58 protein-coding genes (2 of these 58 cut by a window edge) are annotated in these 57671 nt (G+C 37.3%); 23 read left to right on the top strand and 35 right to left on the bottom strand.

Annotated elements, in window-relative coordinates:
* Positions 1 to 1641 carry the 3' portion of a DNA topoisomerase (ATP-hydrolyzing) subunit B gene (gene gyrB, locus CBE70_RS00555; protein ID WP_100157782.1) on the top strand. It extends 774 nt beyond the left edge of the window, so 1641 of the gene's 2415 nt are visible here — the last part of the coding sequence; its start codon lies off the left edge, out of view; its stop codon occupies positions 1639 to 1641.
* Between the two features lie 72 nt (positions 1642 to 1713).
* On the opposite strand, the gene pepT is transcribed toward gyrB, so the two are convergent.
* From pepT to asd, 3 genes are all read right to left on the bottom strand, one after another.
* On the bottom strand, positions 1714 to 2949 hold the full coding sequence (pepT, locus tag CBE70_RS00550; RefSeq protein ID WP_100157781.1) for a peptidase T: 1236 nt from the start codon (positions 2947 to 2949) through the stop codon (positions 1714 to 1716).
* Positions 2950 to 2990: 41 nt separating this feature from the next.
* Entirely contained in the window at positions 2991 to 4538 is a 1548-nt protein-coding gene (locus CBE70_RS00545) for an AbgT family transporter (protein WP_100157780.1), read from the bottom strand.
* A 461-nt stretch (positions 4539 to 4999) separates the two neighbouring features.
* The gene (gene asd / locus CBE70_RS00540; protein WP_100157779.1) at positions 5000 to 6106 is read right to left on the bottom strand and encodes an aspartate-semialdehyde dehydrogenase; all 1107 of its coding nucleotides are present in this window, start codon (positions 6104 to 6106) and stop codon (positions 5000 to 5002) included.
* Between the two features lie 472 nt (positions 6107 to 6578).
* On the opposite strand from asd, the gene CBE70_RS00535 reads away from it, so the two are divergent.
* Positions 6579 to 7148: a class I SAM-dependent methyltransferase gene (locus CBE70_RS00535; protein WP_100157778.1), complete on the top strand. Its 570-nt coding sequence runs from the start codon at positions 6579 to 6581 to the stop codon at positions 7146 to 7148.
* A gap of 55 nt (positions 7149 to 7203) precedes the next feature.
* Here CBE70_RS00535 and pdxR read toward each other — a convergent pair whose 3' ends face one another.
* Positions 7204 to 8691 carry a MocR-like pyridoxine biosynthesis transcription factor PdxR gene (pdxR, locus tag CBE70_RS00530; RefSeq protein ID WP_100157777.1) on the bottom strand — a complete coding sequence of 496 codons (1488 nt, stop codon included), beginning with the start codon at positions 8689 to 8691 and terminating at the stop codon, positions 7204 to 7206.
* A gap of 127 nt (positions 8692 to 8818) precedes the next feature.
* Here pdxR and CBE70_RS00525 point away from each other — a divergent pair, with 127 nt between their 5' ends.
* On the top strand, positions 8819 to 9277 hold the full coding sequence (locus tag CBE70_RS00525; RefSeq protein WP_100157776.1) for a GNAT family N-acetyltransferase: 459 nt from the start codon (positions 8819 to 8821) through the stop codon (positions 9275 to 9277).
* 94 nt (positions 9278 to 9371) lie between these two features.
* On the opposite strand, the gene CBE70_RS00520 is transcribed toward CBE70_RS00525, so the two are convergent.
* Complete coding sequence (locus tag CBE70_RS00520) at positions 9372 to 10109, bottom strand: tetratricopeptide repeat protein (protein WP_100157775.1); 738 nt, start codon at positions 10107 to 10109, stop codon at positions 9372 to 9374.
* Between the two features lie 108 nt (positions 10110 to 10217).
* Between CBE70_RS00520 and murQ the strand changes: the two genes are divergently transcribed.
* Positions 10218 to 11117 (top strand): N-acetylmuramic acid 6-phosphate etherase, encoded by a 900-nt coding sequence (murQ, locus tag CBE70_RS00515; protein WP_100157774.1) that lies wholly within the window; start codon positions 10218 to 10220, stop codon positions 11115 to 11117.
* Between the two features lie 10 nt (positions 11118 to 11127).
* On the opposite strand, the gene CBE70_RS00510 is transcribed toward murQ, so the two are convergent.
* From CBE70_RS00510 to CBE70_RS00500, 3 genes are all read right to left on the bottom strand, one after another.
* The gene (locus tag CBE70_RS00510; RefSeq protein ID WP_100157773.1) at positions 11128 to 11508 is read right to left on the bottom strand and encodes a type II toxin-antitoxin system death-on-curing family toxin; all 381 of its coding nucleotides are present in this window, start codon (positions 11506 to 11508) and stop codon (positions 11128 to 11130) included.
* A complete protein-coding gene (locus tag CBE70_RS00505; protein WP_072070471.1) occupies positions 11505 to 11726 on the bottom strand; it encodes a type II toxin-antitoxin system Phd/YefM family antitoxin in 222 nt (73 codons plus the stop codon). The genes CBE70_RS00510 and CBE70_RS00505 overlap by 4 nt, the downstream gene beginning before the upstream one ends.
* A gap of 169 nt (positions 11727 to 11895) precedes the next feature.
* Positions 11896 to 12759 carry a YicC/YloC family endoribonuclease gene (locus CBE70_RS00500; RefSeq protein ID WP_099073910.1) on the bottom strand — a complete coding sequence of 288 codons (864 nt, stop codon included), beginning with the start codon at positions 12757 to 12759 and terminating at the stop codon, positions 11896 to 11898.
* 126 nt (positions 12760 to 12885) lie between these two features.
* Between CBE70_RS00500 and rph the strand changes: the two genes are divergently transcribed.
* Both rph and pyrE read left to right on the top strand, forming a co-directional pair.
* Positions 12886 to 13602 (top strand): ribonuclease PH, encoded by a 717-nt coding sequence (gene rph, locus CBE70_RS00495; RefSeq protein ID WP_072064701.1) that lies wholly within the window; start codon positions 12886 to 12888, stop codon positions 13600 to 13602.
* Between the two features lie 80 nt (positions 13603 to 13682).
* Positions 13683 to 14327, top strand: coding sequence for an orotate phosphoribosyltransferase (gene pyrE, locus CBE70_RS00490; protein ID WP_100157772.1), 645 nt, complete (start codon positions 13683 to 13685; stop codon positions 14325 to 14327).
* A 308-nt stretch (positions 14328 to 14635) separates the two neighbouring features.
* Here pyrE and slmA read toward each other — a convergent pair whose 3' ends face one another.
* The 3 genes from slmA to coaBC all read right to left on the bottom strand — a co-directional run bounded on the left by slmA (position 14636) and on the right by coaBC (position 17004).
* Positions 14636 to 15238: a nucleoid occlusion factor SlmA gene (gene slmA / locus CBE70_RS00485; protein ID WP_023583381.1), complete on the bottom strand. Its 603-nt coding sequence runs from the start codon at positions 15236 to 15238 to the stop codon at positions 14636 to 14638.
* A 112-nt stretch (positions 15239 to 15350) separates the two neighbouring features.
* Complete coding sequence (gene dut / locus CBE70_RS00480; protein WP_006534255.1) at positions 15351 to 15809, bottom strand: dUTP diphosphatase; 459 nt, start codon at positions 15807 to 15809, stop codon at positions 15351 to 15353.
* On the bottom strand, positions 15793 to 17004 hold the full coding sequence (gene coaBC / locus CBE70_RS00475) for a bifunctional phosphopantothenoylcysteine decarboxylase/phosphopantothenate--cysteine ligase CoaBC (protein ID WP_100157771.1): 1212 nt from the start codon (positions 17002 to 17004) through the stop codon (positions 15793 to 15795). Before coaBC ends, dut begins: the two co-directional genes overlap by 17 nt.
* Positions 17005 to 17305: 301 nt before the next feature.
* On the opposite strand from coaBC, the gene radC reads away from it, so the two are divergent.
* From radC to CBE70_RS00435, 7 genes are all read left to right on the top strand, one after another.
* Positions 17306 to 17977, top strand: a complete 672-nt coding sequence (gene radC, locus CBE70_RS00470) for a RadC family protein (protein WP_100157770.1) — start codon at positions 17306 to 17308, stop codon at positions 17975 to 17977.
* A 247-nt stretch (positions 17978 to 18224) separates the two neighbouring features.
* A complete protein-coding gene (rpmB, locus tag CBE70_RS00460) occupies positions 18225 to 18461 on the top strand; it encodes a 50S ribosomal protein L28 (RefSeq protein WP_036914542.1) in 237 nt (78 codons plus the stop codon).
* An 11-nt stretch (positions 18462 to 18472) separates the two neighbouring features.
* Positions 18473 to 18640, top strand: coding sequence for a 50S ribosomal protein L33 (rpmG, locus tag CBE70_RS00455; RefSeq protein WP_006534250.1), 168 nt, complete (start codon positions 18473 to 18475; stop codon positions 18638 to 18640).
* A gap of 148 nt (positions 18641 to 18788) precedes the next feature.
* Positions 18789 to 19916 (top strand): glycosyltransferase family 4 protein, encoded by a 1128-nt coding sequence (locus CBE70_RS00450; protein WP_100157769.1) that lies wholly within the window; start codon positions 18789 to 18791, stop codon positions 19914 to 19916.
* Positions 19917 to 20054: 138 nt separating this feature from the next.
* A complete protein-coding gene (locus tag CBE70_RS00445) occupies positions 20055 to 21056 on the top strand; it encodes a glycosyltransferase family 9 protein (protein ID WP_100157768.1) in 1002 nt (333 codons plus the stop codon).
* 3 nt (positions 21057 to 21059) lie between these two features.
* Positions 21060 to 22163 carry a glycosyltransferase family 4 protein gene (locus tag CBE70_RS00440; RefSeq protein WP_100157767.1) on the top strand — a complete coding sequence of 368 codons (1104 nt, stop codon included), beginning with the start codon at positions 21060 to 21062 and terminating at the stop codon, positions 22161 to 22163.
* Positions 22163 to 23332: a glycosyltransferase family 4 protein gene (locus tag CBE70_RS00435; RefSeq protein WP_100157826.1), complete on the top strand. Its 1170-nt coding sequence runs from the start codon at positions 22163 to 22165 to the stop codon at positions 23330 to 23332. Before CBE70_RS00440 ends, CBE70_RS00435 begins: the two co-directional genes overlap by 1 nt.
* Before the next feature lies 1 nt (position 23333).
* Here the strand turns inward: CBE70_RS00435 and rfaL are convergent, their stop codons facing one another.
* Positions 23334 to 24593: an O-antigen ligase RfaL gene (gene rfaL / locus CBE70_RS00430; protein WP_100157766.1), complete on the bottom strand. Its 1260-nt coding sequence runs from the start codon at positions 24591 to 24593 to the stop codon at positions 23334 to 23336.
* A 101-nt stretch (positions 24594 to 24694) separates the two neighbouring features.
* On the opposite strand from rfaL, the gene mutM reads away from it, so the two are divergent.
* Positions 24695 to 25507 (top strand): bifunctional DNA-formamidopyrimidine glycosylase/DNA-(apurinic or apyrimidinic site) lyase, encoded by an 813-nt coding sequence (mutM, locus tag CBE70_RS00425; RefSeq protein WP_100157765.1) that lies wholly within the window; start codon positions 24695 to 24697, stop codon positions 25505 to 25507.
* Positions 25508 to 25509: 2 nt separating this feature from the next.
* Here mutM and coaD read toward each other — a convergent pair whose 3' ends face one another.
* The 6 genes from coaD to rfaQ form a co-directional block, all read right to left on the bottom strand.
* Positions 25510 to 25995 carry a pantetheine-phosphate adenylyltransferase gene (gene coaD, locus CBE70_RS00420; RefSeq protein WP_100157764.1) on the bottom strand — a complete coding sequence of 162 codons (486 nt, stop codon included), beginning with the start codon at positions 25993 to 25995 and terminating at the stop codon, positions 25510 to 25512.
* Positions 25985 to 26764 (bottom strand): glycosyltransferase family 2 protein, encoded by a 780-nt coding sequence (locus CBE70_RS00415; RefSeq protein ID WP_100157763.1) that lies wholly within the window; start codon positions 26762 to 26764, stop codon positions 25985 to 25987. Before CBE70_RS00415 ends, coaD begins: the two co-directional genes overlap by 11 nt.
* The gene (waaA, locus tag CBE70_RS00410) at positions 26764 to 28041 is read right to left on the bottom strand and encodes a lipid IV(A) 3-deoxy-D-manno-octulosonic acid transferase (RefSeq protein ID WP_075673244.1); all 1278 of its coding nucleotides are present in this window, start codon (positions 28039 to 28041) and stop codon (positions 26764 to 26766) included. The genes CBE70_RS00415 and waaA overlap by 1 nt, the downstream gene beginning before the upstream one ends.
* An 81-nt stretch (positions 28042 to 28122) precedes the next feature.
* On the bottom strand, positions 28123 to 29226 hold the full coding sequence (locus CBE70_RS00405; protein ID WP_100157762.1) for a glycosyltransferase: 1104 nt from the start codon (positions 29224 to 29226) through the stop codon (positions 28123 to 28125).
* Entirely contained in the window at positions 29223 to 30356 is a 1134-nt protein-coding gene (locus tag CBE70_RS00400; RefSeq protein WP_100157761.1) for a glycosyltransferase family 4 protein, read from the bottom strand. The genes CBE70_RS00405 and CBE70_RS00400 overlap by 4 nt, the downstream gene beginning before the upstream one ends.
* Positions 30356 to 31423, bottom strand: coding sequence for a putative lipopolysaccharide heptosyltransferase III (gene rfaQ, locus CBE70_RS00395; RefSeq protein ID WP_100157760.1), 1068 nt, complete (start codon positions 31421 to 31423; stop codon positions 30356 to 30358). The genes CBE70_RS00400 and rfaQ overlap by 1 nt, the downstream gene beginning before the upstream one ends.
* Before the next feature lie 159 nt (positions 31424 to 31582).
* Here rfaQ and CBE70_RS00390 point away from each other — a divergent pair, with 159 nt between their 5' ends.
* Entirely contained in the window at positions 31583 to 32545 is a 963-nt protein-coding gene (locus tag CBE70_RS00390) for a polysaccharide deacetylase family protein (protein WP_100157759.1), read from the top strand.
* 1 nt (position 32546) lies between these two features.
* A complete protein-coding gene (locus CBE70_RS00385; protein ID WP_100157758.1) occupies positions 32547 to 33620 on the top strand; it encodes a glycosyltransferase family 9 protein in 1074 nt (357 codons plus the stop codon).
* A 21-nt stretch (positions 33621 to 33641) separates the two neighbouring features.
* Here CBE70_RS00385 and rfaC read toward each other — a convergent pair whose 3' ends face one another.
* The 3 genes from rfaC to rfaD are packed head-to-tail and all read right to left on the bottom strand — an operon-like array spanning position 33642 to position 36598.
* Positions 33642 to 34601, bottom strand: coding sequence for a lipopolysaccharide heptosyltransferase RfaC (rfaC, locus tag CBE70_RS00380; RefSeq protein ID WP_100157757.1), 960 nt, complete (start codon positions 34599 to 34601; stop codon positions 33642 to 33644).
* On the bottom strand, positions 34598 to 35650 hold the full coding sequence (rfaF, locus tag CBE70_RS00375) for an ADP-heptose--LPS heptosyltransferase RfaF (protein ID WP_100157756.1): 1053 nt from the start codon (positions 35648 to 35650) through the stop codon (positions 34598 to 34600). The genes rfaC and rfaF overlap by 4 nt, the downstream gene beginning before the upstream one ends.
* A 9-nt stretch (positions 35651 to 35659) precedes the next feature.
* Complete coding sequence (rfaD, locus tag CBE70_RS00370; protein ID WP_088494111.1) at positions 35660 to 36598, bottom strand: ADP-glyceromanno-heptose 6-epimerase; 939 nt, start codon at positions 36596 to 36598, stop codon at positions 35660 to 35662.
* Between the two features lie 270 nt (positions 36599 to 36868).
* Between rfaD and CBE70_RS00365 the strand changes: the two genes are divergently transcribed.
* Positions 36869 to 38068 (top strand): glycine C-acetyltransferase, encoded by a 1200-nt coding sequence (locus CBE70_RS00365; protein ID WP_100157755.1) that lies wholly within the window; start codon positions 36869 to 36871, stop codon positions 38066 to 38068.
* Between the two features lie 9 nt (positions 38069 to 38077).
* On the top strand, positions 38078 to 39103 hold the full coding sequence (tdh, locus tag CBE70_RS00360; protein ID WP_100157754.1) for an L-threonine 3-dehydrogenase: 1026 nt from the start codon (positions 38078 to 38080) through the stop codon (positions 39101 to 39103).
* 51 nt (positions 39104 to 39154) lie between these two features.
* Here the strand turns inward: tdh and CBE70_RS00355 are convergent, their stop codons facing one another.
* From CBE70_RS00355 to rimO, 3 genes are all read right to left on the bottom strand, one after another.
* Complete coding sequence (locus CBE70_RS00355) at positions 39155 to 40120, bottom strand: divergent polysaccharide deacetylase family protein (RefSeq protein WP_100157753.1); 966 nt, start codon at positions 40118 to 40120, stop codon at positions 39155 to 39157.
* 2 nt (positions 40121 to 40122) lie between these two features.
* Complete coding sequence (gene envC, locus CBE70_RS00350) at positions 40123 to 41415, bottom strand: murein hydrolase activator EnvC (protein WP_100157752.1); 1293 nt, start codon at positions 41413 to 41415, stop codon at positions 40123 to 40125.
* A gap of 215 nt (positions 41416 to 41630) precedes the next feature.
* On the bottom strand, positions 41631 to 42959 hold the full coding sequence (gene rimO / locus CBE70_RS00345) for a 30S ribosomal protein S12 methylthiotransferase RimO (protein WP_100157751.1): 1329 nt from the start codon (positions 42957 to 42959) through the stop codon (positions 41631 to 41633).
* Positions 42960 to 43318: 359 nt separating this feature from the next.
* Between rimO and CBE70_RS00335 the strand changes: the two genes are divergently transcribed.
* The 5 genes from CBE70_RS00335 to CBE70_RS00315 all read left to right on the top strand — a co-directional run bounded on the left by CBE70_RS00335 (position 43319) and on the right by CBE70_RS00315 (position 46847).
* The gene (locus tag CBE70_RS00335; protein WP_100157825.1) at positions 43319 to 43756 is read left to right on the top strand and encodes a rhodanese-like domain-containing protein; all 438 of its coding nucleotides are present in this window, start codon (positions 43319 to 43321) and stop codon (positions 43754 to 43756) included.
* Between the two features lie 69 nt (positions 43757 to 43825).
* Complete coding sequence (gene secB, locus CBE70_RS00330; protein WP_006534205.1) at positions 43826 to 44296, top strand: protein-export chaperone SecB; 471 nt, start codon at positions 43826 to 43828, stop codon at positions 44294 to 44296.
* On the top strand, positions 44296 to 45312 hold the full coding sequence (gene gpsA, locus CBE70_RS00325; RefSeq protein ID WP_100157749.1) for an NAD(P)H-dependent glycerol-3-phosphate dehydrogenase: 1017 nt from the start codon (positions 44296 to 44298) through the stop codon (positions 45310 to 45312). Before secB ends, gpsA begins: the two co-directional genes overlap by 1 nt.
* Positions 45313 to 45468: 156 nt before the next feature.
* A complete protein-coding gene (gene cysE, locus CBE70_RS00320) occupies positions 45469 to 46290 on the top strand; it encodes a serine O-acetyltransferase (RefSeq protein ID WP_100157748.1) in 822 nt (273 codons plus the stop codon).
* Positions 46290 to 46847, top strand: coding sequence for a serine acetyltransferase (locus tag CBE70_RS00315; protein WP_100157747.1), 558 nt, complete (start codon positions 46290 to 46292; stop codon positions 46845 to 46847). The genes cysE and CBE70_RS00315 overlap by 1 nt, the downstream gene beginning before the upstream one ends.
* A gap of 72 nt (positions 46848 to 46919) precedes the next feature.
* Here the strand turns inward: CBE70_RS00315 and trmL are convergent, their stop codons facing one another.
* The 11 genes in view from trmL to CBE70_RS00260 are tightly spaced (at most 60 nt apart) and all read right to left on the bottom strand, a layout consistent with a single transcriptional unit that may run on beyond the window.
* Positions 46920 to 47423 carry a tRNA (uridine(34)/cytosine(34)/5-carboxymethylaminomethyluridine(34)-2'-O)-methyltransferase TrmL gene (trmL, locus tag CBE70_RS00310; protein ID WP_036933349.1) on the bottom strand — a complete coding sequence of 168 codons (504 nt, stop codon included), beginning with the start codon at positions 47421 to 47423 and terminating at the stop codon, positions 46920 to 46922.
* 11 nt (positions 47424 to 47434) lie between these two features.
* Positions 47435 to 48601, bottom strand: a complete 1167-nt coding sequence (locus CBE70_RS00305; RefSeq protein ID WP_100157746.1) for a nucleotide sugar dehydrogenase — start codon at positions 48599 to 48601, stop codon at positions 47435 to 47437.
* 60 nt (positions 48602 to 48661) lie between these two features.
* Positions 48662 to 49063: a WbuC family cupin fold metalloprotein gene (locus CBE70_RS00300; protein ID WP_100157745.1), complete on the bottom strand. Its 402-nt coding sequence runs from the start codon at positions 49061 to 49063 to the stop codon at positions 48662 to 48664.
* Positions 49060 to 50286 carry a glycosyltransferase family 4 protein gene (locus tag CBE70_RS00295; RefSeq protein WP_232797314.1) on the bottom strand — a complete coding sequence of 409 codons (1227 nt, stop codon included), beginning with the start codon at positions 50284 to 50286 and terminating at the stop codon, positions 49060 to 49062. The genes CBE70_RS00300 and CBE70_RS00295 overlap by 4 nt, the downstream gene beginning before the upstream one ends.
* Complete coding sequence (gene wecB, locus CBE70_RS00290) at positions 50274 to 51401, bottom strand: non-hydrolyzing UDP-N-acetylglucosamine 2-epimerase (RefSeq protein WP_100157744.1); 1128 nt, start codon at positions 51399 to 51401, stop codon at positions 50274 to 50276. The genes CBE70_RS00295 and wecB overlap by 13 nt, the downstream gene beginning before the upstream one ends.
* The gene (locus CBE70_RS00285; protein WP_100157743.1) at positions 51398 to 52273 is read right to left on the bottom strand and encodes a dTDP-4-dehydrorhamnose reductase family protein; all 876 of its coding nucleotides are present in this window, start codon (positions 52271 to 52273) and stop codon (positions 51398 to 51400) included. The genes wecB and CBE70_RS00285 overlap by 4 nt, the downstream gene beginning before the upstream one ends.
* Positions 52274 to 53311 carry a polysaccharide biosynthesis protein gene (locus CBE70_RS00280; protein ID WP_100157742.1) on the bottom strand — a complete coding sequence of 346 codons (1038 nt, stop codon included), beginning with the start codon at positions 53309 to 53311 and terminating at the stop codon, positions 52274 to 52276. It abuts the gene before it with no gap.
* Positions 53312 to 53324: 13 nt separating this feature from the next.
* Complete coding sequence (locus tag CBE70_RS00275) at positions 53325 to 54425, bottom strand: glycosyltransferase (RefSeq protein WP_100157741.1); 1101 nt, start codon at positions 54423 to 54425, stop codon at positions 53325 to 53327.
* A gap of 1 nt (position 54426) precedes the next feature.
* Positions 54427 to 55521, bottom strand: a complete 1095-nt coding sequence (locus CBE70_RS18650) for an EpsG family protein (protein ID WP_100157740.1) — start codon at positions 55519 to 55521, stop codon at positions 54427 to 54429.
* A 1-nt stretch (position 55522) separates the two neighbouring features.
* Positions 55523 to 56758 carry an oligosaccharide flippase family protein gene (locus CBE70_RS00265; protein ID WP_100157739.1) on the bottom strand — a complete coding sequence of 412 codons (1236 nt, stop codon included), beginning with the start codon at positions 56756 to 56758 and terminating at the stop codon, positions 55523 to 55525.
* Positions 56751 to 57671, bottom strand: the 3' portion of a protein-coding gene (locus tag CBE70_RS00260) for a glycosyltransferase family 2 protein (protein ID WP_100157738.1). It continues 30 nt past the right edge of the window; the window shows 921 of its 951 coding nt (coding positions 31-951); its start codon lies beyond the right edge, outside the window; it ends in the stop codon at positions 56751 to 56753. Before CBE70_RS00260 ends, CBE70_RS00265 begins: the two co-directional genes overlap by 8 nt.

Genomic DNA, 57671 nt, shown 5'->3' with positions numbered 1-57671 from the left:
AATGATGGTTTCCAAGAAAATGTTTACTGCTTTACCAATAATATTCCACAACGTGATGGCGGTACTCACTTAGTTGGTTTCCGTACGGCAATGACACGTACGTTAAACAACTATATGGATAAAGAAGGGTTTAATAAGAAATCGAAAATCAGTGCAACGGGTGATGATGCTCGTGAAGGTTTGATTGCGGTTATCTCTGTTAAAGTACCTGATCCTAAATTCTCATCACAAACAAAAGATAAACTGGTCTCTTCAGAAGTGAAAACAGCAGTAGAAACATTGATGAATGAGAAGCTGGTGGAATATCTACTCGAAAATCCAAATGATGCGAAAATTGTTGTCGGTAAAATTATTGATGCTGCTCGTGCTCGTGAAGCCGCGCGTAAAGCACGAGAGATGACACGTCGTAAAGGCGCATTAGATTTAGGTGGCTTACCGGGTAAATTAGCGGACTGTTCTGAACGTGATCCTGCTTTCTCTGAACTGTATTTAGTGGAAGGGGACTCTGCGGGTGGCTCTGCAAAACAAGGGCGTAACCGTAAAACACAGGCTATTCTTCCGTTAAAAGGTAAAATCCTCAACGTTGAGAAAGCGCGTTTTGATAAAATGTTAGCTTCTCAAGAAGTTGCAACATTAATCACTGCGTTAGGTTGTGGTATTGGTCGTGATGAATATAACCCAGATAAACTGCGTTATCACAGCATTATCATCATGACGGATGCGGACGTCGATGGTTCTCACATTCGTACTCTGCTACTGACATTCTTCTATCGTCAAATGCCAGAAATTATCGAACGTGGTCATATCTTTATTGCTCAGCCGCCACTTTACAAAGTGAAGAAAGGTAAACAAGAGCAATACATCAAAGATGATGACGCAATGGATGAGTATCTGATGTCGATCGCGCTTGATGGCGCAGCACTTTATGTGAGCGAGCACGCACCTGCAATGCACGGTGAGCAACTTGAAAAACTGGTTGTTGATTACCATGCCGCGCACAAGATTATTCGCCGTATGGAGCGTATCTATCCGCTTAGCATGTTAAACAGCTTGGTGTATCACTCAACGCTGACAGAAGATGCGTTATCTGATAAAGCTAAAGTTGAAGAGTGGATGAGTGGCTTGGTTAACCGCTTAAACGAAGCGGAAGATCAAGGCAGTACTTATAGTTACACCATTGCTCAAAACGATGAAAATCGTCTGTTCGAACCTGTGTTACGTATTCGTACTTATGGTGTGGATACAGACTACAAATTGGATTATGACTTTATCCACAGTAGCGAATATCAACGTATTACACATTTAGGTGACATTATCGGTAACCTAATTGAAGATGGTGCGTTTATTGAGCGCGGTGAGCGTCGTCAGCCAATTTCAAGCTTTGAAGAAGCACTTGAGTGGTTAACAAAAGAATCACGTCGTGGTCTTGCTGTACAGCGTTATAAAGGTCTTGGTGAAATGAACCCAGAGCAATTATGGGAAACGACTATGAACCCAGATACACGCCGTATGATGCAAGTTACCGTAAAAGATGCGATCGCAACCGATGAATTATTTACCACCTTAATGGGTGATGCGGTTGAACCACGTCGTGCCTTTATCGAAGAGAATGCGCTGAAAGCAGCAAATATTGATATCTAGTTTTAGATTAGATGAGATAAAAAAGCGGAGCTGTGAAAACGGCCCCGCTTTTTTTTAGCTACAACAATCGCGCTATCCGCGTTGTCCGGCTAAACGGCACAGCATTTCTGTCACTAAATAGCTCTTTTCAAATGAGCTAACAGGTAAAAATTCAAAACGAGAGTGGAAATTCAGTGCACCAGTGAAATAATTTGGTGTCAGTAATCCACGAGCTGAAAGGGCTGAGCCATCTGTACCGCCTCGCATTGGGATCACATTAGGTTGAATATCTAATTGTTTTAATGCTTCAAAAATCAGTTCGATAGCGGTGCGATCTTCCCCAATCGAATCACTGATATTGCTATACACATCGACAATCTTATAATCGATTTGGGCGCGAGGATGGCGAGCGCGTATTAACTCAACAGATTGTGCAATGTATTGCTTACGGGCTTCATAGCTTTTTTTATCGAAATCACGGATTGCCATTTTGATAACAGCATTATCAGGATTTGCGATTAAATCAGTAACGTAAAAATAACCTTCACGATGCTCAGTATGCTCTGGTGTATCAAAGCGGTCAAAACAGCCAATGAAATCATGAGCAACACGAATAGGGTTTAACAATACGTTTTTTGCAGACATAGGGTGTGCAGTAACACCTTTTACAGACACGTTAATTGATGCTGCATTAAAGGTTTCATACACAACTTCTCCTAATGCACAGCAATCAATGGTGTAAGCAAAATCGACGTTGAAGCGAGATAAATCCATCAGTTTAGAACCGCGTAATCCAATCTCTTCATCAGGTACAAACGCAACATAGATATCGCCACAATCAAAATCAGCATGTTGAAGTTTATCCATCAACTCCATAACAACGGTGATTGCTGCTTTATTATCAGCACCTAATACACTGGTACCATCACTGAAGATAATCTCTTCACCAATATAAGGCTCGGCTTCAGGGTGTTCTTGAGCTTTAAACCAGACATCCTTTTCTTTATTTAAGCAGAGATCTTTCCCTTCATAATGCAGTGTTTGTGGGTGAATATCAGGTGAAATTCCCACATCAACAGTATCAAGGTGGGCAACAAACCCAACTTTAGGGGCATTGGGTTTAGTACCTGGTCTCATTGCATATAAAATGGCATGAGAATCGATATAAATATCTTTTAGCCCATAAGTTTCCAACTCTTTAGCCAGTAACTTTGCTAACTCAAGTTGCCCTTGTGTACTGGGTACTACAGAAGCAGACGCATCACTTTGGCTTTCAATTGCCAGATAACGGAAGAAACGCTGTTCTAACTTTTGACCTAAGGTGTTCATTATAATGTTGTTCCTAATACAGTTGTTTTTATAAGTGCGAGTTATGATGCTGGTTGCCATGTATATCCACTGTCAAAGCCGAGAGGAATATCGAGCCCCCAGAAAATAAACAGTGTAGTTGTTAATACAATAAGCAAACCAATAGTGAAAGGGATCATCATTGAGCACAATGTACCGATACCCGCCCCTTTATAGTATTTTTGGCAATACATCAAAATCAGTGGGTAGAATGGGAACATTGGTGTACTCACATTCATTGCGGAATCACTGACACGGAATGCAGCTTGCGTTAATTCAGGTGAAATTCCGACAGCCATTAACATTGGCACTAATACCGGTGCAATAACAGCCCATTTTGATGTTGCTGAGGTGATCATGATATTTAAAATCGCAGTCAGCAAAATTACACCTAATACCGTCATACCTGAAGGCATATTAAGCGTACGCAGTAACTCTGCACCCGATAATGCTAATAAAGTCCCTAAATTTGAGTGTTGGAATGAGTAAAGGAACTGAGCCGCAAAAAAGGCAAAAACGATAAATGGGATCAGCGATTTAGTGATATTTTCCATTGCTTTGACAATATCTTTTGTGGAAGCAAAAGACTTGGTCATATAGCCATAAATTAAACCGGGTACAGAAAAGAAGATAAACAGTAAAGGCACCACAATTTGCATAATTGGAGCTTTAGGGCTGGTTAAACTGCCTTCTGGTGAACGTAATGGTGATGTTTCTGGTAATAACAGTGCAAATAAACCAATTCCCATCAGCACAACTGACCAACCTGCAAAACGGAATGCTCGTTTTTCTATTGGTGTGATTTCACCTAACTCTGCATCTTTGGTATCAATACCAGAAGAGACAGGGCAGTTTTTATTTAGCCAAGGCTCTACAATTTTTTCAGTGATATACCAACAAGTTAAAATAACGCCAAATGTTCCACCTAGGCTAAAAAAGTAGTTACATAAAACGTTAACGCTATATCCCGGAGCCATAATTTGCGCCGCTTCTTGAGTAAAGCTTTGCATGATTGGATCGATAATTGACGGTGTATAACTTGCTGTAAATCCACCCGCTAAACCTGCAAATGAGGCAGCGATACCCGCTAAAGGATGACGACCACTGGCATAGAACATCATTGCAGAGACTGGCATAAGAATAACGTAAGCGGAGTCGGAAGCTAAGTGCGCAACAATACCAACAAAAACAACCGTTGGTGTCAGCATTTTAGGGGAGATAAACGAAAGCATTTTTTTTAAAGCCGTTTTAATAAAACCGCTGCTTTCTGCAATACCAATTCCTAATGTTGCAACAATCGTTATTCCAAGTGGAGGAAAGCTAATGAAATTTTTTACCGCACTTGTCACAAATAATATGATTTCTTCATACTGAAACATATTAATAACGGCGATTTTCTCTTTAGTCACTGGGTGAAAATAATCAAAATGTACAAAAGAGAGGAAAAATGAAAATATCCAGCAGATCACTAAGGCGTAAACGAACAACATCGTAACATCAGGCATGATATTACCAATGCGCTCGACTCGGTTTAAAAAACCTTTTTTATTGGGTTGTGTTTGTGTTGTCATATTTATAATGCATCTTTTTATTAAAGTAATAAAAATCACCTTAAATAAATGACAATGCAAAGTAAATTTATTTTTAAATAATAAGTAGTTACCGTAGTTTTCACGAAAGACAGAGAAAAGGAATAATATATTAGAAATTATTATATTTAGATTTTTGTCGTCATTACTTTTCAGTTGTTAAAAAATACTTTATTTATTTTTACACTCTGTTTTGAATAAAAACAGGTGGATTATGCTGAATGATCAGCCTGAATTCTTTAGAGTTATTTTTGAAATTATTGTAAAAAATGTATTTTATAAAGAGCTATAAAATTAAAAATAAATAAAATATGAAAAATTAAAAAATAGTTTATGAGAAAAGAAAGGGCGGGAAAATAAAAAATGAAACTAATAACTATTGAGAATAAGAATATCAACCATTTCTATTTTCTAGAAGTAGTCGATATTCTAAATAATTAATATTAACGCAGAATATTCAGCATACGACGTAAAGGCTCTGCAGCACCCCATAACAGTTGGTCACCCACCGTAAAGGCTGAAATAAATTCAGGGCCCATATTCAGTTTACGAATACGGCCTACTGGTGTGCTCAATGTACCCGTGACTGCGGCGGGTGTTAATTCACGCATCGTTAATTCACGATCATTAGGAATGACTTTTACCCAATCATTGTGGCTTGCGAGCAATTGTTCAATCTCTGCAACGGGTAAATCTTTTTTCAGTTTTAAGGTGAATGCTTGGCTATGGCAACGTAACGCACCAATACGAACGCAAAGGCCATCCACAGGAATGATGTTTGAACCTGTATTTAGGATCTTGTTAGTTTCAGCTTGTCCTTTCCACTCTTCACGGCTTTGACCATTTTCTAATTGTTTATCAATCCAAGGGATCAAGCTACCCGCAAGCGGAACACCAAATTGCTCAGTTGGCATTGTACCGCTACGTGTAAAGTTAGTGACTTTTCGTTCAATATCTAAGATTGCAGAAGCTGGGTTTTCTAGCTCTTTAACCACTTGATTATGTAAAGAGCCCATCTGTGACAGTAACTCTCTCATATGGCGAGCACCAGCCCCAGAAGCCGCCTGATAAGTAGATACGCTTGCCCATTCCACTAAATTGTTAGCAAATAGACCACCTAATGACATCAGCATTAAACTGACGGTGCAGTTACCACCGACAAAGGCTTTAATACCTTTATTTAAGCTGTCTTGAATATGCTGTCCATTAACAGGATCGAGAATAATTACTGCATCATCATTCATACGCAGTGCTGATGCGGCATCAATCCAGTAACCTTGCCAACCGGCTTGGCGCAGTTTTGGATAGATTTCATTGGTGTAATCACCACCTTGGCAACTAATGATAATATCGAGTGATGCTAAGGTATCAATGTCATAAGCATCTTGCAGAGTGCTACGGTGATTACCATAAGCAGGTGCTGCTTCACCTAATTGAGATGTGGTGAAGAAAACAGGGTTTATCCCATCAAAATCACGTTCTTCAACCATTCTTTGCATTAAAACGGAGCCGACCATACCACGCCAGCCCACAAAACCAACATTTTTCATTGTAATTACCCTGTCTTTATCTGTAGGAATAGTGAGAGACCTCACACTAACCTGACAAAATATAGAGATAGGTGCAAGTTAATTTATTGATTATTTACCAAAGAATTAGAAGTGTTTCTTATAGTCTGCGTAGAGTTAACAAAAGAAAGCCACAGAACGAACAAATATCAATGAGTTGTTAAAAAAGAAAATGAACCAAACATAAAAGTGTAAGAATATTCTGCTATATCTTATTTTCTTTTTTAGGATAAATAAAAACATATTCTTATTTAAGAAAATAGAGTAAAAATAGAAAAATGTAAAATAGTGTAATATATAAGAAAAACGTATTTACTTAGAGATGACTCCAAGCTTTATACTGAAAGTCATTATTCAATAGATGATGTATTTTCATAAATAAAAATAATGATGAATGTTCTTCATTTAATCTAATTTTTATTTTACCTTAATTAAAAGGCACTAGGAGGCGAAGATGGATATATCCACATTCATTCCATTATCTACATACTACTCATATTTAAAACGGTTTGTGATCTCACCAACCACGATGGGTACTATCGCGCCTTCATCCCGTTGGTTATGTTATGAAATGTTGGATAAACTCAATTGGCAACAGGATCTTCAAGTTGCTGAGTTAGGTGCTGGTACAGGTGTTATTACTCAACAGATTTTAAAAAGAATGTCAGAAAATTCATCATTAGATGTTTTTGAAATAGAACCTAGTTTTGCGACAGAATTAGATAAAATTAATGATAGCCGATTAAGGGTTTATGCCGCATCGGCAGAAAAATTAAATAGTCATTATAATATGATTATTTCAGGGCTACCTTTTTTATCTATTCCTAAAAAAACAGGTTTAAGAGTTTTAAAACGAGTGCATAAAGAGTTATTAAAAACTCAAGGGTGTTTTGTATTATTTCAATATACAACTCGATATGAAAAAACGTTATCTCGTTATTTTCATTTAGAAAAAAAATTAGTTATGCTGAATGTTCCTCCAGCTTGGGTTTATTATTGTACGCCAAAAAATAAAATAGGGTAAATACAAAGCTTGCTCGACGTTTGTATTGTAAATAAAAATTAAGAATAGATGTTATTTATTTAGATAATGCTTGAGCAAGCAAAATAATACTCTTTTCAATTTCCATAGGATCATGAGCAGCATATCCTAATAATACGCCTTGTTTCGGATAAGTTTGAATGCAGTAACGAGATAAAGGCTGTATAGCTAATCCAATTTCTCGTGATTTTTTCACAATATATTCTTCTGTATAGTCAGCTAGTAGCCAGCAGACAATGTGGATCCCAGAGTCTGTCGGTTCAACACAGAAAACATGAGATAAATGTGTTTTTATGGCATTAGTTAATACTTGATAGCGTTCATAGCAGGCTTTTCGTATTCGCCTAACATGGCGTGCATAATGTCCTTGAGAAATAAACAGCGCTAATGTTGCTTGCTCTAAAAAGCCAGAATGTGAATCGGTGTAGTATTTAGCGGCTTTAAATGCATCAACTAAAGGTAAAGGAACCACTAAAAAGCCTAAACGAAACCCGGGATACATCATTTTTGAAAATGTACCGGCATAAATAACGCGCTGGTATTTATCTAAACCTTGTAGAGATTGAATAGGTTTAGAGTGATAGCGAAATTCGCTATTGTAGTCATCTTCGAAGATCCACACATTATTGGATGATGCCCACTCTAATAACGCAATACGGCGTGAAAGTGAGAGGGTATTACCTAAAGGAAATTGGTGTGAAGGTGTTGTAAAAACAAGTTTTGCTTCAGGACACTGCTCTATTCCTTGAGAAACATTCATTCCATCAATATCTGAACTTATTGGGTGTGATTTTATACCATAAGATGTGAAGATCCCTCGTGCGCTGTCATAACCAGGATCATCTAACCAAACGGCATCACCCTCTTTTAATAATACTCTGGTAGTGAGATTAATCGCTTGCTGTGTTCCATTTACAATAATAATTTGTTCCGGTTGGCAATAAAGGCCACGAGTTGATTGCATATATTGGCATATCATCTCTTTTAATGGTGTATAGCCTGTTGGCGAATTAAATGTTGCGAGTGCTTTTTTTGATTGTCGCCAAACTCGCCCTAATAATCTTCCCCAAAGTTCATGTGGAAAAAGATCTACACACCCAACACCAACATGAAACATCGGATTACTATTGATATTCGGTTGCGACTGTTGCCAAAACGCTTGTGCTTTTTGCATATTGGGATTTAGCGTTTCTAATGGACTTTCAATTGACGGTGAAGAAGTCGAGTGGGTTGTTTTGATCCACTTATCCGAAATAATGGCATCAGGGATTGTGCTTGCAACAAAAGTACCTGCACCGCGTCGAGTAAATAGATAACCTTCATCAATTAAACGTTCAAATCCTGCTATAACAGAATTACGAGAAATCGACATCATTTCAGCTAAAGTACGGCTTGATGGTAGACGACTACCAGATGTTAAGCGCCCATCTAAAATAGCTTTTCTAATTGCGTGATAAACCTGAGAACCAATAGGTCCTTCCTCTAAAACAAGGTTAGGGAAATACGCCGTTTTTTTCTGCTTCATAAAGTGGATCCTATAAAAACACAAAAAGTGTACCTTATTGAGAACCAAAATTAAACGTACCATGACCATGATTAAAGGCAGGTGATACCTTTTTATAGCATTTATAAAAGTAGAAGGAAGTGAAGAGATGAGCACAACACCAATAACTGTTTCAATTCAGTTTGTTGAACAAGAGCATTATGCTCAATGGTTGCCACATTGGTTAAGTTATCAAGCATTTTATAAAGTTGAATTATCAGAAGAGACAACATTAAAAACATGGGCACGTTTTTTTGATGAAAAAGAGCCTGTTTATTGTGCTGTAGCAATGGAAGGTGAAAAGGTATTGGGTTTTGTTCATTATCTTTTTCATCGTTCAACATGGGCTGAAAGTGATTTTTGTTATTTAGAAGATTTATTTGTTTCACCAGATACTCGTGGACGCCACGTAGGTAAGCAACTTATTGAGTTTGTTAATCAACAAGCAAAACAGCGTGATTGTGCTCGTTTATATTGGCATACACAGGAAACCAATTTACGCGGTCAACGTTTATATAACTGGGTGGCAGAAAAACCGGGTGTAATTGAATACCGTATGGCGCTGTAAAAGAGCGTTAGATAGGGCAGATAGGGTATAAAAGAGATGGCAAAACTTACCATCTCTTTTCTGAGTTAGGGTTATTTATTAGATTTAATTTGGGTTAATTAAACTCTTGTTGGCAATAGAACTCATTGCCAACTTTTTTTGCTTCTTCACAAGCTTGTTTCATTAATTCGTCAGCTTTTTGCTTATTTGGTTCGATAATATGATATTGACCAGAGAACATAAAAGAGGCCATTGCTTGAGCAAATCCTTCAAAAGTCATTTCATTGGCTTTTGCAAACCACATATTCGCTTTCTCAGTATCTACAGGAACATTACCAACCCCGCTATAAAGAACACCTAACCAAATCGGAGCATAAACAAGTTCTGGTTGATGAGTTGCTGCGGCTTCTTCTAATAATGCAATTGCTTTTTTGTAATCTGTTTCACCCGATAAAGGTGCTATCAGAGCTGTTGCTAGACTTATTTTTCCTCTTATGCTTCCTTTATTTGCTGCAACTGTTGCTAATTTTCTTGCATCAACATAATGGTTTTTAAAATAAGGGTCAGTATTAAATAAATAGAGATCAGCAAGTAGTGCGTAGGCATCGGCATAATCATTTTTTATGGCTTCATTGGCCCATAGTTGTGCATTAAAAAGATTTTTTTCTACGCCGGTTCCCATTAAATACATTTCGGCCAATCGATACTGAGCTTGCGCATTATGGTTTAGTGCTTCTGTGCGGATTTGTTCAAACTCTCTTTTTTCTTGTTCTTCAAAATTAGCATGCACAGAAAAAGAGAAGAAAAGGGCCATTAAACTGATAAAGGTCGAAATAGATTTAATAAATGTCATGTAGAGTACCGTTTGTAATGATTTTGAAAATCTTACCAATAATAATGGTATAAAAGCAGTTTATTTCTTCGACTTAATCAAATAAATAACAATATTGGGAGAGCGATAATGGCGATTGACCTTAGCAATCTTGTCACTGAAAGTAGAAATTATAACAGTGAAAATATAGACACACTTTCAACATTAGATATGCTAAAAGTCATTAATAATGAAGATAAAAAAGTGCCATTAGCAGTTGAGAAAGCGCTACCTGAAATTGTTCAATTAGTTGATAAAGTTGCAATTGCTTTTTCTCAAGGTGGCCGCCTTATTTATTGCGGAGCAGGTACATCGGGACGATTAGGGATTTTAGATGCCAGTGAATGTCCTCCAACTTATGGTACACCTCATGAAATGGTGATTGGTTTAATTGCTGGTGGACATAAGGCTATTTTACAAGCTGTCGAGAATGCAGAAGATGATATCCAGTTAGGTGAACACGATTTACGCACACTTAATTTCAACGAGAAAGATATTTTAGTGGGTATCGCTGCAAGTGGCAGAACCCCTTATGTCATTGGCGCTTTAAATTATGCAAAATCATTAGGTGCTACAACAGGCGCAATTAGCTGTAATCCTGAAAGCCCTATTGCACAAATTGCGGATATCGCTATTACACCGATTGTGGGAGCAGAGGTGGTCACAGGATCATCACGAATGAAAGCAGGCACTGCACAAAAGCTTATCTTAAATATGATAACCACAGGTGCGATGATAAAAATTGGTAAGGTATTTGGTAATTTAATGGTGGATGTTGAAGCCACCAACGCCAAGTTGGTTGAGCGTCAAATTCGTATTGTAATGCAAGCCACAGAGTGTGAAAGAGCAATCGCTGAAGAAGCGCTATCGCAATGTCAGCGTCACTGTAAAACGGCGATTTTGATGATCTTAGCGGGTGTAGATGCACCTCAAGCCACGCAGATGTTGAACCAAAATAAAGGGTTTATTCGAAAGGCGTTGGGTGAGTGATTAAATAGTTTTAGTCTTTATCACTTAATTTTCTTAGGTATTGTGCTAACTGTTGGCTATTTTTAGCTCCAGTGGCTGCATCAACGGTTAAATTTTCCAATACATCATCAATATCTATTATTTTTATACCATTGCGATAAAGAAAAACCATAGTGACAAAAAATGCAGTTCGTTTATTACCATCATTAAAAATATGGCCTCGAGAAATGGCGATCCAATAGGTTGCAGCTAGCTCATAAATATCTGTTATTCCTTCATAATGAGTACGATTTTGTACTCTGTAAATAAGTGCTTCGGCTCTTCCTGGCTCTGGCATTCCTGCAACACCAGGAAGTTGTTTTAAGATCTTATCATGAAAAGCAATGACTTCTTTTGCACTTACCCAATTCATCGGTTTGTTAATGCCTTTATTGTATGCCCATGACGTTGCATTATTATATCGAATTCAGCATCCAGTTTTGCGTTTTGGTATGCTTCAAATTCAACCTTACTAATAACTACAGCTGATGTGCCATCTCTGCGAGTTATTTCTACAGGCTCACCATGAATAGCGGTGTCTAAAACTTCAGAAATATGAGCCCGAGCTTGAGTAGAGGTATAAGTATGCATAATATTTTCTCACATTATTTAATGTATATTTGAATTGTACATTTCAGGTGTACAATTTTCAATTTATAAAAATGAAGCTAACTAAAATTAGAAAATTGTTATAACAAAAAAGCCAGCAAATACAAGGTATTGGCTGGCTTAATGATAGGCTGTAAACAGCTAAGAAATCTTACTCGATATTTTGGATCTGCTCACGCATTTGTTCAATTAAAACTTTTAATTCAATGGCTGAATTGGTGACTTCAGTATTAATTGATTTTGATGCTAATGTATTGGATTCACGGTTAAATTCTTGCATCATAAAATCAAGGCGGCGACCTACCGCTTCTTTTTTAACGAGGATTTTGCGCGTTTCTTTAACGTGAGCCTCTAATCTATCCAGCTCTTCAGCAACGTCTAAGCGTTGTGCTAACATCACAAGTTCTTGCTCTAAACGATTATTATCAATTTGAACCTGCGCTTCTTCTAATTTGCTGGTTAAGCGTTCACGTTGCCATTGTAAGATTTCTGGCATTTGAGCTCTTACTTTGACGACTTCTGCGCTAACCGCATCTAAACGTTGTTCGATAAGTGCTTTGAGGGCTTGCCCTTCGGCTTCACGACTAGCAATAAAGGCATCGATTGCTAGATCTAATTCAGCTAAAAGCTCTGTGCCAATCGCATCTAAGTCTTGCTCTTGTGCTGAAATCACACCCGGCCAACGTAAAATATCAAAAGGGCTGATAGTGCCTTCATGGCTATGACTTTTTACCCAATTGGCAGAAACAATCAGTTGTTTCGCTAGATTTTCATCAAGATTAAGTTCGCCTTGAAAGCGAGCATTAAGATCAAAACGTAGGTTACATTCAATCTTACCGCGCGTTAAGCGATTACGTAGACGTTCACGAATAACAGGCTCTAAACTACGTAATTGCTCAGGTAAACGAATATAAGTTTCAAGATAACGTTGGTTTACGGAACGCAGTTCCCATGCAGCGCTACCCCAGTCTTTTTTAATGTCTCGGCGAGCAAAAGCGGTCATGCTACGGATCATAATAGGGTCTCAATAATGTAAAAGATGATACGATTATAACCCTATGCATCAATACAAGGATAGGCATAAGCCATTTTAGGTCGTATAATGCGCCCCCAATATGTCAGAGAAAGCGGAGATAACACCATGCGTCCAGCAGACAGACAAGCAAACCAAGTACGTCCTATTACCATTACTCGCCACTATACAAAACATGCTGAAGGTTCTGTATTAGTCGAATTTGGTGATACTAAAGTCTTGTGTAATGCCACTGTAGAAGACGGTGTACCTCGTTTTCTTAAAGGACAAGGGCAAGGATGGGTGACTGCAGAATACGGCATGCTTCCTCGCGCAACGAATAGCCGTAATGCACGTGAAGCGGCTCGTGGTAAACAAACGGGTCGTACTATGGAGATCCAACGTTTAATCGCTCGCTCATTACGTGCCGCTGTTGATTTAAAAGCATTAGGTGAATTTACCATCACTGTCGATTGTGATGTTATTCAAGCAGATGGTGGTACGCGTACTGCGTCTATCTCTGGTGCTTGCGTCGCGTTAGTCGATGCATTAAATAAAATGGTTGAAGAAGGCAAACTGAAAAAGAGCCCTCTTAAATCAATGGTAGCCGCTGTATCTGTGGGTATTGTTGATGGTGAACCATTATGCGATCTTGAATATGTTGAAGATTCGGCAGCAGAAACAGATATGAATGTGGTGATGATCGATGATGGACGTATGATTGAGGTTCAAGGTACGGCCGAAGGTGCACCATTTAGTCATGAAGAATTGCTTGCTCTACTTGCCCTTGCAAAGGGGGGATTAGAGAAGATATTTGAAGCGCAAAAAGAGGCGCTTAAGCAATAAATTTTATATTTAAGGCGACTGAGAAGTCGCCTTTTTTATGCCTAAAATTTGTCATCAAGTAACGTAGAGAGGAGAAAGAAATGAAAGCCTACCAACGCCGCTTTATCGAACTAGCATTAGCAAAAAATGTCCTGAAATTTGGTGAGTTCACACTGAAATCAGGAAGGGTGAGTCCTTACTTTTTCAATGCTGGTTTATTTAATACTGGGCGTGATTTGGCTTTACTGGGGCAGTTCTATGCGCAAACATTATTAGATAATAATGTTTCTTGTGATGTATTGTTTGGACCCGCTTACAAAGGGATACCTATTGCAACGACAACGGCAGTCGCATTGGTTGAACATCATGATATCGATATCCCTTACTGTTTTAATCGCAAAGAGGCTAAAGATCATGGTGAAGGAGGAACATTAGTAGGAAGTCCATTAAATGGTAATGTTGTGATTGTCGATGATGTCATTACAGCAGGCACTGCAATTCGTGAATCAATGGAAATCATCAAACAGCATGATGCAACGCTTTCTGCGGTGTTATTAAGTTTGGATAGACAAGAGAAAGGGCGAGAAGAACTTTCTGCAATACAAGAGTTAAAACGTGACTATCAATGCCAAGTGTATTCGATTATTACTTTGGATGATTTAATTAGCTACCTAAGTGAGAGCGAGACTCTGTCTGAGCATTTACCTGCGGTTAAAGCTTATCGTGAGCGCTATGGTGTGAATTAATAAAGTTAATACGCGATAAGCGAGTTGGTCGATTATAGATAAAAAAAAGCCCTCGCCCAATTATGGGCGGGGTGAGTAGTACAATGAATCTTCTGCGATAATTATCACAGATATTGAAATATAAAAAGGGCTTTTACAGCAGGGGCAAAGCAAGTCGCTAATGCCACAGTGTAGGAACTGCACGAGTGCCATTCCTGATAAATACATTTAGGTAACTGTGTACCAGAGGACGCATGTTAACACAAATAAGAAAAAAACGGCATATCTGTAAATTTCAAATTGTTGAGTTAAATCACGAGTCCATCATTTCATTGTAACTGTGCCAAAATTAATGGCCAACGGGCTTCAAATTCTTGAGTGGGTTGATAGCGAAATTCTGTGCGTACAAAGCGCGCTAGCATCCCTTCACAAAAAGCGAGTAGTTGTGAGGCAAGTAACGCTTCATCATGCAAGAAAGCACTACCTTCACGAATTTTACGCTCTTTAATCACTTGTCGTAGTTGAACCTCAATGCGTTCATAAAGTTGGTTTATTCGTCCTTGCAATCTGTCTTGTTCAAACATTAATGCATGACCAGTCAAAATACGAGATAGCCCTGGGTTTTTCTCAGCAAAACCGAGAATCAAGATAAGAATTAAGCGAATTCTTGCAACAGCGTCTTTTTCGTCTTTTAAAATCAAATTAATACGGGAGACTAAGCTATCTTCGATAAACTCAATTAAGCTATCAAACATTTTGGTTTTACTTGGAAAATGTCGATAGAGCGCGGCTTCAGATACGCCAACAGTTGCGGCAAGCTTCGCCGTTGTGATGCGCTGACTGCCGTCACTTGATTCCAACATTTGGGCAAGTGACTGTAAGATTTCATCCCGTCTATTTCTTTTCTTTTTGGTTTCTTTTTCTTCTGCCATGACTGATAAGGCCCCTGCTAAAAGCAAAACAAATCAGTAAACCTTTGCACTAAGGTTTTTAGTGCAAAGGGAGTGATATCGTCATTGATATAATTAATGCAAGACGTCTTTATTATTGGCGGCCGGAGTGACCAAAGCCACCGCTACCACGTTCCGTTGCGGTAAAATCTTCAACAATATTAAATTCAGCTTGAACTACGGGCACGATGATCATTTGAGCAATACGTTCACCCGGTTCGATGGTGAATGCTGTTTGACCACGATTCCAAACTGATACCATTAATTGACCTTGGTAGTCAGAATCAATCAGCCCAACTAAGTTACCCAATACAACGCCGTGTTTATGACCTAAACCTGAACGAGGAAGCACCATTGCTGCTAATCCTTCATCGGCAATATGTACAGCAAGACCTGTAGGTAATAATTCGGTTTGCCCCGGTTCAAGAACCAATGGTGCATCAAGGCAAGCGCGTAAATCTAAACCAGCAGAGCCTGTTGTGGCATAAGCAGGGAGTGGATATTCTTGACCAATACGTGCATCAAGGATTTTAACATCAATTTTTTTCATCATAATGTTTGGCTATCTCGTCAAGTAGGCGATGGCTAAGTTGCGCTTTACTACTGTGTGGTAAGCGCGTTTCTCCATTAGCCCAAATAAGGTGTAATGCATTATTGTCACTGTTAAAGCCTTGATTTTCTGCTGAAACATCATTGGCACAGATTAAATTGAGCTGCTTTTGTTCTCGTTTTTTGCGGGCATATTCTTCCACATTCTGGGTTTCGGCTGCAAATCCAACAACAAAAGGACGGTGTTCAACCATTTTTCCGACACTCGCGACAATGTCGGGGTTTTTTACCATAGTGATGGTGACTTCATCACCTTGTTTTTTTATTTTTTCAGTCGCGATAAGTTTAGCGCGGTAATCTGCAACAGCCGCACAACCAATAAAAATATCTTGTGAAGGTGCGATTAACATCACTTGTTCATACATTTCTTGTGCGCTTTCAACGTCAATACGTTTAACACAAGCGGGTGTCGGTAATGTGACAGGCCCTGCGATAAGCGTGACATCAGCTCCACGTAATGCGGCTGCTTGTGCAATTGCAAATCCCATTTTTCCTGAGCTATGATTACTGATAAAACGCACTGGATCTAAGGCTTCACGAGTAGGTCCTGCGGTTATCGTGATTTTTTTACCCGCAAAATCTTGTGACTGTAAAGCAAGTTGTTTTTCAGCTAATGAAACGAGTGCTAGAGGATCTAACATTCGGCCCGGCCCTACATCACCACAAGCTTGACTACCAGCGTCAGGCCCCCAAATTAAACAGCCACGTTGCTCTAAAGCAGATAAATTTTCTTGTGTAATTGTGGCTCTGTACATTTGTTGATTCATTGCAGGCGCAATAGCAATAGGTGCGCTACTCGCTAAACAGAGTGTGGTGAGTAAATCATTTGCCATACCCACTCGTAAACGTGCAATAAGATCGGCAGTGGCGGGGGCAAGTAGAATTAAATCAGCCCATTTGCCTAATTCAATATGTCCCATAGCGGCCTCTGCGGCAGGATCAAGTAAATCATCCGCAACAGGAAAACCAGAAACCGCTTGTAGTGACAAAGGTGTCACAAATGCATGAGCTGCAGGTGTCATTACAACTCGCACAATTGCGCCTTTATCACGTAAACGGCGTACAAGTTCTGGTGCTTTATAGGCCGCGATACCACCACTGATACCAAGAATAATCTTTTTGTCGTGAAGTGTAGTCATGATGAAATGCCTAAGTACATAAATAATTGTCCGTAATTTTACCACAAGGTAATCGTGAATTCGGAATTCTATGTAACTTCATGTTTTATAGGTTAAATTTTTGCGATGCATCTCGCATAAATTTTAGGTGTGTCTTTTTTATACAAGATTAGCAGTTTATAGTAAATTAACTGTATAAAACAACAGTTGTTTTGCGATTAGCATTTAATGATGAATAATGCTTCACCTAAATCCTAATGCTTATGTGAATAAATAAAATAGATCATTAATACCACGCCTTTACTTATTAAGGAGTCCATGGATGGAAAATCAATCGGTTAGTGAGCTTTTACCTAGAGAAAAACTATTACTTTATGGCGTGGAATCACTCACAGATATTGAGTTATTGGCGATCTTTTTACGTACCGGTACTTATGAAAAATCTGTATTAGAGTTGGCTGCTTTTTTACTTAAAGAGTGTGGTTCTCTTTATCACGTTATTAATGCTGATTATGAAACATTAGGGCGTTTTAAAGGCGTTGGTGTGGGAAAGTTTACCCAGTTGCAAGCTATCAATGAAATGGCACAGCGTTTTTCCACAACACAATTTATGTATAAAAATGTACTTTCTTCTTCTGAAGATACGAAGTATTACTTACAAAAATTACTTCATTGGCGAGAGCGAGAAGTGTTTGTGGTGTTGTTTCTTGATAGTCAAAATCAATTGATTACATATGAAGAGATGTTCAAAGGCACAATTAATCGTGTTGAAGTGCATCCGAGAGAAATTGTCCGTCAATCGATAAAAAAGAATGCAACATCTATCATTCTTGCTCATAATCATCCTTCTGGTCATTCAGAACCAAGCCTTGCAGATAAACAGTTGACTGAAAAAATTTTTACCGCTTGTCAGTTGGTTGGTGTAAATGTACTCGATCACCTTGTGATAGGGCATGATAGCTGTGTTTCTTTTGCAGAACGTGGTTGGCTATAGCAAATATTTTTGCAATTATTGTCAATCTTTATTTGTACGGGTCTTGAGCGTTGAGGCCATTGGGCGTATACTACGCCACCTTTGAGGATCTTGGGTTTGGCGAGAAGAGCCTATCTCAGCAAGTTTTTTCTGAGGTGTTAACACAGTTTTTCAATCGTTAAAAGTTGCTGAGATGGGCTCCAAAGCCTGACGAGGCGGTCAAACCTGATATTAAAGCTCGAGCTGATTAGATTTTTGGAGAATAGACATGTCCCGAGTCTGCCAAGTTACCGGCAAGCGTCCTGTGAGTGGAAACAACCGCTCTCACGCATTAAACGCGACTAAACGCCGTTTTCTGCCAAACCTGCACTCTCACCGTTTCTGGGTTGAGTCTGAGAAACGTTTCGTAACTCTGCGTGTATCTGCTAAAGGTATGCGTGTGATTGATAAGAAAGGCATCGAATCTGTATTAGCAGATTTACGTGCCCGTGGTGAGAAGTTCTAAGGAGCTGAAAAATGGCTAAAGGTATTCGCGAGAAAATTAAACTCGTTTCTTCTGCTGGTACAGGTCACTTCTATACCACTACGAAGAACAAACGCACTATGCCAGAAAAACTGGAAATGAAAAAATTCGATCCAGTTGTTCGTCAACATGTGCTTTATAAAGAAGCTAAAATTAAATAATTTTAGTTTTCTTAAAAAACCCGACCTTAGTGTCGGGTTTTTTGTTATCTGGAGCCTGCTAAGTATAACAAAGTAAAGCTATTGTGATCTTCGCTTGCTCTTTAGTTATACTATGGCTCTTTTGAGTCATCAGGTGAATGGATTGCGGATGAGTAAGTCAGCACTATCAATATTACATACAGAATCATCTTGTGGGTGGGGTGGTCAGGAAATTCGTATACTGACGGAATCTCAAGGGATGATCCGCAGAGGGCACCGAGTTGCATTAGTGTGCTGTCCTACATCCAAAATTGCTAAAGCAGCACCTGATTATGGTATTGAGGTTTTCACATTACCCATTGAGAAAAAACGCGGTTCAGCATTAAAAGCACTTCGCCAATGGTTGAAATTACATCATCATCAATTTGATGTTATCAATACTCATAGTTCAACTGATGCATGGTTAGTTGCCGCTTCTTGTGCCACATTACGCCATTCACCCGTTGTTGTTCGAACTCGTCATGTTTCTACTGATGTTTCACGTTCATTACCAACACGATGGCTTTATCTTTCATCCAGTGCCCATATTGTGACAACGGGTGAAAAATTACGCCAGACACTCCATCAGCATAATAAATTTCCATTAGAAAAAATGACATCAGTTCCTACGGGCATTGATTTACAACGTTTCTTCCTGCAAGACAAACAACAAGCTAGAGAGAAAATTGGAATCCCGAATAAACCGACATTAGGTATTGTTGCGACTATGCGGGTGTGGAAAGGGCATAAATATTTAGTAGAAGCATGGAAATCATTGCATCAGCAGTTTCCTAGTTGGCAATTAATTTTTGTTGGTGATGGACCTCAACGTAAAAATTTAGAACCGATGGTGAAAGAGGCGGGATTAGAACAAAGTATTTTCTTTCTTGGTAATCGTAATGATGTGCCTGATTGTTTAAACGCAATGGATCTCTTTGCGTTACCGTCTTTTGGTAATGAAGGCGTACCGCAAGGTATTATGCAAGCAATGGCATGTGGTTTACCTGTGGTTTCTACAACAGTGGGAGCTATTAGCGAAGCTGTGATAGATGGTAAAACTGGTTTCACATTGGCACCACAGGAGCAAGAGACACTGACAAACCATTTAGCTAAATTAATGAGCTCAGATGAATTGCGTGAACAGATGGGAAAAGCAGCGCTTGAACATGCCGTTTCACGATTTGGTTTAGATAATATGTTAGATAAGATGGAAAGGATCTTTATTCAGGCAATCAATGATAAAAATAAATCAGTATGATTAATGTTGATAATAAAGTCGTGAAACGATTATCTCTATTATCAACTTGGTGTATTCATCTTATTGATGAATATTTGTAATACTTTTTAGTGTATAGTCTGAGAAGTAAATGTATCATTTAAGCCAAATAAAGAGCATATGGATCCAAAAAATATATTGGTTATAGCGGTAGCGCGTTTTGGTGATACATTACTTATCACTCCTGTTATTCATGCCCTAAAACAGCGTTGGCCTAATGCTCATATTCATGTATTTGCACATAAACGTAGTGCATGCATTCTTGAGCATAACCCTGATATTGATAGTATTAGACATTTTTCTAAAAGAAATGCTGTTTGGTCTGGTTGGTTACCTCATAAGCCTTATGATTTGGCTTTGGTATACGGTAGTGATCGTGAATTGGTGAACTATGCTCGTCGCCAATCTCATCATACCGTTGCTTTTGCTGACATTTCTCAGCAGCAAGGCAATGTAACTTGGGTTGCTCGCCCCAAGTCACCGATAGTTGCACAAAAAGAACGTGCTTTATTAATTAATGCATTAGGGATTTATCCGAGTTGTTGGCAATTGCGTTACTTTATCAGTGAGGAAGAAGCAGCTTTTGCGCAACAGTTTTTAAAAGATAATTCATTAATTAATAAGAATATTATTGGCTTTCAACTGCAAAGTTTTCCGGCTAAAGCCTATAGAGATTGGCCTGTGGAAAATTTTCTGCAATTAGCAAAACAGATTATTACCCATGACGAGAGTACGTACTTTTTGCTATTAGGTAGTAAGGAAAGTGAACAATTATCCATTGATTTAGCTAAAAAAATAGGTGAACAGCATTGTTTAGCCTTAGCGGGTCAAGTTTCAATGCGACAAAATGCGGCAATTATGGCGAATTTATCGCTTTATGTTGGGGTAGATACAGGACCTACACATTTAGCTGGGGCTTTAGATATCCCAATGGTGGCGTTATATCATAGTTATCATCCAGGGTGTTATTTAGCGCCATTACAGCATTCTTGTTGCCAGGTTATCCAACATCCAACGTCGTTGGAAAATGCCCGTCGTGAAGATAATATGGCTGATATATCAGTCGAAAAAGTGTGGGATGCAGTGCGTAATATCATTGATGGAATGAAGGTGAAAAAGTAATCCATGAAGATCGGTATAATTGATGTCACAATCACCATGTCTTATGGCGGGATCCAAACAGCCGTTTGGGAACTGGCTAAGCAATTGCATGATGCTGGGCATGAAGTTCATCTTTATGGTGGCAATGGCAATATCCGACATAATCTGGCAGGACGCCAAATACAAATACATACTTACCCTTATACACCGCGAGATAAAGTTATTGATCTTGGTGGGCGTTTTCGCCGTATTGTCGAGCGCTACACTTTTGCTCGACACGCTAAAAAAGATGTTATCAGTCAAAATTTTGATTGGGTTATTTTAACGAAGCCTTTTGATTTTTTTTGGCCTTCTATGATGCCTAAATCATCCTCAACTCGCTTTTGCTATATGAGTGGGGGAACAAGTTTTTTTAAAGGCGATCGCAAATTAGGTAAAAAGATTTCAGCATGGGTAGCATGTAGCCATTTTAATGCTTGGCAAATTCAACATCATTTTAAGCAATTCCCTAGTGTAATTTATAATGGTGTGGATATTGAAAAATTTAAACCTATGACTACCTCGTTACGTGAGCAATTAGGGATCGCTGGGTCTACTTTTTTACTCTCATTTGCTGGACGATTAGTCGGTTGGAAAGGCTTGAGTGTCGCAATCGATGCTATAGAGCAGTTAAAAGGTGAAGATGTTAAGCTCTTGATTATCGGTGTTGGTGATGATCTTGAGCGATTAAAAAAGAAAGCTATTTCTAAAGGTATTGCAGAACAAGTTATTTTTCATCAACCCGTTGAACATAATCAATTACCAGAGTTTTATGCAGCAAGTGACGCTGGTATTTTCCCAAGCACAGGAGATGAAGCCTTCGGTATTACGATTGCAGAAGCAATGGCATGTGCTAAACCCGTGATTGCCAGTCATATTGGTGGTATTCCTGAAGTTGTGGGCAATGAAGGTACTGCTGGACTCTTAGTCGCCCCTGGTAATGCAGACGAAATTGTGATGGCAATTAATCATCTTCGCCAATTACCCGATAGAGGAAAAGCAATGGGCGAGAACGCACGTTTACGTATAGCAACACGTTATACTTGGCAACATTCTGCGCAACGTTTATTACAGGCATTGGCGTCATAATAATGAAGATTGCCTATCTTGATCCTTACCCGGTTCCTGACTTACGAGTTGCTTCCTTGCAAATCTTGCAAAATGTCGATGCTTTTGCCAGAGCGGGCGCACATGTCACTTTAGTCACACCAAAAGGGCAATATCGGGATAGCGATATATTGGGTCGTTCAATTCATGCTAATGCAAGTTTAGTTTCCTTAAGAGATATTCGACGTAAATGGTATTTTCCATTTAATTCACAAAAACTTTTCTCATTACAGATAGCTCGCTGGATTAAGCAAAATAACGTTGATGCGTTGTTTACCCGTAATTTAAAACTGGCTTGTTATCTTTGTGAAAATTATCCAGAAATCCCTCTCTTTTTTGAAAGTCATGAAATATTTGCGCAATCTTTTGCAGAGTCTCATTCATTTGAGAAAAAAAAGAATCGTGTGAAATATCATAAGCTATTAAAAATGGAGAAGTTGGTTTACAGCCAAGCGACAGGTATTTTTGTTCTTACTTCATTACTCAGAGATGATATTGTGTCGCAGTATCAAATTACTACACCAATAACCGTTGTGCCAGATGGCGTGGATTTACATGCAGTAGCGGATAGTCAGATAGCTGCCCCTAAATTAAATCAACCTATTACAGAAGTGCTCTATTTGGGAAGTTTGCATAAATGGAAAGGTATTCCCACCATGATGCGAGCAATGAAATACCTTGATAATGCACGATTGAATATCGCAGGGGGAACGCCTGAGCAAATTGGAGGATTAACCTTATTAGCACAAGAAATGGACGTAAAAGATAAGGTCAATTTCTTGGGATTTATTGATCCGAAAAAACGCTTTGAAGCGATTGCTCAGCACGATATCTGTGTACTTCCACTTACGTTAACCAGTATCGGAAGTCGTTATACTTCGCCACTCAAGTTATTTGAGTATATGGCGATGAAAAAACCAGTGGTAATTTCAGATTTTCCTTCAATTCGTGATGTTGTAGATGAAAAAGCGGTAAGTTTTGCAGATAGTGGCGATGCACAAAGTTTTGCAAAACAGATAATACAATTAAGAGATAATCCACAGCGCGCAAGTGAAAAAACAGCTCATGCCCGCTCATTAGTTGAAAATTATTACAACTGGGATAAACGGGCTGAGGTTATTTTAAAGACAATAGAGACGTTAATTCAGTGATCTATTGCTGTTTATCTGATGGTGTTGCTGATTGATTATTGAGTAAAGCGTGTCGCAACGCTAGCATTAACCCCACCAAAATACCCACCTGATTAATATAGGCATTTTCAAATAATCCCCGCAGTACATAAACGCCTAAAAATGACATCAATAACACTAAAGCCGCTTGGCGAATAATCCCTTGGTTTTTTCTTATTAGTTGAATCCCTTGGGCAATAATCGAAGAACAAAAATAGAGAATGCCCATCAACCCTAAAATACCGCCTGCAAACCAGAAGGCTAAAAAGATATTATGAGGACCAATAGATTTTTTAAATATCCATTCTGGATGTTCTTTAACGCGCTCATTATAGACATTATGGTAAAGCTGATTGCCATAACCATAGCCTTTTATCGGTTGTTCTAAAATAAGTTCTAAAGCTGCACCTTGAGTACCATTATCAAATCGTAATCCACTATTGGTTTGAGTTAATTTATATTGAAGTAATTTGCTGACAACAGGATTTGTTGGTAAATTCGTCGCCCCAATAAATAATAGGGCACAGGCTAATGCACTTATTATCATAAGTAACCATTGACGGTTAATGACTAATATAAGCAGTGCGCTTATTGCTAATGCCACCCATGCACCACGGGCTAAGGTACCTAATATAATAAAAATAAAAGACAAGCTAACAACAGCTAACAATAGCCAATTAATAATGGAGTTTTGTTTTTTTAAGGCCCATAAAGCCAATATAATGGGAAAGAAAAAAAGAAGAGCGTAAGATATTTCCCTATGAATTAACTGGCTTTTTATTGTAAAAGGCCAAATACCTTTCTGATACTCCAAATAATACTGCACCAACTCTTTCGCCATTATCACCAATAACCCAATCGCAAAAGCGACCATCACCATCTTAGCAATATCGGCAGGCTTTTCTTTATATAATACAATCGGGAAAGTTACCGCAAAAAGCAGTAAGCCATTTAAAATGGGCTTATTTACTTCTTTAATACTAATACTGGGCTCGACAGAAATTAAGATGGAATAACCAATAGTCAGCAATAAAAACAACAGCGAGAATGACAGATTATTTTTAAAGATTTTACAGATAGTCTTAAAATCACGCACCAGATACCACAGTGCTGTTGCACCGATCAATCCCATCACAATATTTTTATAACGGGTGATATCCGGTAAGTAGATCAATATAATGTAAAGCCCAATAATGGATAAATTCCACAGGGATTTTTTACTATAGTCTTTAAACACCATCATAATAATCTGCCATCATCCTTTATACTGTTTATAGGATGGCGATCATACAATAAAAATGTGTTTATCGCTGTATCTCTTATCTGATAATCATGGAGCCATCTGTGCCTGAATTACCGGAAGTCGAAACCAGTCGCCGAGGTATTGAGCCTCATCTTGTAGGTAATGTGTTGCACTACGCCATTGTGCGCAACAGTAAATTACGCTGGCCTGTCTCAGAAAAGATAAAAACCTTATTGGATGAGCCTATTTTAAGTGTAAAGCGACGTGCTAAATATTTGCTAATCGAGCTTAATACAGGGTGGATCATTATCCATTTGGGGATGTCAGGAAGTGTGCGTATTTTACTAGAGGAACAGCCTGAAGAGAAACATGATCATATCGATTTGATTTTTCGTGATGGCAAGGTACTGCGTTATACCGATCCACGACGCTTCGGTGCTTGGCTATGGTGCGAAGATTTAGCCACAAGCTCTGTATTAGCGCATTTAGGACCAGAGCCACTTTCAGATGAATTTAATGCTGAATATCTTTATCAACAATCTAAAAATAAAAAAACAGCCATAAAACCATGGTTAATGGATAATAAATTAGTGGTTGGTGTAGGCAATATTTATGCCAATGAGGCGCTATTTTCATCGGGTATTATGCCTGATAGAAAAGCCAATAGCCTAACACAAGAAGAGTGTACGGTGCTGGTAACTGCGATTAAGCGAGTATTAACGCGCTCGATTGAGCAAGGTGGCACAACACTAAAAGATTTCCTGCAATCAGACGGTAAGCCCGGTTATTTTGCGCAAGAGTTATTTGTTTATGGGCGCAAAGATAAGCCTTGTTTAATTTGTGGTCAACCGATAGAAAGTATCAAACAAGGGCAACGTAGCACATTTTTCTGCCGACATTGCCAACATGGATAAGATTAAATTTTACCTAATTTCTTCAGCATCGCTGTGGTGACAGCTTCAGGTAAAAACGTAGAAACATCACCGTCATGGCGCGCCACATCTTTAATTAAAGATGAAGAGACAAATGAAAGATTTTGAGAGGGCAGTAAAAACACACTATCAAGATCGGGCGCAAAGTGGCGGTTCATATTGGCGAGTTGCCATTCATACTCAAAATCAGAAACAGAGCGGACACCGCGAATTAAAATGGTAGCTTGTTGTTGTTTAGCAAAATTAGCCATTAGTTCACTAAAGCCCACCACTTCAACATTAGGTAAATGGTTGGTTACTTCTCTGGCTAAATCAACGCGTTCTTCGAGGGTAAACATCGGGTTTTTACGTGCGCTATCGGCAATTGCTAATAAAACCGTATCAAACATACCCGCAGCACGGGTTAAAATATCAATATGGCCATAAGTGATAGGATCGAAGGTTCCGGGGTAGATCGCTTTATTTTTCATGGTTTAGAGTCTTCTGGCTAAGTTCCCATAAAGAGGCGTATTTATTAAAGGTATACTGTGCATTAACAAATGCCAATATCAACCCCTGTTTTCCGTCAAGAAAACCCATTCTTAACAACCATGTCTTAAAAAAAGCACCGGCAGTATGGCTTAAGATAGAGCCATAACTCGTTGTTTTACCGCGTTGATGGCGATCTTTTGCCCATTCGGAAGCATATTTTAGTTGTTTTTGCTGGAATTCCATTAAATCGCGGCAGGTAAGATGCAAGAGATCACCTTGCAATGTTTTGATTGTTGCACCTTGTGTTTCTAACGACTCATGAACCAAATTATTGTTATATTGATAACGTTCACGAGCATATAAACGTGTCACTTTATCGGGATACCAACCACTGTGTTTCATAAATCGCCCCATAAATAAGTTACGGCGAGCGCAGTTATAAACCACATTTTCTTCGGGTTGTTGCAATATCGCGAGGATACTGTTTTTGAGTTCAGGAGTAACGCGTTCATCACTATCTATCATAAAAATATAATCACCAGTGGCATATTGCTGTGCCAGTTGGCGCTGTTTACCAAATCCAGGCCAATCACTGTTGACAAAGACTTTAGCCCCTTTTTCTGTTGCAATATGACAGGTGTTATCTTGGCTACCTGAGTCTAATACAATGATTTCATCAGCCCATTGTACTGAGTCTAAGCACTCGCCAATGACATCAGCGGCATTTTTACTGATCATCACTACAGAAAGGCGCTTACTTTGGCTCATTAGTGACTCCGAGGGGGAAGATAAGGTGAGAGTAAGGTCAACAAGCGCAATAAGGCACCTTGATTCTCATGAAGTACTTCAACGGCATGGCGACCATAATAACGACGATAATCTTCATCATTAAGCAATGAGGCAATAGCTGTCGCCATTGATTCACTGTCTGTAACCGTAATTAATCCTTCAGCTTGGTCAAGCTTGGCGCAGATATTTTTAAAGTTAAAAGTATGAGGGCCCATAATAACTGGGATAGCGTGAGCTGCGGCTTCTAAAGGATTATGGCCACCACGCTCGACTAAACTCCCGCCAACAAAGGCTAAATCTGCAATACCATAGAGCAACATTAGCTCGCCCATTGTATCACCAATAACTACTTGAGTTTGTGCATCAGGCACAGCATCGGTGCTTCGTAGGGTATATTTTAATCCTGCTTCACGCGTTAATTGTTCGGCTTTAGGAAAACGCTCTGGGTGACGAGGGACTAAAATTAACAAGAGCTGAGGAAATTGTGTCAGTAGTTTTTTATGTGTTTCTAAAATAATGGTTTCTTCGCCCTCATGGGTGCTTGTTGCTATCCAAACAGGGCGATGAGCAGCCCATTGACGGCGTAAAGCAACGGCTCGGGCGGCTAATTCTGGGGTGACAGAAATATCAAATTTTAGGCTACCCGTTACATGTAGATGCGAACGTTTGAGTCCTAATTCGATAAAACGCTCACCATCTTCCTGATTTTGAGCGGCAATTAAGGTGATCTTTTGGAGCATCGTTTTGACAAAACTGCCTAATTTCTGGTAACCCGCGGCAGAGCGTTCAGATAAACGGGCATTGGCAATAATCAACGGGATTTTTCGTTGATGAAGTTTTGAAATCAGGTTAGGCCATAACTCTGTTTCCATAATGATCACCAATTTCGGGTCAACTGTTTTAAGAAAACGATTAACTGAACCGGGTAAATCATAAGGAAGATAGACATGGTAAACATCATCACCAAACGCAGAACGAACTCGTTCTGAGCCAGTCGGTGTCATGGTAGTGACGGTAATGGGTAAATCAGGATAGTGATGACGAAGGGCGCGAACAAGTGGCACTGCGGCGAGTGTTTCACCGACAGATACGGAATGCAATAATATCCCTTGAGGCACGACTTTGCCTTTGCAAAAGCCATAGCGTTCTCCCCACCGTTTACGGTAGGCGGGTGCTTTACGGCTACGTAATAAAAGACGTAACCAAATCAGAGGTTGAATAAGGTAAAGAAGTACCTGATATAAACGCAACAACATGCTATCAAATTCACTTATCTAGACGAACGCTTATAGTATCACACTGTGTGGGAGAAAGTGTGTAAAACAAGTAAGCGCGGATTAGGGAATTAAAGCGATATACTGCTTTAAAATATGGTTTAGTTCAAATTTTGCATAGAATGATGGCAATATTTGAGGTGGTGAATAATATGCAAGGCGAAGTTTTTCTGCGAGAGAGTCACTATCCATTGTAGAAAGGTAATCAGAAAGTTCGTCTGTCATAATTTCGCTGACCCCACCAGGGCATCGGGTACTGACGATAGGCACACCACATATTAATGCTTCAATTAATACAGTAGGAAGCCCTTCACTATCAGAGCTTAATGCAACCACTTTAGCGCCTTTGATTACAGGGAGAGGGGTTGGGGTAAATCCCGCAAGGGTGACTTTCTCCATTAAGTTAAGTTGTTTAATTTGAGCTTCTAATCGCTGTTTAACGGTAGGAGTGCCTTCACCTAGTATAATAAGTTGGCAAGGTAAATCAGCTTTAGCAAAAGCCTCAATTAATCTGTCTTGTCTTTTTACTTCATGTAATCGACCCACATGCAAGATATAATCTTGTTCAGCAAAGGGATTAGAAAGGGTGGCCTTTTGCTGTATTTCTTCAATATTAAATGGGTTATAAATAGTTTTTAGTTGTTCAGCATGAATACCAATGGCATTGATTAGATCATCTTTTACCGCATTAGAAACACAAACGAGATTTTTATCTCGATAAACTCGTTGGATTTTTATTTTTTTCAGCCAATATGAAAATCCCGATTTATTGCCAAGATAAGATTGAGAATAAATGCCGTGAATACAGTACCAAACATTGCAGCTTTTTAGTTGTTTGGATCGGCAAACAATACGGTCTGTTTTATGTAAGTTAGAAAGAACAAGCGCAGGGCGTCCTTTTTTAGCAAAAAGTTGAGTGAGTACATTATCAAGCGATTTTGCTCTACGCGATATTTCAGTTAATTTTCTAAAAATCCCACGATAGTTATCATGATCAACAATATAATCAATAAAATCAGGTAGTTCATACGCTAATTTATTATGTAAGGATAGCAATGTGACTTGATATCCTGCTTGATGAAAACCATTAGCTAGCCTGAGCGTGACATTTTCAGCACCACCGCCCGGTAATCCATCAATAATAAAAAGTATATGTTGTTGACTCACAAGGATAATATCCGTTTATAAAGTGAAATAAGCTCGCCTGATAATCGTTGTGGCGTATAGGGAAGGATAGTCTCTCTCGCCACTTGCGACATTGCAGTCCACGCTGTATTTTTTGGGATCTGTATAATTGCATCAGTTAATGCTGAAATATCTAACGCATCACAAACAAATCCATTTTTACCATTTTGAATAAATTCAGCACCACCACAAGTTGTTGAAGTGATCACTGGTAAACCGCACGATAATGCCTCAAGAATAACATTAGGGAAAGGATCGTAAAGAGTAGGAAGAAGCAATGCATCTGCCATTTGATAAAAATCGAGAGTTTTTTTCTGCATACCTAAAAAGAAAATACGTTGCTCACAACCTAATTGTGTCGCGAGTTGTTCATATTTACGCTGATTTTTATCACTTCCAACAACTAACAATATAGCTGATGTCTTTGCTATTGCTGAAATAGCAGCAGCTAATCCTTTGCGTTCAAAACCAGATCCCACATAAATAAAACAAGGTACATCTTGTGGAATATCATATTGAGTCTTTAATCTCTGTTTTTGAGACTTCGTCGCAGGTACGAAAACATTATGGTCAATTGCATTATAAATGACAGTTATTTTATCGGCAGAGACACCAAAATCCTCAATAATTTCATTTTTTACCATCTGTGAATTACAGATAACTTGTTTTAAAGCAGGATCAGCATACATCTGCTTTTCTGCATTCATAACATAGCGATGGTATCTATCATAAAATAACCAACGACCTTTCCAATTCGGCAATATTCTTTGACGTTGTAATAGCCATCGGCGATGCACACCATCGCCAGCACGAAAAATATCACAACCTGCGATACGTTCATGACTTTGAACAATATCAAAATGATGTTCTTGCCAACACGCTCTGACTGCTTTAGCGAAACCCGATTCTCGGCTAATTCTGCCTAATTTTCGAGGGTTACATAAGTGAATATGCCAATCTGGGTTAGTTTCACCTTGCCATTCTCGCGTGATCACATTGAGTTCAAGATCATCGTTTGATAATGCATCTAATGCGCGGGCAATAAAGCGCTCAGCACCACCATCAGGGCGATACTTTTGTCGAACAATGGCGAGTCGTAATGGGTGATTCATTAAGATAAGTGCCTTATAGCTGTGTTGTAAACCACATCAACAGGAATGGCGGAAAGATAACGTTGTTGGGTGTCTGTTTTTATATGGTCTGGATGTGGAATATCGTCATAATTGCCTGCCCATATTGTTTCACCTACCGCTTGCCAAGGATGCCAATGTTCAAGTTTAGAAGGGCCAAAAAGAGCAACTAAAGGCGTTTTTAATGCAGCAGCCATATGCATTGCAACAGAATCGACACCGATAAAAAGTTTCGCATTATCAATTAATACAGCAAGTTGAGATAAAGATGTTTGCCCAGCTAAAACCGTTATCATTTTTTTGTTTGGGCAGTGTGCCAAAATAGTTTGTATCATCTCTAATTCTTTTGCTTCTGGGCCCGAAGTTAAAACTACGGAATAATGATTTTGCTGAAGCTTTGTAATTAAAGTCGCCATTTTATCTTCATCCCAGCATTTGAAAAACCAGCGAGAGGTTGGTTGTATAACGATATAGTTTTTAGGGAGATGATATTTTTTAATAGTTTCAGTTAACCACTGTTTATCTGCTTCGCTATAAGCCATCATAACATCTGAAATGATAGGGATATTTAGTGGAGCAAGGATACTCAGATTTTGTTCAACAGTGTGTAACTGTCCATGATCTGCCGTAGAGACAATAATATTGTGGCATTTTTGCCAAAACTGACTGTTTTTGCGCTTTTCAAATTCAAAACCTAAGCGCACTTGTGCTTTAGTGACTAAAGCAAAAATTGCAGCTTTCCACTGATCAGCTAAATTAACAACTAAATCATATTGCTGTTTTTGTAATGCTCGGCCAAGCTCCCACTCTTTTTTTAATCGAGTCAATTTACCTTGATGTTTCCAATTACGATCAAGATAAAAAATATTATTGATGAATGGGTTGTGTTCAAGCATAGGTAATGTTTCTTTGTATAATAAAACATCAATCGTTGCATTAGGATAAGCTGATTTTAATGAGCATATAACGGGCGTTGTTAATAACATATCTCCATGATGTTGGAGTTTAATAACCAGTATTCTATTAAATGATTGATTTATATTAGTCATAATTACTTTAGCTTTAGTGAGATACTCTAATTGTAAACAAAACAGTCAAAAGCATCCATAAAACCTAATTTATATTGATTGAATTGATGTTTTACACTGCATGCCATAGTATTAAATATAAATTTATTAGCCTATTATCCATTAATTGGCAGGGTATGCATGAAAAAACCAGCATTTATTATCACATTAGATACTGAAGGCGATAATCTTTGGGAAAATGAACGTGATATCACTACACAAAATACGCATTTTTTACCCCGTTTTCAGCAACTTTGTGAGCGCTTTCATTTTAAGCCAGTTTGGCTAACAAACTATGAAATGGTAATGGATGATGCTTATATTGAGTTTGCTCGTGATGTTCTTGCACGTAATACGGGGGAAATTGGTATGCACTTACATGCTTGGAATAGCCCACCAATAACACCTTTAACAGATGACGATTTACGTTATCAGCCTTATTTAATTGAATACCCTAAAGCACAAATGCGAGAAAAAATCGCATTAATGACTGACTTACTTGAAGATAAACTACAAACCAAGATGTTAAGTCATCGAGCTGGTCGTTGGGCATTTAATGAAATTTATGCACAGCTTTTAGTTGAGTTCGGTTATCAAGTTGATTGCTCTGTAACGCCTAAAGTGGATTGGCGTTTTACCAAAGGTGATCCGGCACAATCTGGTGGTACTAATTACACAGATTTTCCAAGTCATGCTTATTTTATGGATCTAGATAATATCACTAAAGAAGGTAATTCTACGTTGCTAGAAGTGCCAATGAGTATTCAATATAAGCACTCGCCTTTAATGAATAAAGTTAAACAAGGCTATGATAAATTAAGAGGTAAACAGCGAGCGCCTTCAGTAAATTGGCTTCGCCCTAAAGGTGGCAATGCACAGCAGATGATTGAAGTGGCAGAAAAATCTTTAGCTCAAGGCCACTCTCATATTGAGTTTATGTTGCACTCGTCTGAATTTATGCCGGGTGGTAGTCCAACATTCCGCACAGAAAAAGATATTGAAGGGCTATATAACGATTTAGAAACGCTATTTAGTTTCTTAAAAGATAAAGTACAGGGCATGACGTTGGCTGAGTATTATCAAAGTAAGGTACAGGCAAAATAAGATGAAGTTGAAAAAACTAAAATGGGTACATAACTTCTTAAATATCTATAACCCACTTTTTGGCAAGATGAAAAAAACGGATACGTTTTCATCAGATATTCAATTTAACAGTATTCTTATTTTTTCAACGACTGCGCTTGGGGATTTTATGTTTAATACCCCAGCGATAAGAGCGATCCGTGCGCATTATCCAGATGCTCATATCACATTAGTTTCGAGTGAGAAAAACCGGTCATTAGTAGAGAATTATGACCAAATAGACAGTGTGATTTATTGGGATAATAAAATAAAAAACTTACTTCCTATTGCCTTACAGGCGAAAAAATATAAGCCTGAATTAGCCGTAATTTTACATTCTCACCTCCCTTATGATGTTCTATTCGCAGTAATGGCAGGTTGCCAATATATTTTACGTAATACTTTTCATGAACTTCCTAAGTGGTTTACAAAATGGATTGTTGCTGATCATAACACCACACCAGTACATCTTGTTCAAAGTAAATTAGATCTCATCAGTCATTTAGGTATCACAAATGTAAGCACTGATATGGAGTTGCCTTGTAAGATAAAGTTATTACCAAAAACAGAATATAAAGTAATCGGTTTTCAGATGGGAACGTCAACGCCAGAACGGAGATGGGCTATCTCTCATTTTGTCGAGTTAGCTCAAAAATTAATTAACAGTGATAATTCATTGATAATTAAATTAATTGGCGCTCCTCATGAGCAAAGTTTATCTGATGAATTTTTCAAATTACTTCCTGTTAATTATCACAAAAATATAGAGAACTTAGTAGGTAAAACGTCATTACCTGACTTATTAAGCCATATCAATATGATGGACGTATTAGTGACAGGTGATACAGGGCCTTTACATCTAGCGATTACATTAAAGCGACCAACTGTGAGTTTATTTGTCACCGCAAATCCTTGTTCTACAGGTCCTTACCAAGATCTTGAACTACATACAGTGATTAAGAAAGAGCCTCTCTTTTGTGAAGCTCCGGAGTTGATTATGGATGTAATTACTGTTGATGAAGTCTTTAATGCAGTCAATAAAACCCTAAAAGGCTAATGATCTTTAGGGTCTATAAGACTAAATATCAAGAAGGTCGAATATTTGCTGTGGCTTTATCTCCCCAATATCCCCATCATCCGCTTTTACAGACGTTTGGTCTTTACCATAGCCGCCGATTAATCCGGGATCGGTAGGACCAAATAAGGTGATATTAGGTTTATCTAATGCTGCGGTTAAGTGGCTTAAACCGGTATCCACAGACACTACACTCTTCGCACCAGCAATCACTTGAGCAACATCGGCGAGTGACATTTTTGGTAGCACATCAACATAGTCAAAATCTTTGGCTAGGCGAATAGCGCGCTGATGTTCATGCTCTGCGCCCCAAGGCAACTTAATACGTAATCCAGAATCTGCGAGTAGGGCGATTAAGTCTCGCCAATGGGATTCTGGCCAATGTTTCTCATCGCGTGTTGTTGCGTGCAAGAATACCAAATAAGGGCGTTCATCAAAGGATGGAAGTGAGAGAAAATGCTGTGCAATTCCATAATCACCCTGAGATTGTGGGATTGGATAACCTAAACTCAGTGCAAATAGTTGGCGAATACGTTCAACGGCATGCATTTTTTTGCTGACATCATGGCGAACATTATAAAAAAGACTCGCTAAAGGTTCGCGGGCACTTTGACGGGAATAGCCGTGTTTAGTGCCTTTGGCGTATCGAGTGACTAAAAATGCACTTTTTAGTAAACCTTGTGCATCAATAACCGCATCATAATGATGCGCTTTAATTGCTTGCCGAAATTGTGCGCGTTCAGCGCGAATAGGCGCACTAAACCAGTTTTTACGCCAACGGCGTATTGCCACAGGAATAACGGTATCAACAGCTTGATGCCAGCTTGGGATCTGTGCAAAACCCTCTTCGACTACCCAATCAAAGCGGATATCAGGATATGCAGCTATGGCATCAGTTAATGCTGGTAATGTATGTAACACATCGCCCATGGAAGAGGTTTTAACGATTAATACCCGCTTCACGCTGATGGCTCCGTTGACAGTAAATGTTCAAGCTCCGCAAAGACTTGCTCTGGCTGAATATCAATTAAGCTTTGATGATAACCTTGTTCAGCATCCCCTTTACGGACTTTGTGATAACCCGTAATTAAACGGATCACGCGCGCTTTGTGGGATAATGGTGGCGTAAAATCAGGACTGCTTGGACCGTAAAGGGCGACTAGCGGGCGCTCTAAGGCGGCTGCCACATGCATTAAACCAGAGTCATTACTGACAACGGCTTTACAAGATGCAATTAGATTCACTGCTTGTTCAAGGCTGGTTTCGCCAGCAAGATTAAAACAGGCTTCACGGGCTTCTGGCGTTAAGGCTTGCTTTATCTCTTCACCGGCTTCTTTATCTTTTTGAGAGCCAAAAAGGAAAATCTGATAACCTTGCTCAGCAATTAACTTCTGCGCTAAAGCTGCATAATGATAATGAGGCCAGCGTTTTGCAGGGCCAAATTCGGCTCCGGGGCAAAAACCAATCGCAGGGCGCTGTGTAGATAATGAAAATTGAGTCAATGTGGTAGATATATCACGTTCTGTGACAGATAACTTAGGCCAAAGTAGAGGTTGAGGTAAATCTGTCGCCTTTTTTACTTTTTGCTTGTCATAAGCCAGAGCGACATAGCGTTCAACCATTAACGGAAAGGCGTCTTTATCTAGAGGGCGTAAATCATTTAATAAGCCGTAACGCATTTCTCCACGCCAGCCTGTACGCTTAGGAATATCTGCAAAGAAAGGAACTAATGCAGATTTTAACGAGTTAGGTAATACATAAGCGTGCGTGTAACCATTCTCTCTTAATTGCTTTCCTAAACGACGTCGTTCACCAAGCGCTAACGCACCATGGCCTAACGGCATTGGAATGGCATTATCAACTTCTGGCATTTTTTCGAGTAATGGACGGCACCATGCAGGTGCCATCACATCAATCGTTGCCGCAGGATGTAATGCTTTCAATGTACGATAAAGACTTTGAGACATCATCATGTCCCCGACCCATGAAGGCCCTACCACAAAGATTTTCATAAACAGCGATTACTTACCTTGATTTAACCATTGCATATAAAGCTCGACGCCTTCGGCAACCGTTTTAAATGGTGCGGTATAACCTGCTTTACGTAAGTTTGTGAGATCTGCTTGTGTAAAGGCTTGATAGCGACCTTTCAATTTTTCTGGAAATTCAATATGTTCGATAGAGAGATCTTTATCTTTATGGTGTGCAATCACTGCGTCTGCAACCGCTTGGAATGATTCAGCACGACCTGTACCACAGTTAAAAATTCCCGAGACATTATTACGCCAGAACCATAAATTAACCGCAGCAACATCACCTACATAAATAAAGTCGCGTTGGAAGGTTTCGCTTCCTTCAAATAACTTAGGATTTTGTCCAGCATTTACTTGGTTATTTAAATGGAATGCAACACTTGCCATACCACCTTTATGTCCTTCACGAGGGCCATAAACATTAAAATAACGGAAGCCACAAATCATCGAATCTGCTTCAGGTAAAATTTGGCGCACATATTCATCGAATAAGAATTTTGAATAACCGTAAACATTTAAAGGCGCTTCGTATTTTCTATCTTCGATAAAATTATCAGTACGACCACCATAAGTGGCAGCAGAAGAGGCATATAAGAAAGGAATTTGGCGCTCAAGGCAAAAATGAAGTAGCTCTTTAGAATATTGATAGTTGTTATCCATCATGTATTTGCCATCCCACTCAGTGGTAGATGAGCAAGCACCTTCATGGAAAACCGCATCGATATCGCCGAAATCATCACCCGCAACAACGCTCGCAATAAAATCTTCTTTATCCATGTAATCGGTAATATTCAGATCGACCAAATTCACGAACTTGGTGCCATCTTTAAGGTTATCAACAACTAAAATATCCGTATAACCTTCATCATTTAATGCTTTAACAATATTGCTGCCGATAAAACCTGCACCGCCCGTGACGATAATCATGTGGCTACCCCTTCATATAAAAATCTAAAAATTAGCTCTAGGTCTATAATAACACTGAACAGCGTTAACGGTAGTATTCATCACGGAACAACAGGCTGAAATTCTCGAAAAACACAGTGTGTATTAGTGATCTTAATTACACAAATAACATTATTTATTTACATTTGTCGTTTTTAATAGAACAAAGGAATAGAATAAGAAACAATAACGACTACATTATAATCAAAAATGTATGTTACCTCTTTTCGCCCTGTAGTCTTAGGAGAAAGTATGTCTACCCACTCTTTCTATCAACAAATTAATCAACAACTCGAACAAACTCGTCAAGATGGCCTCTTTAAAAATGAGCGCATCATCACCTCTTCACAAAGCGCAGATATCGCCGTTGCTGACGGAAGCCATGTTATTAACTTTTGTGCTAATAACTATTTAGGTTTGGCTAATCATCCCAAACTGATTGAAGCAGCAAAAACAGGTATGGATAGCCACGGTTTTGGTATGGCATCTGTGCGTTTTATTTGTGGTACTCAAGATTCACATGAAACATTAGAAAATAAAATTGCTGAATTTTTAGGTATGGAAGATGCCATTTTGTATTCATCTTGCTTTGATGCGAATGGTGGATTATTTGAAACATTAATGGGGCCTGAAGACGCAATTATTTCTGATGCCTTAAACCATGCTTCTATTATTGATGGTGTGCGCTTATGTAAAGCAAAACGCTATCGTTACGCGAATAACGATATGGCAGAACTACGTGTACAACTTGAAAAAGCCAAAGCTGAGAATGCGCGCCATATTATGATTGCGACAGATGGCGTGTTTTCTATGGATGGTGTGATTGCCGATCTCAAATCTATCTGTGATTTAGCGGATGAATTTGGTGCTTTAGTCATGGTCGATGATTCGCATGCCGTGGGGTTTGTCGGCGCTCAAGGCCGTGGTACCCATGAATATTGTGATGTGATGGACAGAGTTGACATTATCACGGGTACTTTAGGCAAAGCATTAGGCGGCGCATCGGGTGGTTATACTGCGGCACGTAAAGAAGTGGTTGAATGGTTACGCCAACGTTCTCGTCCTTATTTATTCTCTAACTCGTTAGCGCCTGCGATTGTTTCAGCTTCTATTGCAGTCTTAGATATGTTGAAAACCGGTGATGAAATACGTGCTCGTTTATGGCGTAACGCTACGCTTTTCCGTGAAAAAATGAGTGAGGCAGGCTTTACATTGGCGGGTGCTGATCACGCTATTATTCCGGTGATGCTAGGTGACGCTAAATTAGCACAAGAGTTTGCTACTCGCTTACTTGATGAAGGAATTTATGTCACAGGATTCTTCTATCCTGTTGTACCACAAGGCCAAGCACGTATTCGTACACAAATGTCGGCTGCACATACCACAGAGCAAATTGAACGTGCTGTTGCAGCATTTATCAAAATCGGTAAGCAACTTAATGTGATTGCATAAGGTTACTCTATGAAAGCACTGTCAAAATTAAAAGCACAAGAAGGTATTTGGATGACCGATGTTCCGGTACCTGAGCTTGGTCATAACGATGTAATGATCAAAATTCGTAAAACAGCAATTTGTGGCACAGATGTTCATATTTATAACTGGGATGAATGGTCACAAAAAACCATTCCTGTTCCTATGGTTGTCGGACATGAATATATCGGCGAAATTGTTGCGATAGGGCAAGAAGTGAAAGGCTTTAATATTGGTGATCGCGTTTCTGGTGAAGGGCATATCACTTGTGGTCATTGCCGTAATTGCCGCGGTGGTCGTACTCATTTGTGCCGTAATACCATTGGTGTGGGTGTAAATCGCCCTGGTTGTTTTGCTGAATATCTGGTTATCCCTGCCTTTAACGCATTTAAAATTCCAGACAATATTCCTGATGAATTAGCGGCTATTTTTGATCCCTTTGGGAATGCCGTACATACAGCGTTATCTTTTGATTTAGTGGGTGAGGATGTGTTGGTTTCCGGCGCTGGTCCTATTGGGATCATGGCAGCTGCAATTTGTAAGCATGTGGGAGCACGTCATGTGGTGATCACCGATGTTAATGAATATCGCCTTGATCTCGCGAAAAAGATGGGTGTTACCAGAGCGGTGAATGTCAGCAAAGAAAACCTGATAGATGTGATGAAAGAGTTAGGCATGACAGAAGGTTTTGATGTGGGATTAGAAATGTCAGGGGCGCCTCCAGCGTTTCGTACCATGCTTAATACGATGAATCATGGTGGTCGTATTGCGCTGTTAGGTATTCCACCTTCTGATATGGCAATTGATTGGGGACAAGTTATCTTTAAGGGACTGTTTATTAAAGGTATCTATGGACGTGAGATGTTTGAAACATGGTACAAAATGGCGGCGCTTATCCAATCAGGCCTTGATCTCTCACCGATTATTACTCATCAATTTTCTATTGATGAATTCCAAAAAGGCTTTGATATCATGCGTTCTGGTCAATCGGGCAAAGTGATTTTAGATTGGCAGTGATAGGTGATAATTAAGCAAAAAAAGAGCCTTTTAAGGCTCTTTTTTGTTGCATTATTTTTCAACTTCGCCGATTTCGTTCGGAGTAGGTGTATTCGGTATTTTCTTTTTTTCTGATGAGCTAAATCCGCTTGATAAGGTATTAATCAGTGTGCTTTTTTTCATCGAAATAATCGCTTCTTGTGCGGGTTTTAACCATGACGCAGGTTTTGGCTCTTTCGGTTGTTCTGTTGGTGGTTCGATTTTGGGCGGTTTTGGTTGTTCGGGCTTTTCTTGTTGTGGTTTTAACAAGCTACTTGGTGCCACAAGTTGAATATCAGCAGGTAATAAAGGCAGTTGTTGCTGTAATGCTCTAACAGTAGAAGGGTGAGGGTGTCCAATCGCAATTGCAGAACCGTTTTTACGCGCTAAAGCAATTGCGCGTGCTAACTGTTGGCGAGTTTCAGCTTCGGTTTGTACGTTATCGAGAAAAACATGGCGCCGTAAAGAGGGAACACCAGCAGCTTTAGCCGCAATCGCAGCTTGTGTATTACCAATGGTCACGCTATCTAAAAAATAGAGGTTTGAGTGATTAAGAGCTTTGATCACTCTATCCATCGCTTGTCTATCGGATGTCATTGCACTACCCATATGGTTATTCATACCGACAGCAAAAGGAACATTACTAATAGCGTGCTGAATAATACGGTTAATTTCAGCCTGATCCATAGATGGTTTTAGGGTATCGCGCTCTAGCGGTTGTTTGCTAATGGGTGCCATTGGCATATGGATCAGAATTTCACGCCCTTGTGCATGCGCTTTAGTCGCCACTTCTTTACCGTGAGGAGAATCAGGTAAAATGGCGATAGAAACCGCAGTAGGAAGTTGTAAAACTTGATTATCTTCTTTTTTTCGATAACCAAAATCATCAATCACAATGGCTAATTTGGCTGCAAATGCAGGAGTGCTCACAACCAGACTTAGCAACATTAAACTAAGTAAAAAAGAGTGCTTGCGTTGTAATGTGCCAAGTAATTTCAAATCTACCTCCCAAGCCAAGGAACAGGGTTTACCGCTTTTCCTTGACGTCTAATTTCAAAATAGAGTGCTGAACGCTCTTGTCCACCACTATTACCGACTAAAGCAATAGGTTGGCCTGCTTTTACTTGCTGGCCGACATTCACTAAAGCACTTTGGTTATATCCATAAAGGCTCATATCACCTTTACCGTGTTCAACCACAACGACTAAACCATAACCTTGAAGCCAGTCAGCTAATAAAACTCGCCCATCAGCAATGGCTTTTACTTCTGTGCCTTGTGCTGCGGGTATTACAATACCTTTCCAACGTAATTCACCAGAGCCAGAAATAGATTCACCAAAACGGTGTAATAAAGAACCTCTAATAGGCCAAATTGCCTGACCTGCGGGTTTACCTAAACCGCCTGTACGTGACATTAATGATTGCTCTTCGGCTGTTGGTTTATAGGTTGAACCGCGCTGTTGGGCTTCTCGCTGCTTGGCTGCAATACGAGCGGCTTCTCGGGCTTCACGCTCTGCGCGTGCTTTCGCTTCACGTTCAGCTTGAGCTATCTTATTTCTTAACTGTGCTTCATTAGCCCGCATGGTGGCTAAGTTTTTCTGATCTGCTTTTAAGGTGGATTCAAGTTGGGTTAACGTTTTTTGTCGAGCTGCTAATGCATTATCCAGCTTTTGTTTTTCTTGCTGTTGTTTCGTTAAGACTTGTTTTTGCTCGTTCTGTTTTGCTTGCTGCGCTGTTTTTTCGGCTTCAAGTTCTTTTGAGGTTTGAGCAAGCTCTGCCATTGTTTCTTTACGTGCATCATTAATATAGCTGTAATACGCTAAAATACGTTCTTCACGCTGACCTTCTTCACCACGAAATAAGAGCTCAATACCTTGGTGTTTACCTTGACGATAAGCCGCATCCATTTGACGTGCTAATAATGCTTGCTGTGACTGATACTGTTTTTGTAAGCGTGTGATATTTGCGGTAATAGTTTTTATCTCTTTACCCAATGTTTGTAAGCGATTTTGAGTTTCATGCACAGAGCGGCCAGCACTAGAAATTTGAGTTTCTTGCGTCTTTAATTGATTAAGAAGGGCTGTACGTTGTCTTTGCTGTTCTTGAACCTGTTTTTCTTTTTCAGCAATTGTGGTTTGTAGATCTTTTAGCTGATTACGATTATCCGTTAATGAGTTAGCAAAAACAGGAGTGGCTGAAAAGAGTGCTGTGCTAATAAGCAACGTGATTAACGGTAAAGAAAATACACGATAAGGCTGATGTGTTTTTTTTTGAAGATCCATTTTCTCTGCCATCTGACCAACGTACCTTTCATAACAGTTTGTAAGATTATTTCATGTCACAAAACAACTGACCAGCTAACACGAAATAAAGCCGAAATTTCAGATAATACCTAACAGGTAATCTATTCAATTAATAAGAGATTATAAAGCAATAATAGAGGGAGAGAGGAAAAAAGAGGCAATCCGTGTGACAGCGCAATAAAATATTGCGCTGTCCAAGATAGAGATTAATCGACGATAGTACCCCACAGGTCATATTCGTCAGCATGTTCAATAAGAACACGCACGATTTGCCCCGGCTCTACATCGAATTGTTCATTGAGGTAAACAGCACCATCAATTTCAGGAGCATCCGCCATGCTACGGCCAATTGCGCCTTCTTCATCGACTTCATCAATCATAACTAGCAATACTTTGCCGATTTTTTCTTGCAGGCGTTCTGTCGAAATTTGTTGTTGTAACTGCATAAAGCGATGATAGCGTTCTTCTTTTACTTCTTCAGGTACTTGATCAGCTAATTCATTGGCTTTCGCACCATCAACAGGGCTGTATTTAAAGCAACCAACTCTGTCTAAACGTGCTTCGGTGAGGAAATCCAATAACATTTGGAAATCTTCTTCAGTTTCACCCGGGAACCCAACAATAAAGGTAGAACGTAAGGTTAATTCAGGGCAAATTTCACGCCAGCGTTTTACGCGCTCTAAGGTACGTTCAACAGAGCCTGGGCGTTTCATCAGTTTTAAAACTTTAGGGCTTGCATGCTGTAATGGAATATCTAAGTAAGGCAAAATTTTGCCTTCAGCCATTAAAGGAATAACATCATCAACATGTGGGTATGGATAAACATAGTGTAAACGAACCCAAATCCCTAATTTTGCTAATTGTTCACATAAACTGACCATACTGGTTTTGACAGGCATTCCATCCCAAAAACCCGTTTGATGTTTAGTATCAACACCGTAAGCAGAAGTATCTTGAGAGATAACCAGTAACTCTTTTACGCCTGCATTGACTAATCTTTTGGCCTCGCCTAATACTTCACCAATGGGACGACTGTCTAAATCACCACGCATAGATGGGATAATGCAGAATGTACAACGGTGATTACAGCCTTCAGAAATTTTTAAATAGGCGTAATGGCGCGGTGTTAATTTGACACCTTGTTCAGGAACAAGGCTGAGAAAAGGATTGTGATCAGGTTTTGGGACATAGTGATGAATATGAGATAAAACTTGCTCATAACTATGAGGCCCTGTGATTTCGAGTACTTTGGGGTGCACTTCACGAATTTGGTTCTCTTTTGCACCTAAACAGCCAGTAACAATCACTTTACCGTTTTCATCGAGTGCTTCACCAATCGCTTCTAGCGATTCTTGTACTGCGCTGTCAATAAACCCACAGGTGTTGACGATGACTAAATCAGCATCATTATAGGTAGGAACAACTTGATAACCTTCTGTGCGCAGTTCGGTTAGGATACGTTCAGAGTCCACTAAATTTTTAGGACAACCTAATGAAACGAATCCAATTTTAGGCACTTGATTTGTTTGCGACATGCTCGTGTTCTCAATACTTTTAAATAAATAACAGATAGTTGTTGTATCTCAGACAGGTATAAATCTTACGTAAAATGGGTGATTTTATACGTAAATAGCCATTATAAGGGATGCTGATTTATTAATAGCTTGCCTGAAGAGGGATCCTGTAGAGTAAAAAGGCAAAGTCTTTTCAATTCATCATTTTTCACGGAACCGACGCTAATGGTACATAAATCCGTCAATAAAAAAAATGATTGTTGAGAAACTTTCCGCAAAAATAGAAAGAGAAACGCAGGAATAGGCTGTAATTGCGCCATGACAAAGGTATACTTTGGCTCTTTGATACTATTTTTAACCAACGAGAGTGATTGCATCCTATGCTGCAAGAAGTAATGCAATTTTTCAACCGGCACACCCTGTTAAGTTTTGTCTGGGTCGCGTTGCTGGTGGCGGTCATTGTATTGACCTTTAAAGGGCTTTTTTCTAAGACGAAAAATATTTCCCGTACAGAAGCGATTTCTTTGATAAACAAAGAGAATGCGGTGTGTGTTGATATCCGTAGCCGTGATGAGTTCCGTAAAGGGCACATCATTGATTCTATCAATTTAACGCCTTCTGAAATCAAAAATAATAATATTGCTGAGCTGGAGAAATATAAATCACAGCCAGTTATTGTTGTGTCACCATCAGGTATTGAAGGTGCAAAACCTGCAGAAAACCTAATTAAACTCGGTTTTGAAAAAGTCTTTATCTTAAAAGATGGTCTTTCAGGCTGGAGTGGTGAGAATTTACCACTGGCTAAAGGTAAAAAGTAACGAGCGGGCAGATTGAGTTCTATACTTACTGCTATTCAATTAATAAGGATATAAAAAGGTAAGATTATTATGTCAGAACAGCAAAACCAAGAGATGACTTTTCAAATTCAACGTATCTATACAAAAGATATCTCTTTTGAAGCGCCTAATGCCCCACAAGTTTTCCAAAAAGAGTGGCAACCAGAAGTTAAATTAGATCTGGATACTTCTTCTAATACTTTAGCTGAAAACGTCTATGAAGTTATTCTGCGCGTTACTGTTACCGCAACAATGGATAACGAAACTGCATTCCTGTGTGAAGTTCAACAAGCAGGTATCTTTACCGTTGAAGGTATCGAAGGCACTCAATTAGCACATTGCTTAGGCGCATATTGCCCTAACGTTCTGTTCCCTTATGCTCGTGAATGTATCACTAACTTAGTCAGCCGTGGTACTTTCCCACAACTGAACTTAGCACCAGTTAACTTTGATGCGTTGTTTATGAACTATTTACAACAGCAACAAACTGATGCAGCTAATGAAGGGGCTGAAGAAGCTTAATGAACGCTTCTATGACAGTTATCGGTGCCGGTTCATACGGCACCGCTTTAGCGATTACCTTGGCGCGCAATGGGCATGATGTTGTGCTTTGGGGGCACGACCCTGAGCATGTTTCTGCGTTACAACAAGCACGCTGTAATCAGGCATTTCTGCCCGATGTTTCTTTTCCTGATAGTTTATACATGGAAGCTTCTTTGCAAAAAGCGATTGAAGCCAGCCGTAATATTCTGGTTGTGATCCCAAGTCATGTTTTTGGTGAGGTATTACAACAAATCAACCCCTTTTTACGTCAGGATGCACGTGTTGTTTGGGCGACAAAAGGACTTGAGGCTCATACTGGTCGCTTGTTGCAAGATGTAGCGCGTGAAGTATTAGGTAATGAAATCCCGTTAGCAGTTATATCCGGTCCTACTTTTGCTAAAGAACTTGCTGCGGGATTACCTACTGCAATTTCTGTGGCATCAACGGACAATACCTTCTCTGAAGAGCTACAGCAGCTTTTTCATTGTGGCAAAAGCTTCCGTGTTTATAAAAACCCTGACTTTATTGGTGTTCAACTGGGTGGTGCGGTAAAAAACGTGATTGCTATTGGCGCGGGTATGTCTGATGGTATGGGCTTTGGCGCTAATGCACGTACAGCGCTTATTACCCGTGGTCTTGCTGAGATGAGCCGCCTAGGTAAGGCTTTAGGTGCTGATGCCGCAACCTTTATGGGAATGGCAGGGTTAGGTGATTTAGTCTTAACCTGTACAGATAACCAATCTCGTAATCGTCGATTCGGTATGATGCTAGGTCAAGGTTTAGATGTTGATACGGCCCAAGAGAAAATCGGGCAGGTAGTCGAAGGTTATCGCAATACCAAAGAAGTTCGTGCATTAGCAGAACAAGTCGGTGTTGAAATGCCTATCACGGAGCAGATCTACCAAATTTTATATCAGCATAAAGACGCCAAAGAAGCGGCATTATCTTTATTAGGCCGTGCAACGAAAGATGAGATAGACAGCAATCTTTTCTAAGTCTATTTTAGACAATTGCTTGTTTTGATGTATTAGCTTAAGGCATTGGCTTAAGGTGTTAGATCAAAATATCGATTTAAGATATCTGTTTCGGTTTTAAACATAAGAAGCCTAAGTATCTACTTAGGCTTCAATGTAAAAAGAATGAGAGTGAGTATGTCGCTAGAAGAACTAAAAAAAGTCTGGGATCATATTAAAAATGAAGCAAAATGTTTGGCAGATTGCGAGCCGATTTTGGCAAGCTTCTTCCATGCGACATTACTCAAGCATGAAAATTTAGGCAGTGCCTTAAGTTATATGTTGGCAAACAAGCTAGCAACTCAAACTATGCCTGCGATTGCAGTACGTGAAATTGTTGAAGAAGCATATCGTAGTGATGCTTCTATGATTGAATGTGCAGCTTATGATATTTCTGCCGTTCGTTTACGTGACCCCGCAGTTGATAAATACTCCACACCCCTGCTTTATTTAAAAGGTTTCCATGCATTGCAAGCTTATCGTATTGCTCATTGGCTATGGAACCAAGATCGTAAAGCACTTGCTATTTACCTACAAAATCAAATATCTGTTACTTTTGGTGTCGATATTCATCCAGCAGCCCGCATTGGACACGGTATTATGCTCGATCATGCAACGGGTATTGTGATTGGTGAGACCGCTATCGTAGAGAATGATGTTTCTATTTTACAATCTGTGACTTTAGGCGGAACAGGTAAAACCTGTGGCGATCGCCATCCTAAAGTACGCGAAGGTGTAATGATTGGTGCGGGTGCTAAAATACTTGGCAATATCGAGATTGGTCGTGGTGCTAAAATTGGTGCAGGATCTGTGGTATTACATGAAGTTCCTGCACATACCACGGTTGCTGGTGTTCCCGCTCGCATTGTGGGGAAACCGACGAGCGACAAACCTTCACTCGATATGGATCAACACTTTAATGGTGTGGTGCCTGGTTTTGAATGTGGTGATGGGATTTAATGGCATTAACAGAAGTTACACTTTCTGAACTTAAGGCTTGTTTACACGCTGAATATATCGGTGATAACAAGCCTTTTAGTTGGATAAGACTTTTTCACCGCGTATTTTTCTGCCAACGTTCACGTTATCTTTTTTGGTGGCGTGTTGCACAATTCTTTTATTTCTCTAACAATCGCTTCATTAAAAAATTAGGCACTCGCATTGGTGCTAACAATAATCGTAAGTATTGCAACGATATCTCACTAAGAACTCGTATAGGAAAAGGTCTTTCATTACCTCATCCCATAGGGATTGTACTGACTAATTACTGTCAGTTAGGTGAAAATGTGACTTTAATGCAAGGCGTAACAATTGGTGTAAAAGAGAAGAATGGTAAAGCGGATATTCGAGTTGGTAATAACGTTTATATTGGCTGTAACTCATCGATTATTGGCGGAGAGATTGAGATAGGCGATAATGCGGTAATTGGTGCTCACGCATTAGTATTAAAGGATGTGGGAGAAGGGTGTCGCTATATTACAAAAGTCGTTGCCGAAATAAAACAACCCTCAATGTAATAAATTAAAATGGTAGTCATTTAAAATTAAAAAAGCGCTTGCTCATTATTTATGATCAGCGCTTTTTACATTTCAGTCTCTTAACAATGCACCAGGATAACCTAGTTGACGCCATGCCTCGAAAACTACAACGGCAACTGTATTTGACAGGTTCATACTACGGCTATCGGCAAGCATTGGAACTCTGATTTTCTGTTGTGTTGGCATATTATCCAACACATAAGGCGGTAAACCGCGAGTTTCAGGCCCAAACAGGAGATAATCTCCATCTTGATAGCTCACATTACTATGTGCTGGTGTCCCTTTTGTCGTTAACGCAAATACACGCGCACCTGTCGGCGATTGTGCATTATCAGGATTTAAACCTTCACTTTCTAAAAAAGCATAGTAATCGTGATGCTGTTTAATATCAGCAAACTCACGATAATCAAGCCCTGCACGGCGTAGGCGTTTATCATCCCAAGTGAAACCCAGTGGTTGGATCAAATGAAGATGAAAGCCTGTGTTAGCACACAGGCGAATAATATTACCCGTATTCGGTGGAATTTCGGGTTCAAATAAGACGATATTGAGCATATGAAATCGATTTAATCGTTACCAAAGAGGTCACGAGTATAAACTTTTTCTTCAACATCGTTTAGCACTGATGACATTCTATTAGTAATAATGACATCAGACATAGCTTTGAACTCATTTAAATCACGGATCAATCTTGAATTAAAGAAAGTATCTTCTTTCATTTCTGGTTCATAAATCACCACTTCAATGCCTTTGGCTTTGATTCGTTTCATAATGCCTTGGATTGAAGATGAGCGGAAATTATCGGAGCCAGATTTCATAATTAAACGATAAACACCCACGATTTTGGGTGATTTTGCGATAATAGAGTCTGCAATAAAGTCTTTACGTGTGCGGTTAGCTTCAACGATTGCACTAATAATATTATTAGGTACAGAGTCGTAGTTTGCTAACAGCTGCTTTGTATCTTTTGGTAAGCAGTAACCACCGTAACCGAATGATGGATTATTATAATGATTACCAATACGCGGATCTAAGCAGACACCTTCAATGATTTGTCTTGAGTTCAGTCCATAAGATTCGGCATAGCTGTCTAGCTCATTAAAGTAAGCAACACGCAGTGCGAGATAAGTATTAGCAAATAATTTAATCGCTTCCGCTTCTGTGGAATCAGTAAAAAGAACATCAATATCTTTCTTTAATGCGCCTTGTTGTAAAAGGTCAGCAAATTTTTGTGCTCTTTCTGATTGCTCGCCAATCACAATACGAGAAGGGTATAAGTTATCGTAAAGCGCACGACCTTCACGTAAGAATTCAGGAGAAAAAATAATATTATTGGTATTATATTTCTCTCTCATTTCTTTGGTAAAACCAACAGGAATTGTTGATTTAATAATCATTGTGGTATTGGGATTATATTCTAAAACATCACGGATCACAGACTCTACAGAAGAGGTGTTGAAATAGTTTGTTTTAGGATCGTAATCGGTTGGCGTTGCAATGATAACAAAATCCGCATCTTTATAAGCGAATTCTTTATCTAATGTTGCTGTAAAGTCGAGCTCTTTGGTTGCTAAAAACTCTTCAATTTCTTTATCTGTAATTGGAGAGATTTTTTTATTCAGTAATTCAACTTTTTCTTTATTGATATCTAACGCAACAACTTTGTTGTTTTGGGAAAGAAGTATTCCGTTAGATAGACCGACATAGCCGGTTCCGGATATGGTGATTTTCATAAATAGACCTTTAAGATTAACCTAATTTTATAGGTATATTATAAATAGTAAGTGGATCTATTAAATTAAGAATTTTTTAGCATAATTAGGATCAAAAGGACCTTCTTTTACTTCTAGCATTAATGCTTGTGGGGAAATACATTTAATACTATGTACTTCATTTGGTTCTAAGTTAACAATGGAGATGTCAGTATTTTCTCCTGCTAAAAAATTTTCTATTATTGAACCCATATGATCATACAAAGTAATTTCGACTTTTCCTTCTAAAATAACAAACATTTCCCATTGATGAGACAATTCGTGATAATGTGGTTCAACATAGCTACCTTTCACTAAAGCAATCAGTAGACGTTGTACTTTGTCTTCATGGGATTTATGTAATAATAAATGGGAACGTAGCCTTTCTGATTTCTCTGCTTCGTTATATAAGTTATCTAATGATACTTTATCTATATATTTCATTCTAATAACCTTAGCCTAGTTACAATTGTTTCTGCTATTGAGGTAACAGAAAATTCTTTACATAATAAGGCATAGGCGTCATTTCCACATTTTTTTCGTAGTTCTATATCAAGGTAGAGTTTTTTAGCTGATTCAAATAAATTATCGTCTTCACCATTTATATGAATAAAGCCTGCCATTTCTTTATTTACTAGTTCTTGTAAGTCGTTTCCTTCATTAACACTACCTAATATAGGAATATGATTAGCCATATATCCTAGTAATTTTCCTGGGAAATTATGTGCAGAATGATGAGAAGCTAATGAGAATAAACCAATATCAATTTCTTTAAGAATTAATTTAAATTCTTCTTGGTTAACTGAAGGTAAATAACTAAAATTATTTAAATCCCATTTTTTAGCTAATGCCTTGATTAATTCAACTTCATCGCCTTGCCCAATAAAAAGAAAATGAGCATCAGGATATATATTCATTTTCTTTACTAGTCGCATCAAATTACCCATATCTTGGGCATGACCAATATTTCCACCATAAAAGAAAATAGTTTTATTTTGTAAGTTTAAAGATTCACGTATTGAAATATATTTACTACTTTCAATAGTTATTGGAGAAGTATTTGCCCAATTCCTTAATATTTCACATTTAAAATCTTTATTTTTCTCATAATTATAAAAATAGTCTAGATTCTTTTGAGACATTAATCCTATTATTGATGCTTGTTTATAGGAGTAACGTTCAAAAAAACGAAAGTATTGTTCGATTAATGAACCTTGTTTTAAAATACCTGCATCAACAATCCATTGGGGAAATAAATCCCTTAATATTAAATAGGCAGGACACTGACATTTTTTCTTTAGTTTATTAACTAAATTTCCCCAAAATATGGAGGGAGAATAGTAAATTATTCCATCAAAGGAATTTTTATTAACTAAAGGTTTGATTGCTTTCCAAGCATTATAAGAAAGTAGTGACTCATTAATTGCTCTAGGTATTTTTTTTATATCTTTAATTGGGCCATTTTTAAAACGCCAAACCGAAATACCATCTAAATTATCAATGTATAAACGAGTTGATTGATCTTTGTTTGGCGTAATAATTGTAATATGGTGCCCGAGGGATTGTAGCTCTAATGCTAATTCATGAAACATCTTTGCCCCAACTCGAGTACTGTGGGGCAAATAGTCATCAATGATTAAAGCAAGCTGTAGTTTTACTTTTTCCATATTACTCGATTAACATAATCTGTATAGCTAATGATAGTCCTTAGTACTTTTTCAGATACATTTGGTGCAATATAATCATTAACTTTATTAATTAGACGTAAATTTCCTCTTGGTTGGTTCTCAAGTATGGATATAGCTTGTAAAATTCTTTCTGTATTCATTCCTGTGAACATCACTGCACCCTCTTCAAAACCTTCGGGTCTTTCCTGAGCCTCTCTTATATTAATGGCAGGAAAGTTTAAAATTGAAGATTCTTCAGTAATAGTTCCACTATCACTTAAGACAACTTTAGCTTTAGTTTGTAGATGTACATAATCAGAAAAACCTAAAGGCTTCATTAAATGAACTAATGGATTAAATGATAGTTTTAATTCTTCTATTTTTTTTCTTGTTCTTGGGTGTGTGGATATAATAATTGGGAAACTGTATTTTTTTGCGAGAGAATCTAAAGTATCAACAAAGTTTTTTATATTTTCTTTTGAATCAACGTTTTCCTCTCTATGCATACTGACTAAGAAATATTGTCCTGCAGATAAATTTAGATTTTTTAATATATTAGATGATGCAATTTTATCTTTGTAGAATTCTAATACTTCATCCATAGGGCTGCCTGTTTTTACTATTAAATCAGGGCTAATTCCTTCTCGAAGTAAATATTCTCTTGCAATATCGCTGTAAGGAAGATTAACATCAGAAATATGATCAACTATTTTTCTGTTGATTTCTTCAGGAACCCGAAGATCAAAACAACGATTACCTGCCTCCATATGAAAAATGGGAATTTTCTTTCTTTTGGCTGAAATTGCAGAAAGGGCGCTATTTGTATCACCTAATATTAGTATTGCATCAGGTTTAAGTTCAGCAAACACTTTATCAGACTTACTGATTACTTGAGCCATAGTTTCAGCGGCAGATGAACCCGCACATTCAAGAAAAATATTTGGAGCTCTGATTTCTAGGTCATCAAAGAATATTTGATTTAATTCATAATCATAATTTTGACCTGTATGAATAAGAATATGTTCACAATAGTTATCTAATTTATTTATTATACGCGATAATCTAATTATCTCTGGGCGTGTACCTACTATCGTTGCAATCTTTAATTTTTTCACTTTTTATACCTTTTATTGTAATCTTCATACATGTCTTTGATTAATTCATTCCATGATGGTGGAGTAAAATTAATCTTATCACGTAAAAGCGTTGAATTAAGCGAGCGGTCTATAACAAGATCTTCCGATGGATTTATAATAATATCTTTATGATAAATAGCCGCAATATCTGATAATAGTGTATATTTGTCAATTGGTTCACTTGATAAATGGTATAAACCATTTAAATTTTTATTCGGTATTATTTTTTCAGCTAACAACTTTGCTATATAACATGTCGGAAAACCAGAAAAAATAGCTTTAGTATATCCATTTACTTGATCTTTCTGATTTAAAAACCAATTTACTAAGCTAACGCTTGAAGATAATTCGTGGCCTATAATTGATGTTCGTAAAGTTAAATGTTTTCCATAAGCGACCTCACCTAGGTATTTGGTTCTACCATAAAGATCGGTTGCTGTAGGGATATCAGTTTGTTGATAATTACCTGATTTTCCGTCAAAAACACAGTCTGTGGAAAAATGAATTAACTTTGCTTGATATTTGTCACAAATATGGGCTAATTCGTGAGGTAATAAAGCATTTACTTTTATCGCTTGGATATATTGTTTAGAAATACTATGTTGTTTTATTAATCCAATGCAGTTAATGACAATATCTGGTTTATTTTTTTGAAATAAATTTTCAAGAGAGGCTAAATTAGAAATGTCAATATCTTCTATAATTTTATTTTTGAATTCAGAAAAATAATTTCCTTTATTTTTTATATTTCTAACTGTACCGAAAACATTAAAACCTTTATATTCAGATAAGTTGGAGAAAATACTATAACCCAGCATGCCACTGGCACCTAAAATATAAATATTTAACATTTAAACACCTTCGGGAACAATAATATTTCCAGATTCAATTTCTCTTATGAAATCAAGTTTTCTAAGAAGTTCTTTCATACCTTTAACATCTAAACGTTGAGTATTATGTGAATTATAATCTTCAATAGTGGCTAAATTTCTTTCACCTTTTTCAAAGTATTTTGAATAATTCAAGTCCCGATTGTCAGCAGGAATTCGATAATAGTTACCTTGCTCTTGAGCAACAAACATTTCTTCTCGGCTGCATAAAGCTTCGAATTGTTTTTCACCGTGGCGAGTACCAATGATATTAACTTTGTGATCTGGTTTTTCTGTTATTTCTAACAACGCATTAACTAGAGTATTAATTGTCGCTGCAGGTGCTTTTTGTACGAAAATATCACCATTTTGACCATTTTTAAATGCATGTAACACGAGATCTACAGCATCATCTAATGTCATCATAAAACGGGTCATTTCTGGATTAGTGATAGTAATTGGTTCATTGTTGACGATTTGTCGAATAAATAACGGAATAACGGATCCTCTGGATGCCATCACATTTCCATATCTAGTACAGCAAATTGTGGTATTGGTGTGTTCCAAATTTCTACTTTTAGCAACAATGACTTTTTCCATCATTGCTTTTGATATACCCATTGCATTTATTGGATAAACGGCTTTATCTGTACTTAAACAAACGATACGTTTAACTCCGAATGTGATTGCAGCTTCTAATACATTCTCTGTTCCTAATACATTAGTCTTTACTGCTTCTAGTGGATAGAATTCACAGGATGGTACTTGTTTTAATGCTGCTGCATGATATACGTAATCTACGCCACGCATGGCATTAGCAACACTTTGATAATCTCTAACATCACCAATATAGAATTTCAACTTATCTGATTTAAATAATTTTCGCATATCATCTTGTTTTTTTTCATCACGAGAAAATATACGAATTTCTTTTATATCTGTATTCAAAAAACGACGTAATACAGCATTACCAAAAGAGCCAGTACCACCTGTGATTAAAAGTACTTTATTTTTGAACATTAAATTATTCCTTTTATTCTTTAATTAATTTTTCTATTAATATTAAAAAATTATTATTAGAATTTAATTTTTTTTCTATTTCATTTTCACTTGAATCATGAATATTTAAATTATTTTCTATAAAATTTTTTATCTCTGATGCCCAATCTACTTTATTGTATGGGCAACAGAATGTGACTTTATCATAGTCTTTTAAAACTTCTTTAGCATAAGGAAGTCTAGATGCAATGATATTCTTATTTAGAAGAGATGCCTCTTTTAAAGGTAAACCATAGGTTTCTAGAGTGCTAGGGAATAAAATAATACTAGATAATCTATAATAATAAAAAACTTTTTCTCTAGAAATCTTTCCTATAAATAAAAAATACTCTTCTAGAGGTGTATTTATTATATCTTTTGCTAAGTTATGTTCCTTATCTATTGTGAATATTATTTTAATGCTATGTTTTTTAAGATAGTCTATTCCAATATTTTTAATTGAATCAATTATTATTTTATGATTTTTATATTCATGTCCATAGGCAGGATAAAATAATATATTATGATGTTTTATATCTTCTTCATCAAAAATATTATCTTCATTATATAAAATATTTACCTTAGGTTCGATAATGAATGTTTTTTCTTTAGGCAGATTAAACTTTGAATGAACTGACTCCTTCATCCATTCTGCTTGTACTATGAGATAGTTTAAGTAATTTATATTCATTCTAAAAAAAAGAAGGTAAAAATTTTTGTATAGCCATAATTTTCTTGATGACTTTTTGAATGGGGAAAATTTAATTTCACTAAAGGGGATTGCTTGGTGGTAATATACTATTTGTTTTATATTTGTTCTGATGGGGATATTTTGAAAATTAATACAGAGAGAATATTTTTTTTCATTAATTATTGGATATTTATAAAAATCATAAAAAATTCTCTTTATCCAGGATGAGATATCTAAAATAATATAATTTACATTATCTTTTTTGGGGAGCTCATTTATAACAGATGAATGAATGAAAATATCATATAAATAAACATCATTTAATTCTTGGATAAAATCTTTTAAGATAGATAAAGCACCAGCTTCCTTAGCTGTAGTTGCAAGAATAAGTATTTTTTTCTTCATATTAGTTAGTTAACCAAAAGTTACGGATATTTTCCTCAATATCATTAGGCGGAAAATCAAGAAGAAATTGTATAACAATATTATTTTCTAATGAATAAAATGAACCCATAGGACCACTCATAAAACTAAATAAAGTTGCATATAAATATAAAAAAATAATAAGCAATAATGTAGATTTAAAAATTATATCCTTTAAAAAGTAAATATAATTTAGAAATAAAATGAATGGGAATGGAGATAAATAAATCCTTAATCTTTGAGATAATAATGGGAATTGAAATGCTAACAGTTCAACTAGAAGTAATAAGAATGATAACATCCAAAAATTTATATATACGCTGTTTGTTAATATTTTTTTATTAATTAAATCTACATGTTTATTAAAACATACAAAATATAAAAATATTATTCTTATAAATAGAGAGTAAATATTAGGTTGAACTGCATAAGTAAGATAGAAATAAATCTTTTTAATTATGAAGTTATCTCCTAGTAGTAATAGATAGTGAAAGTTGTGAATTAATAGTAAAGATAAGAATACAAATAAAATAGATATTTTTACAAGTTGCTTTCTTTTTATAAATTGAAGTTTTATGAATAATATAAGAATATATGAAGAGTGGAATAAAAAACCAAAAATTATATTTTTGTAGCTAATTTTTGATTTGTTCATTAATATACCAAGAAATAAAATAGATGTGGCTATTAATTGACGAAGAGGATCGTTTATAAATGGGAAGAGGAATATAAGTATAAATGTAATTGCGGTTGTTGGATAAAGGCAATATTTTTTTATTAGTGCAAATAACGATGTTAAAAAAATAAATTTAATAGCAAAAACAAATACCCAAAAGTTTATATTTATATAACTAAAGAACTTAGATAGCCAAGAAAATCCAATTTCATAATTTTCATAATTTGAAATGTTTTCATATAATGAATAGTATTCAATCCAATCAACACCTAATTTATATGATAGTCCAATATGAAAATATATAAGTATAGTCGCTATAACAAAATAGAATATATTTTTTTTATTGAAAAATTCCAAAGTAGAAATAACTAATAATATTAATGAAAGATATAATATGTTCATATTATTTGTTTTTTATAAAAAAGAAATAAGATATTAGTAATAATGATAGACTAATAATCTCAGTTATTAAAATAGCAATACTACTTCCTATCGCACCGTAATTTTCACTTAAAGGTATTGTATATATAATATGGAAAAATAAAGTAATAGTAGGAATGATAGCATAAATTTTATTCATTCCATGTGGAAGTAATATAAAATTTGATATTATTACTGATAATGGGATTAATATTATCATTGGTGACATTAATTGAATAATAAGCTTCATTTCAATAAAAGTATTACCCAATAATATTGGAGCTAGATATGGCATTAATAAAAAAAATAATAAAGATGTTATACTGCAAAATGAAATTTGGTATATAATTATTTTTTTTATAAATAAATTATATTTTTTCTTACTTTCAGATAATAGAATATTGACTCTAGGGTAAATTGCTTGACCTAAAATTAGAAATATTCCAATACACGCTATTCTTAATTTATCTGTTGCAGTAAATATTCCCACTTGATCATAATTGCTTACTAAGCTTAAAATGATCGGAGTGCTTAGTGTGTAAAGACTGATTGATATACTACCCCAGAAAATAATAGAAGATTTTTTTAATATTGATAATACTAGGCTAAAATTAATTTTTTCTATTTTAATATAAGGTAGATTTTTGTGTAAGTAAAAATAATTGATTATTAGTGGAAGTAAATAAGACCAACTTAGTATTATTCCAGCTATATATATATCATTTTTATCTTTAACATAGAAAAATAGTAATGGTAGAGTAATAATTTTACTAACTACAGAACAAATTGATATAAATGATATTTTCTCTAATCCCTGATATAACCATAATGGAAAGAAAATTGCGTAAATCAATTGTGGCAACATAACATAAATTAATGACTCAATATCATTAAATAATTGAAAGCCTCTAATAAGAATTAATAGTATTAAAATAGAAATACTTGCTATTATTATCTTTGAATAGATTGTTGCTGAATATATTCTTTGTATTTTTAATTTGTTATTTCTACTCTTGGCAATGTCTTTTGTTGTACTAAAATTAAATCCAAAATCTATGAATAGCATCAAATATAAAATTATATTTAATGCTGTACTTATCATTCCATATTCATAGAATCCTAATTTTCTTGTTAAGTATGGTAATGATATTAAGGGAATAAGATAATTTATGCCTTGCATGCCAAGAAGGAATAAGGAATTTTTTATTAGATTATTCATGTGAATTTTTATATTTTAATTTCTTTAATAATTTCATGATTAGGAAGTAATTTTTTTTATTAAAAATACCTAAAAAATAAAGTGTTAATAATAATTTCTTTTTTATTGAAATATTTTTTAGAAAAAAATTTCTTGTATTTATTGTTTTCTCGTGGAGTTTAATATATGGTGAAAAGATAACAATTAAATTATATAAATGATTTAATTGGAAGATGTCAATATCTTTTTTGTATCTTTCATTTAATTTGCTTGTAAATATCTCTTCAACGAATTTATGCGCATTATAATGATCTCTAAATTTTTCATTAGTAAGATTCGCGGTAGTACTCAAATTATGTCTAACTTGGTTATAGACTTTATCATTAATAACTTTGATTTTTTTAGTTTTTGTTATTATTCTGGATAGAATGATGAAATCTTCACTTACTTTTAAATTTGATACTAAGTATTCTTCATCTAAAATCTTTTTTTTAAATAATATTGGCCATAAAGAGGTTGGTAGTTTTCCTCTTAGATAACTAGATATTATATTTTTTTTAATCTCATATTTAGTGTTAGATAATATTTCATTATGATTGTTTACATAATTTGCTTGACCAATAATTAAGTCGTAATCTTTATATGAAATTAAAATTTCTATACAGTCATTATTAATATAATCATCACTATCTAAAAATAGTATATATGATGAATTAGATATATCTAAGCCAAGTTTTCTTGCGTTTGATACACCCACATTATCTATGTTTTTATAGATAATTCTATTATCCATAGAAACATAATATTGACATAACTCATCTGTATTATCTTGGCTACCATCATTTATTATAATTATTTCAATATTCTTATAAGTTTGGTTAATGCATGATTTTATGCATCTTTCTATCCATTTTTCTGCATTATATGCTGGAAT

This window comes from Proteus columbae (genome assembly GCF_002777965.1).
Lineage (GTDB): Bacteria > Pseudomonadota > Gammaproteobacteria > Enterobacterales > Enterobacteriaceae > Proteus > Proteus columbae.
This window is presented reverse-complemented; position numbering and strand designations above follow the sequence as displayed.

Excerpts from the sequence above, each read along its gene's own strand:
- rfaD (WP_088494111.1), bottom strand. The coding sequence starts at position 36,598 with ATGATTATCGTCACGGGCGGTGCAGGTTTTATCGGCAGCAATATTGTT.
- rimO (WP_100157751.1), bottom strand. The coding sequence starts at position 42,959 with ATGTCGCAAACAAATCAAGTGCCTAAAATTGGATTCGTTTCATTAGGT.
- CBE70_RS00335 (WP_100157825.1), top strand. The coding sequence starts at position 43,319 with ATGCTGCAAGAAGTAATGCAATTTTTCAACCGGCACACCCTGTTAAGT.
- CBE70_RS00510 (WP_100157773.1), bottom strand. The coding sequence starts at position 11,508 with ATGAATTGGGTAAGTGCAAAAGAAGTCATTGCTTTTCATGATAAGATC.
- waaA (WP_075673244.1), bottom strand. The coding sequence starts at position 28,041 with ATGTTGTTGCGTTTATATCAGGTACTTCTTTACCTTATTCAACCTCTG.
- radC (WP_100157770.1), top strand. The coding sequence starts at position 17,306 with ATGGAAAATCAATCGGTTAGTGAGCTTTTACCTAGAGAAAAACTATTA.
- rpmB (WP_036914542.1), top strand. The coding sequence starts at position 18,225 with ATGTCCCGAGTCTGCCAAGTTACCGGCAAGCGTCCTGTGAGTGGAAAC.
- trmL (WP_036933349.1), bottom strand. The coding sequence starts at position 47,423 with ATGCTCAATATCGTCTTATTTGAACCCGAAATTCCACCGAATACGGGT.
- CBE70_RS00525 (WP_100157776.1), top strand. The coding sequence starts at position 8,819 with ATGAGCACAACACCAATAACTGTTTCAATTCAGTTTGTTGAACAAGAG.
- CBE70_RS00315 (WP_100157747.1), top strand. The coding sequence starts at position 46,290 with ATGGCATTAACAGAAGTTACACTTTCTGAACTTAAGGCTTGTTTACAC.
- CBE70_RS00440 (WP_100157767.1), top strand. The coding sequence starts at position 21,060 with ATGAAGATCGGTATAATTGATGTCACAATCACCATGTCTTATGGCGGG.
- rfaQ (WP_100157760.1), bottom strand. The coding sequence starts at position 31,423 with ATGACTAATATAAATCAATCATTTAATAGAATACTGGTTATTAAACTC.
- CBE70_RS00295 (WP_232797314.1), bottom strand. The coding sequence starts at position 50,286 with ATGGAAAAAGTAAAACTACAGCTTGCTTTAATCATTGATGACTATTTG.
- rfaF (WP_100157756.1), bottom strand. The coding sequence starts at position 35,650 with ATGAAAATCTTTGTGGTAGGGCCTTCATGGGTCGGGGACATGATGATG.
- CBE70_RS00280 (WP_100157742.1), bottom strand. The coding sequence starts at position 53,311 with ATGTTCAAAAATAAAGTACTTTTAATCACAGGTGGTACTGGCTCTTTT.
- murQ (WP_100157774.1), top strand. The coding sequence starts at position 10,218 with ATGGCGATTGACCTTAGCAATCTTGTCACTGAAAGTAGAAATTATAAC.
- rfaL (WP_100157766.1), bottom strand. The coding sequence starts at position 24,593 with ATGATGGTGTTTAAAGACTATAGTAAAAAATCCCTGTGGAATTTATCC.
- coaBC (WP_100157771.1), bottom strand. The coding sequence starts at position 17,004 with ATGACTACACTTCACGACAAAAAGATTATTCTTGGTATCAGTGGTGGT.
- rpmG (WP_006534250.1), top strand. The coding sequence starts at position 18,473 with ATGGCTAAAGGTATTCGCGAGAAAATTAAACTCGTTTCTTCTGCTGGT.
- CBE70_RS00500 (WP_099073910.1), bottom strand. The coding sequence starts at position 12,759 with ATGATCCGTAGCATGACCGCTTTTGCTCGCCGAGACATTAAAAAAGAC.
- CBE70_RS00300 (WP_100157745.1), bottom strand. The coding sequence starts at position 49,063 with ATGAAATATATAGATAAAGTATCATTAGATAACTTATATAACGAAGCA.
- tdh (WP_100157754.1), top strand. The coding sequence starts at position 38,078 with ATGAAAGCACTGTCAAAATTAAAAGCACAAGAAGGTATTTGGATGACC.
- CBE70_RS00535 (WP_100157778.1), top strand. The coding sequence starts at position 6,579 with ATGGATATATCCACATTCATTCCATTATCTACATACTACTCATATTTA.
- cysE (WP_100157748.1), top strand. The coding sequence starts at position 45,469 with ATGTCGCTAGAAGAACTAAAAAAAGTCTGGGATCATATTAAAAATGAA.
- pdxR (WP_100157777.1), bottom strand. The coding sequence starts at position 8,691 with ATGAAGCAGAAAAAAACGGCGTATTTCCCTAACCTTGTTTTAGAGGAA.
- CBE70_RS00265 (WP_100157739.1), bottom strand. The coding sequence starts at position 56,758 with ATGAATAATCTAATAAAAAATTCCTTATTCCTTCTTGGCATGCAAGGC.
- gpsA (WP_100157749.1), top strand. The coding sequence starts at position 44,296 with ATGAACGCTTCTATGACAGTTATCGGTGCCGGTTCATACGGCACCGCT.
- CBE70_RS00545 (WP_100157780.1), bottom strand. The coding sequence starts at position 4,538 with ATGACAACACAAACACAACCCAATAAAAAAGGTTTTTTAAACCGAGTC.
- pyrE (WP_100157772.1), top strand. The coding sequence starts at position 13,683 with ATGAAAGCCTACCAACGCCGCTTTATCGAACTAGCATTAGCAAAAAAT.
- CBE70_RS00450 (WP_100157769.1), top strand. The coding sequence starts at position 18,789 with ATGAGTAAGTCAGCACTATCAATATTACATACAGAATCATCTTGTGGG.
- CBE70_RS00505 (WP_072070471.1), bottom strand. The coding sequence starts at position 11,726 with ATGCATACTTATACCTCTACTCAAGCTCGGGCTCATATTTCTGAAGTT.
- CBE70_RS00365 (WP_100157755.1), top strand. The coding sequence starts at position 36,869 with ATGTCTACCCACTCTTTCTATCAACAAATTAATCAACAACTCGAACAA.
- CBE70_RS00275 (WP_100157741.1), bottom strand. The coding sequence starts at position 54,425 with ATGAAGAAAAAAATACTTATTCTTGCAACTACAGCTAAGGAAGCTGGT.
- CBE70_RS00400 (WP_100157761.1), bottom strand. The coding sequence starts at position 30,356 with ATGAATCACCCATTACGACTCGCCATTGTTCGACAAAAGTATCGCCCT.
- rph (WP_072064701.1), top strand. The coding sequence starts at position 12,886 with ATGCGTCCAGCAGACAGACAAGCAAACCAAGTACGTCCTATTACCATT.
- slmA (WP_023583381.1), bottom strand. The coding sequence starts at position 15,238 with ATGGCAGAAGAAAAAGAAACCAAAAAGAAAAGAAATAGACGGGATGAA.
- CBE70_RS00305 (WP_100157746.1), bottom strand. The coding sequence starts at position 48,601 with ATGAAAATCACCATATCCGGAACCGGCTATGTCGGTCTATCTAACGGA.
- CBE70_RS00385 (WP_100157758.1), top strand. The coding sequence starts at position 32,547 with ATGAAGTTGAAAAAACTAAAATGGGTACATAACTTCTTAAATATCTAT.
- CBE70_RS00285 (WP_100157743.1), bottom strand. The coding sequence starts at position 52,273 with ATGTTAAATATTTATATTTTAGGTGCCAGTGGCATGCTGGGTTATAGT.
- pepT (WP_100157781.1), bottom strand. The coding sequence starts at position 2,949 with ATGAACACCTTAGGTCAAAAGTTAGAACAGCGTTTCTTCCGTTATCTG.
- CBE70_RS00415 (WP_100157763.1), bottom strand. The coding sequence starts at position 26,764 with ATGAGCCAAAGTAAGCGCCTTTCTGTAGTGATGATCAGTAAAAATGCC.
- secB (WP_006534205.1), top strand. The coding sequence starts at position 43,826 with ATGTCAGAACAGCAAAACCAAGAGATGACTTTTCAAATTCAACGTATC.
- coaD (WP_100157764.1), bottom strand. The coding sequence starts at position 25,995 with ATGAAAAATAAAGCGATCTACCCCGGAACCTTCGATCCTATCACTTAT.
- dut (WP_006534255.1), bottom strand. The coding sequence starts at position 15,809 with ATGATGAAAAAAATTGATGTTAAAATCCTTGATGCACGTATTGGTCAA.
- asd (WP_100157779.1), bottom strand. The coding sequence starts at position 6,106 with ATGAAAAATGTTGGTTTTGTGGGCTGGCGTGGTATGGTCGGCTCCGTT.
- CBE70_RS18650 (WP_100157740.1), bottom strand. The coding sequence starts at position 55,521 with ATGAACATATTATATCTTTCATTAATATTATTAGTTATTTCTACTTTG.
- CBE70_RS00520 (WP_100157775.1), bottom strand. The coding sequence starts at position 10,109 with ATGACATTTATTAAATCTATTTCGACCTTTATCAGTTTAATGGCCCTT.
- envC (WP_100157752.1), bottom strand. The coding sequence starts at position 41,415 with ATGGCAGAGAAAATGGATCTTCAAAAAAAAACACATCAGCCTTATCGT.
- CBE70_RS00390 (WP_100157759.1), top strand. The coding sequence starts at position 31,583 with ATGAAAAAACCAGCATTTATTATCACATTAGATACTGAAGGCGATAAT.
- CBE70_RS00445 (WP_100157768.1), top strand. The coding sequence starts at position 20,055 with ATGGATCCAAAAAATATATTGGTTATAGCGGTAGCGCGTTTTGGTGAT.